This window comes from uncultured Roseibium sp. (assembly GCF_947494555.1).
In the GTDB taxonomy this organism is placed as follows: Bacteria; Pseudomonadota; Alphaproteobacteria; order Rhizobiales; family Stappiaceae; genus Roseibium.
Genome location: NZ_CANLVF010000002.1, coordinates 115344 through 173014 on the forward strand (window position 1 = coordinate 115344; position 57671 = coordinate 173014).

At 56.1% G+C, this 57671-nt stretch carries 51 protein-coding genes, 2 tRNA genes and 1 riboswitch (1 of these 54 only partly in view); of the genes, 20 read left to right on the forward strand and 33 right to left on the reverse strand.

Annotated features, from left to right (window positions below; translation table 11 throughout):
• Positions 1-181: 181 nt before the first annotated feature.
• The gene (locus Q0915_RS09100; RefSeq protein WP_299470579.1) at positions 182-1198 is read left to right on the forward strand and encodes an alpha/beta hydrolase-fold protein; all 1017 of its coding nucleotides are present in this window, start codon (positions 182-184) and stop codon (positions 1196-1198) included.
• Between the two features lie 18 nt (positions 1199-1216).
• Here the strand turns inward: Q0915_RS09100 and Q0915_RS09105 are convergent, their stop codons facing one another.
• Positions 1217-2155: a DMT family transporter gene (locus Q0915_RS09105; RefSeq protein WP_299470580.1), complete on the reverse strand. Its 939-nt coding sequence runs from the start codon at positions 2153-2155 to the stop codon at positions 1217-1219.
• Positions 2156-2271: 116 nt separating this feature from the next.
• On the opposite strand from Q0915_RS09105, the gene Q0915_RS09110 reads away from it, so the two are divergent.
• Positions 2272-3189: a LysR family transcriptional regulator gene (locus Q0915_RS09110; RefSeq protein WP_299470582.1), complete on the forward strand. Its 918-nt coding sequence runs from the start codon at positions 2272-2274 to the stop codon at positions 3187-3189.
• Between the two features lie 56 nt (positions 3190-3245).
• Here the strand turns inward: Q0915_RS09110 and Q0915_RS09115 are convergent, their stop codons facing one another.
• The 3 genes from Q0915_RS09115 to Q0915_RS09125 all read right to left on the reverse strand — a co-directional run bounded on the left by Q0915_RS09115 (position 3246) and on the right by Q0915_RS09125 (position 9060).
• Positions 3246-5744, reverse strand: a complete 2499-nt coding sequence (locus Q0915_RS09115; protein ID WP_299470584.1) for an SPOR domain-containing protein — start codon at positions 5742-5744, stop codon at positions 3246-3248.
• A gap of 209 nt (positions 5745-5953) precedes the next feature.
• On the reverse strand, positions 5954-7723 hold the full coding sequence (gene argS, locus Q0915_RS09120) for an arginine--tRNA ligase (protein WP_299470586.1): 1770 nt from the start codon (positions 7721-7723) through the stop codon (positions 5954-5956).
• Positions 7724-7821: 98 nt separating this feature from the next.
• Positions 7822-9060, reverse strand: a complete 1239-nt coding sequence (locus Q0915_RS09125) for a deoxyguanosinetriphosphate triphosphohydrolase (protein ID WP_299470588.1) — start codon at positions 9058-9060, stop codon at positions 7822-7824.
• Between the two features lie 124 nt (positions 9061-9184).
• On the opposite strand from Q0915_RS09125, the gene erpA reads away from it, so the two are divergent.
• Complete coding sequence (gene erpA, locus Q0915_RS09130) at positions 9185-9526, forward strand: iron-sulfur cluster insertion protein ErpA (protein WP_299470590.1); 342 nt, start codon at positions 9185-9187, stop codon at positions 9524-9526.
• 60 nt (positions 9527-9586) lie between these two features.
• Entirely contained in the window at positions 9587-10369 is a 783-nt protein-coding gene (gene xth, locus Q0915_RS09135; RefSeq protein WP_299470592.1) for an exodeoxyribonuclease III, read from the forward strand.
• Positions 10370-10970: 601 nt separating this feature from the next.
• On the opposite strand, the gene Q0915_RS09140 is transcribed toward xth, so the two are convergent.
• Positions 10971-11777, reverse strand: coding sequence for a tetratricopeptide repeat protein (locus tag Q0915_RS09140; protein ID WP_299470593.1), 807 nt, complete (start codon positions 11775-11777; stop codon positions 10971-10973).
• A gap of 640 nt (positions 11778-12417) precedes the next feature.
• On the opposite strand from Q0915_RS09140, the gene parE reads away from it, so the two are divergent.
• The 3 genes from parE (at position 12418) to Q0915_RS09155 (ending at position 17445) form a co-directional block, all read left to right on the forward strand.
• A complete protein-coding gene (parE, locus tag Q0915_RS09145; RefSeq protein WP_299470595.1) occupies positions 12418-14463 on the forward strand; it encodes a DNA topoisomerase IV subunit B in 2046 nt (681 codons plus the stop codon).
• Between the two features lie 355 nt (positions 14464-14818).
• On the forward strand, positions 14819-16261 hold the full coding sequence (locus tag Q0915_RS09150; protein WP_299470597.1) for a DEAD/DEAH box helicase: 1443 nt from the start codon (positions 14819-14821) through the stop codon (positions 16259-16261).
• Between the two features lie 122 nt (positions 16262-16383).
• Complete coding sequence (locus Q0915_RS09155; RefSeq protein ID WP_299470599.1) at positions 16384-17445, forward strand: GGDEF domain-containing protein; 1062 nt, start codon at positions 16384-16386, stop codon at positions 17443-17445.
• Between the two features lie 40 nt (positions 17446-17485).
• On the opposite strand, the gene tenA is transcribed toward Q0915_RS09155, so the two are convergent.
• From tenA to Q0915_RS09205, 10 genes are all read right to left on the reverse strand, one after another.
• Positions 17486-18160 carry a thiaminase II gene (gene tenA / locus Q0915_RS09160; protein ID WP_299470601.1) on the reverse strand — a complete coding sequence of 225 codons (675 nt, stop codon included), beginning with the start codon at positions 18158-18160 and terminating at the stop codon, positions 17486-17488.
• 31 nt (positions 18161-18191) lie between these two features.
• Positions 18192-18572 carry a Fe-S cluster assembly scaffold SufA gene (gene sufA, locus Q0915_RS09165; RefSeq protein ID WP_299470603.1) on the reverse strand — a complete coding sequence of 127 codons (381 nt, stop codon included), beginning with the start codon at positions 18570-18572 and terminating at the stop codon, positions 18192-18194.
• A gap of 73 nt (positions 18573-18645) precedes the next feature.
• Positions 18646-19041, reverse strand: coding sequence for an SUF system Fe-S cluster assembly protein (locus Q0915_RS09170; protein WP_299470605.1), 396 nt, complete (start codon positions 19039-19041; stop codon positions 18646-18648).
• A gap of 13 nt (positions 19042-19054) precedes the next feature.
• The gene (locus Q0915_RS09175) at positions 19055-20311 is read right to left on the reverse strand and encodes a cysteine desulfurase (RefSeq protein ID WP_299470607.1); all 1257 of its coding nucleotides are present in this window, start codon (positions 20309-20311) and stop codon (positions 19055-19057) included.
• A gap of 38 nt (positions 20312-20349) precedes the next feature.
• A complete protein-coding gene (sufD, locus tag Q0915_RS09180; protein ID WP_299470609.1) occupies positions 20350-21669 on the reverse strand; it encodes a Fe-S cluster assembly protein SufD in 1320 nt (439 codons plus the stop codon).
• A 14-nt stretch (positions 21670-21683) separates the two neighbouring features.
• Positions 21684-22439 carry a Fe-S cluster assembly ATPase SufC gene (sufC, locus tag Q0915_RS09185; RefSeq protein WP_299470611.1) on the reverse strand — a complete coding sequence of 252 codons (756 nt, stop codon included), beginning with the start codon at positions 22437-22439 and terminating at the stop codon, positions 21684-21686.
• A complete protein-coding gene (locus Q0915_RS09190; RefSeq protein WP_299544261.1) occupies positions 22432-22806 on the reverse strand; it encodes a hypothetical protein in 375 nt (124 codons plus the stop codon). Before Q0915_RS09190 ends, sufC begins: the two co-directional genes overlap by 8 nt.
• 244 nt (positions 22807-23050) lie before the next feature.
• Positions 23051-23797: a hypothetical protein gene (locus tag Q0915_RS09195; RefSeq protein ID WP_299470616.1), complete on the reverse strand. Its 747-nt coding sequence runs from the start codon at positions 23795-23797 to the stop codon at positions 23051-23053.
• 45 nt (positions 23798-23842) lie between these two features.
• On the reverse strand, positions 23843-25315 hold the full coding sequence (sufB, locus tag Q0915_RS09200) for a Fe-S cluster assembly protein SufB (RefSeq protein ID WP_299470618.1): 1473 nt from the start codon (positions 25313-25315) through the stop codon (positions 23843-23845).
• A gap of 109 nt (positions 25316-25424) precedes the next feature.
• A complete protein-coding gene (locus tag Q0915_RS09205) occupies positions 25425-26594 on the reverse strand; it encodes a cysteine desulfurase family protein (RefSeq protein ID WP_299470619.1) in 1170 nt (389 codons plus the stop codon).
• Between the two features lie 298 nt (positions 26595-26892).
• Here Q0915_RS09205 and Q0915_RS09210 point away from each other — a divergent pair, with 298 nt between their 5' ends.
• Both Q0915_RS09210 and Q0915_RS09215 read left to right on the forward strand, forming a co-directional pair.
• Positions 26893-27561 carry an alpha/beta hydrolase gene (locus Q0915_RS09210; protein WP_299470621.1) on the forward strand — a complete coding sequence of 223 codons (669 nt, stop codon included), beginning with the start codon at positions 26893-26895 and terminating at the stop codon, positions 27559-27561.
• Positions 27562-27639: 78 nt separating this feature from the next.
• Entirely contained in the window at positions 27640-28080 is a 441-nt protein-coding gene (locus Q0915_RS09215) for a GNAT family N-acetyltransferase (protein ID WP_299470623.1), read from the forward strand.
• A gap of 10 nt (positions 28081-28090) precedes the next feature.
• Here Q0915_RS09215 and Q0915_RS09220 read toward each other — a convergent pair whose 3' ends face one another.
• Positions 28091-28639 carry a DUF2155 domain-containing protein gene (locus Q0915_RS09220; protein WP_299470624.1) on the reverse strand — a complete coding sequence of 183 codons (549 nt, stop codon included), beginning with the start codon at positions 28637-28639 and terminating at the stop codon, positions 28091-28093.
• 105 nt (positions 28640-28744) lie between these two features.
• A complete protein-coding gene (locus tag Q0915_RS09225; RefSeq protein WP_299470626.1) occupies positions 28745-31675 on the reverse strand; it encodes a valine--tRNA ligase in 2931 nt (976 codons plus the stop codon).
• Between the two features lie 174 nt (positions 31676-31849).
• On the opposite strand from Q0915_RS09225, the gene Q0915_RS09230 reads away from it, so the two are divergent.
• A complete protein-coding gene (locus Q0915_RS09230) occupies positions 31850-32275 on the forward strand; it encodes a DUF1284 domain-containing protein (RefSeq protein ID WP_299470628.1) in 426 nt (141 codons plus the stop codon).
• A gap of 22 nt (positions 32276-32297) precedes the next feature.
• On the opposite strand, the gene Q0915_RS09235 is transcribed toward Q0915_RS09230, so the two are convergent.
• The 3 genes from Q0915_RS09235 to Q0915_RS09245 all read right to left on the reverse strand — a co-directional run bounded on the left by Q0915_RS09235 (position 32298) and on the right by Q0915_RS09245 (position 35561).
• Positions 32298-33026, reverse strand: a complete 729-nt coding sequence (locus Q0915_RS09235; protein WP_299470630.1) for a DUF2497 domain-containing protein — start codon at positions 33024-33026, stop codon at positions 32298-32300.
• 268 nt (positions 33027-33294) lie between these two features.
• The gene (locus tag Q0915_RS09240; protein ID WP_299472296.1) at positions 33295-34647 is read right to left on the reverse strand and encodes a TolC family outer membrane protein; all 1353 of its coding nucleotides are present in this window, start codon (positions 34645-34647) and stop codon (positions 33295-33297) included.
• A 251-nt stretch (positions 34648-34898) separates the two neighbouring features.
• Positions 34899-35561, reverse strand: a complete 663-nt coding sequence (locus tag Q0915_RS09245; RefSeq protein WP_299470632.1) for a protein-L-isoaspartate O-methyltransferase — start codon at positions 35559-35561, stop codon at positions 34899-34901.
• Positions 35562-35813: 252 nt separating this feature from the next.
• On the opposite strand from Q0915_RS09245, the gene Q0915_RS09250 reads away from it, so the two are divergent.
• The 3 genes from Q0915_RS09250 to Q0915_RS09260 all read left to right on the forward strand — a co-directional run bounded on the left by Q0915_RS09250 (position 35814) and on the right by Q0915_RS09260 (position 37655).
• Positions 35814-35887: transfer RNA gene (locus tag Q0915_RS09250), tRNA-Cys, on the forward strand.
• A gap of 118 nt (positions 35888-36005) precedes the next feature.
• Entirely contained in the window at positions 36006-36437 is a 432-nt protein-coding gene (locus Q0915_RS09255) for a hypothetical protein (protein WP_299470634.1), read from the forward strand.
• 87 nt (positions 36438-36524) lie between these two features.
• Complete coding sequence (locus Q0915_RS09260) at positions 36525-37655, forward strand: carboxylate-amine ligase (protein ID WP_299470636.1); 1131 nt, start codon at positions 36525-36527, stop codon at positions 37653-37655.
• Positions 37656-37661: 6 nt separating this feature from the next.
• Here Q0915_RS09260 and Q0915_RS09265 read toward each other — a convergent pair whose 3' ends face one another.
• Complete coding sequence (locus Q0915_RS09265) at positions 37662-37913, reverse strand: hypothetical protein (protein WP_299470638.1); 252 nt, start codon at positions 37911-37913, stop codon at positions 37662-37664.
• Between the two features lie 197 nt (positions 37914-38110).
• Between Q0915_RS09265 and cobD the strand changes: the two genes are divergently transcribed.
• A complete protein-coding gene (gene cobD / locus Q0915_RS09270; RefSeq protein WP_299470640.1) occupies positions 38111-39145 on the forward strand; it encodes a threonine-phosphate decarboxylase CobD in 1035 nt (344 codons plus the stop codon).
• A gap of 36 nt (positions 39146-39181) precedes the next feature.
• On the forward strand, positions 39182-40156 hold the full coding sequence (cbiB, locus tag Q0915_RS09275; RefSeq protein ID WP_299470642.1) for an adenosylcobinamide-phosphate synthase CbiB: 975 nt from the start codon (positions 39182-39184) through the stop codon (positions 40154-40156).
• A gap of 122 nt (positions 40157-40278) precedes the next feature.
• Here the strand turns inward: cbiB and Q0915_RS09280 are convergent, their stop codons facing one another.
• The 8 genes from Q0915_RS09280 to cobU form a co-directional block, all read right to left on the reverse strand.
• The gene (locus Q0915_RS09280) at positions 40279-40821 is read right to left on the reverse strand and encodes a hypothetical protein (protein WP_299470644.1); all 543 of its coding nucleotides are present in this window, start codon (positions 40819-40821) and stop codon (positions 40279-40281) included.
• A gap of 226 nt (positions 40822-41047) precedes the next feature.
• Positions 41048-42526, reverse strand: coding sequence for a cobyric acid synthase (locus Q0915_RS09285; RefSeq protein ID WP_299470646.1), 1479 nt, complete (start codon positions 42524-42526; stop codon positions 41048-41050).
• Positions 42523-42831 carry a YrhK family protein gene (locus tag Q0915_RS09290; RefSeq protein WP_299470648.1) on the reverse strand — a complete coding sequence of 103 codons (309 nt, stop codon included), beginning with the start codon at positions 42829-42831 and terminating at the stop codon, positions 42523-42525. Before Q0915_RS09290 ends, Q0915_RS09285 begins: the two co-directional genes overlap by 4 nt.
• A complete protein-coding gene (locus tag Q0915_RS09295; protein WP_299470650.1) occupies positions 42828-43322 on the reverse strand; it encodes a GNAT family N-acetyltransferase in 495 nt (164 codons plus the stop codon). Before Q0915_RS09295 ends, Q0915_RS09290 begins: the two co-directional genes overlap by 4 nt.
• 4 nt (positions 43323-43326) lie before the next feature.
• Positions 43327-43965: a cob(I)yrinic acid a,c-diamide adenosyltransferase gene (gene cobO, locus Q0915_RS09300; protein ID WP_299470652.1), complete on the reverse strand. Its 639-nt coding sequence runs from the start codon at positions 43963-43965 to the stop codon at positions 43327-43329.
• A 15-nt stretch (positions 43966-43980) separates the two neighbouring features.
• Complete coding sequence (gene cobN, locus Q0915_RS09305; protein WP_299470653.1) at positions 43981-47718, reverse strand: cobaltochelatase subunit CobN; 3738 nt, start codon at positions 47716-47718, stop codon at positions 43981-43983.
• An 81-nt stretch (positions 47719-47799) separates the two neighbouring features.
• Complete coding sequence (cobW, locus tag Q0915_RS09310; RefSeq protein WP_299470655.1) at positions 47800-48897, reverse strand: cobalamin biosynthesis protein CobW; 1098 nt, start codon at positions 48895-48897, stop codon at positions 47800-47802.
• Positions 48894-49445, reverse strand: a complete 552-nt coding sequence (gene cobU / locus Q0915_RS09315; RefSeq protein WP_299470657.1) for a bifunctional adenosylcobinamide kinase/adenosylcobinamide-phosphate guanylyltransferase — start codon at positions 49443-49445, stop codon at positions 48894-48896. The genes cobW and cobU overlap by 4 nt, the downstream gene beginning before the upstream one ends.
• A 32-nt stretch (positions 49446-49477) precedes the next feature.
• Positions 49478-49690: riboswitch (cobalamin riboswitch) on the reverse strand.
• A gap of 317 nt (positions 49691-50007) precedes the next feature.
• On the opposite strand from cobU, the gene Q0915_RS09320 reads away from it, so the two are divergent.
• Together Q0915_RS09320 and Q0915_RS09325 are read left to right on the forward strand one after the other, a co-directional pair.
• Positions 50008-50083: transfer RNA gene (locus Q0915_RS09320), tRNA-Asn, on the forward strand.
• A gap of 360 nt (positions 50084-50443) precedes the next feature.
• A complete protein-coding gene (locus Q0915_RS09325) occupies positions 50444-51070 on the forward strand; it encodes a VPLPA-CTERM sorting domain-containing protein (protein ID WP_299470659.1) in 627 nt (208 codons plus the stop codon).
• A gap of 451 nt (positions 51071-51521) precedes the next feature.
• Here the strand turns inward: Q0915_RS09325 and Q0915_RS09330 are convergent, their stop codons facing one another.
• The 4 genes from Q0915_RS09330 to Q0915_RS09345 all read right to left on the reverse strand — a co-directional run bounded on the left by Q0915_RS09330 (position 51522) and on the right by Q0915_RS09345 (position 54856).
• Positions 51522-51782, reverse strand: a complete 261-nt coding sequence (locus Q0915_RS09330; RefSeq protein ID WP_299470661.1) for a hypothetical protein — start codon at positions 51780-51782, stop codon at positions 51522-51524.
• Between the two features lie 122 nt (positions 51783-51904).
• Complete coding sequence (gene nagA, locus Q0915_RS09335; protein WP_299470663.1) at positions 51905-53053, reverse strand: N-acetylglucosamine-6-phosphate deacetylase; 1149 nt, start codon at positions 53051-53053, stop codon at positions 51905-51907.
• Entirely contained in the window at positions 53050-54090 is a 1041-nt protein-coding gene (locus Q0915_RS09340) for an SIS domain-containing protein (protein ID WP_299470665.1), read from the reverse strand. The genes nagA and Q0915_RS09340 overlap by 4 nt, the downstream gene beginning before the upstream one ends.
• Before the next feature lie 4 nt (positions 54091-54094).
• Entirely contained in the window at positions 54095-54856 is a 762-nt protein-coding gene (locus Q0915_RS09345; RefSeq protein WP_299470667.1) for a GntR family transcriptional regulator, read from the reverse strand.
• 194 nt (positions 54857-55050) lie between these two features.
• Here Q0915_RS09345 and Q0915_RS09350 point away from each other — a divergent pair, with 194 nt between their 5' ends.
• The 3 genes from Q0915_RS09350 to Q0915_RS09360 form a co-directional block, all read left to right on the forward strand.
• Positions 55051-55932: an N-acetylmuramic acid 6-phosphate etherase gene (locus Q0915_RS09350; RefSeq protein ID WP_299470669.1), complete on the forward strand. Its 882-nt coding sequence runs from the start codon at positions 55051-55053 to the stop codon at positions 55930-55932.
• A gap of 202 nt (positions 55933-56134) precedes the next feature.
• Positions 56135-57043, forward strand: coding sequence for an ROK family protein (locus Q0915_RS09355; protein WP_299470671.1), 909 nt, complete (start codon positions 56135-56137; stop codon positions 57041-57043).
• On the forward strand, positions 57043-57671 hold the 5' portion of the coding sequence (locus Q0915_RS09360; RefSeq protein WP_299470673.1) for a copper homeostasis protein CutC. Its footprint extends 100 nt past the window's final position; the window shows 629 of its 729 coding nt (coding positions 1-629); it begins with the start codon at positions 57043-57045; its stop codon lies off the right edge, out of view. The genes Q0915_RS09355 and Q0915_RS09360 overlap by 1 nt, the downstream gene beginning before the upstream one ends.

The window sequence follows — 57671 nt, forward strand, 5'->3', positions numbered from 1 at the left end:
AAGCAAACTTTCGTTGTGATCTGCGTCTTTCTTTTGGTTTTTGTGTGGTTGGGACCGGAATCAAAAGAGGTGTTCATTTTGCTCGGGATTCTGGAGAGCATGGCTCAAAGGCAACATTTGCCGCCGGGCTTCCTCTAAGGACTTCCTACTGTACCAATCCACGCGTACCTGGGAGAAAAACATGCGCGCACGTCTCGACATTCCGGCAGGTACGCTTCACCGGATCTCACACCGGTCCGAGATTCTCGGCCGGAACAGGTTGGGAGACACTGCCACGCGCGAAATTGTTGTCTATACCCCCAACGGACACGACGGCAGCGGCCTGCCTCTCCTGGTCGATATTGTCGGCTTTACCGCCGGCGGCCCAGCACATGCAAACTGGAAAAACTTTGGCGAGAATGTCCCCGAGCGCCTCGACCGGCTCATTCATGACGGCGACATGCCTCCGGTCGCGGTCGCCTTTCCCGACTGTTTCACCCGGCTCGGCGGCAACCAGTATATCGACAGCCAGGCCATCGGTCCCTGGGCAACCTGGCTGACGACCGAGATGCTTGAAGATGTCGAAGGACGGTTCAAGTGCGGCGGTCAGGGTATGCGCGCAATATTCGGCAAGTCATCGGGCGGTTACGGGTCTATCGTTCATGCGATGCTGCATTCCGACGTGTGGTCGGCAGCAGCCTGCCACTCTGGCGACATGGCCTTTGAGCTCTGTTATCTGCCTGAAATGCCAAGTGCGCTAAGGGCGATCGCCAAGGCGGGTTCAATAGAAGCCTTTGTAAAAGACTTTGAAAAGGGTCCCAAATTCCCCGGCAATTCACTGCACGACCTTATGACCTTTGCAATGGCGGCCACCTATGATCCCGATCCGGATCCGGACGTCTTCTGCGGGATCAGACTGCCCGTGGACCCGGAAACCTGCGAACTTATCGAAGAGCGTTGGAACGCATGGCTGTCCTGGGATCCGGTGGAGATGGTCGTGGACAGTGTTGACGCCTTGAAATCCTTAAAAGGTCTTTGGGTCGATTGCGGTTATGTCGACCAGTATAACCTGGTTTACGGAGCAAGGCGTCTGCATCGCAAACTTGAGGCTGCCGGTGTCGACCATGTCTATCAGGAGTTCAACGACAACCACTCCTCCATCGACTACCGGCTCGATGAAAGCCTCCCTTTTCTGGCCAAAAAGCTTCTCGGCAGCTAACCGGGCGGCGCGGGCCTTTTAGTTGACTTTGGTCGTTTCTCTTTTTTGCAGCGGTATTGATAGGATCACGCCGCCCAGAATGATGAGACATGCGCCAACAACTGCAAGCGGTGTCGGTATCTCGCCCCAAACGATATACGCGAACACGGCTGCCAAAATCACGCTGCCATAATATATCGGCGCAAGTGTCGCCGCTCCAGCACGTCTGTATGCTGAAATGTTCAAGGACTGACCCACGATAGCAAGAGGGCCTAGCCAGGCAAAAGCCAGGAGGCTCTGCAATGAGATGCCTTGCGTGCTTATCAGCCACATGACCGGACCTGCCAGCAGGAGGGTTGCGAACACGTTCACATAGGCAAGAATCGTGACCGTGTCTTCACGTTGCGCAATGTAGCGCATGATCAAAGCTTCGCATGCCATGAAGACCGCGGCTAACAACGCCGCGGCAACACCATCGAACGCCAGTGATCCCTGTGTTCCTGTTTCACTGGCAGCCCTCACGACACAATAAGCCCCAATGGCACAAAGAAGCCCGGCAACCCAGTGCCGACCGGTCACCATTTCCTTCAGAATCAGGCCGGCAAGTGCAATCGCGATAATACCCTTGGTCAGGCCGATTGCAGTTGCATCCGCAAGCGGCAAAATTGTTGCTGCGTAAATTGAACATGCCAGACCGCCAACACCACAGAAAGCGCGCAACAGGTGAAGTTTCCAAAGCGGGCTTAGCCTGGAAAAGACCGGTACCCGCTTAGCGACACCGACGCTGACGATTGTGACAGCTCCCCCCAGAAAGCGCAGCCAGACCAGGACTGCGACGGGAAGCAATCCGTCGGAAATCTTGCCGGCTGCAAAAACCGGCGTAAACGCCGCCATTCCGGCAAATGCAAGCACAAATGCAAAAGCCGTGTTCTCCCGGCGAACGTAGATCGAGTTTGGCGGCATGGAAACTCCTGACATCAATCTTCTTCTATCTAACAATCAAGGAGCGTTTCGTTCAGATACCAATTGCCAATGCCGGATATGCATATTTGCATCGCGTTGCCACTTTGCGCTTAATTTTGTATATCACCAAAATGAACTGGGATGATTTGAAACTGATCGATGCAGCCGCACGAATGCGTTCGCTTTCAGGCGCCGCCCGTGCGCTGAACCTCAGTCAACCGCAGCTGAGCCGACGGCTGAAGAGTTTCGAAGATCGTGTTGGAGCACGTCTGTTCGACCGAACGCCGACAGGACTGAAACCGACCGAAGCGGGTCTGCGCTTGATTCCGCTTGCTGCGGACATGCGCAAGAACGCGGATGCGGCCAGCCGCGTCCTGCCGGATCTTTCCGGATCGGCGCTGAAAGTCGTCCGTGTCGCAGTCGATGAAGTCCGTGCGAGGATCCTGACGGACAAATTTGCGGATCTGAATGCCCTGTTGGAAGGCGTGGAATTGGAGATCATTTCCAGTCATCTTCATGCCAATCACCAGACACGTGGAATAGAACTGCAGATCCGAAATTGCCTGCCAGAAACGGACACGCTCGTTTTCCGTAAAGTCGGCGATGTTGCCTATGGTGTTTACGCGTCAAAAAACTACGTTTCCGGACATCCCGCGGCATTGCGCGAGCAGCGATACAAAGAGTGCGCCTGGCTCGGTTTTGCACCAGACGATCTTTGGTACCCCGCCCAGGTCCGCTGGATGGAAGATAAGCACATTGTTCGCCCGAAAATGCGGACGAATACGATGACGACGCTCATGAATATGACTGCAGCAGGATCGGGCCTGGCCCTGCTTCCGGTCTTCATGGGGAATGCTCACCCGGATCTTGTCGCCCTCACCGGCGCACTGCCTGAACTTACAAATCCGGAACACATCATTGTTCACAGAGACGTACGCCGGGAACCGGCCGTCAGAAAAGCGATTGATGCGATCGCACGCGTTTACAAGGATATGGCAGCAAGACTAACCGGCACGGATGAACCGGTGAGCATCCAGGCCGCAGAATAAAGGGCCGTTACTAGCACGGCCCTTTCCTGTTCAATCGACACTTGCCTGTGAAGTCTTCAGGGCTGGCGGCGTACGAAGCAGTCGCCCCCGGCACCCTTGAGGCTTTCACAGAGCGAAATTGCTTCCTGGCGCGAAGCGGTCGGAATACGAGCGCGATAGAAGACGCCGCGGTCTCCAAGATCAGCAGATACGATCACTGCATTGCGATTACCCAATACGGAGGGATACCGGCGTTGCAGACCCGCATAAGCGTCGCTTGCAGCTGCTGCAGACCGCTGCGACGTTACCTGAACGATGTTCGTTCCGGACGGGATGGAGCCACCGGTCGCGTTTCCTGATGTGGTCGTTGTCGCAGGTGCCGGAGAATTCGAGGCATTATTCAGGTTCAACGGTCCGTCGGCCTGCTGTGGCGCTGCCGGCGCTGTCTGTGCAGCGGGCGCAGGTGCGCGTGCAACTTGCACCGGTGCCGCCGGTTTTTTCCGGGGAATGACCGATATCGCGGGCACTGAACCCGCTGCCGCTTCAACCGGTGCTGGCTCTGTCTGCTCTGGCACTGCCGCGACGGCTGGAACCTCAGGCGCAGCCGGTTCAGGCGTTGCGGTCGTTGCCTGGGTGTCTACCTGGGGCTGAGCAGGCGTTGCTGATGGTTCGGGCGCAGATACCAAGGGCTCGGCAAGTTGGGTTGCCGTGTTTACCGGCGTCGTTTCAACTACACGCGGCGTTTCATTTGTTTCGGTCGGTGTCGACACGACCGGAACGGGCTGTTCTGCCGTCACGACAGCGGGTGTTTCCGGCTGCACAGTGCTCGCAGGTGCGCTCTGGCCTTCCGTTTCGAAAGTCCCGTCAGGCTTGACCCTGATCGTCGTGACTTGCTTCGGCGTTCCGGGCGCAAGAACAGTTCCTCCATCAGTTCCCTCAGGTGCGGGCGGCAATTCGACCGGCTGCGGTGAGACCGGCAATTGCAAACTGTCCGGGGTAGCCTCCGTCGCCTGACCCAATCGATCCTGAAATGGCTTTGTCGAACTTTCGCCCGATTGAGCCTGACTTTCTTCCGGATAGATCTTCAGCGGCTCCTGCAGCCCGGCAACAACCGGCGGCGGACCGCTCGGCACCTGAACTGCATCCCCATCCATCAGGAAGAAACCGGCCCCTCCCAGGGCTGCAACACCAACGATCCCGAGAGTGACATAAAGACCACGGCGTGACCGCTCCTTTGCGAGCGGTGCTGCTTGAGCTTCGGCGTCTGAATGGGGCGGAAGTATTCCTGCACCATTCAGGCTCGGATCGCTTTCCTGCATCGCGCGCGCGACAGCATCAAGATCATATCCCTCAACGGGAGGGGGGGTCTCATCTTCCTCGATCTTCGGCACCGCGCTGGCTGCGGCCGGCCATGCCAAATCGTCAATATCGTCCGCTGAGGCTTCCGGTTCCTCCTGTGGGTCAGGCTCCAGCAGGTCTTCGTCAGCTGCGACAGGTGCCCTCGCCTCGCGTTCGGGAAAATCCAGGTCCGCAAAAAGTGCGTCGATTCCCGCAGGACTTTCTTTTTCGCCATTGCGTTGACGGGGCGCTGCGGTCGCGTCCGCCGGCTCCGGGTTAAGGGCAGCGAACAGGTCGTTTTCGTCGATGGCGGGGCGCTTTCCCACCTCTGTCAACGTACGATCGGAGTCCTGGACCTGGTTGCGCTCAGCAATGTATGCGTGAGATTGTCCTGCCGGATACACAGGTGATGGTTCGCGCGATTCTTCCACACGGTCTCTCGCGACGAGACCGGGTGTCCGGACGTGAGTAGGCGCCTCTTCCCGGCTGCGCAGGATATCCATCGGAGTGCGCACGAAAGAGTTGAGAGGTTCCTGTGGCGGGGCCGGAAGATCTTTCTCAGGCGCGTCTGCAGCCACCTTGGTTTCCGTAATGTCTTCGAAGGGATCCGGATGAACAGGTGCAATGACCTCTTTTTCCGGCAAGGCCGCGGCATCATCGTCGACTGACTGTCGCAGCGCCCCAATGAGTTCGTCTTCCAGTTCGGCCGTCAGGTTCTGCTCAAGATCAAGCGCAACCGTCGGTGCAAGCACCGGTCTCTCGTGCCCGAAATCCTGACGCGGCGGTGGCGCGACCGGACCTGGAACATCTATTGCCGGTGGTTCTTTGGCCGGATCTGGCTGCGCAACGTGAGCAGTGGGAATGAGGGGCTCCGGCTCGGACAGTGAGGGCGGTTTTGCCTCGGAAGCCGGCTCGCTCAGTCTCGGCCACAAGGGCGAAACATTTTCCGACGCCTGTTCAGCAATTGGCGTTGGGGCTGCATGAGGAGCAGCCGGACCCTCGAATGTCGATTCGTCCTGACGCCGTGCAAAGAACTGGTTTCGGATTTCTCCGATTATGGGCGCTGTCGAATCCTCAGGCCGGATCGGGGATGGTTCTCTGTTAATCGGATTAGGCGGCGCCGGCGCGAATGTCGGTTCGACACGTGCCTCATCGGCGTCCGGGGCATCGTCGCCATCTCCAGTAAAATCGTCCAGTCCAGCAAAATAGTCTGTTGTGCCAACCCGACCGCTGCTCACATTTGCACCCAATTGTTTGTTTTTATGGACAATTCTTGCCAACTCAAGCAATGGATCTTCCAAAGCAGGCCGTTCTGCGTCCGCCTCACCGGCCGACGCATGCAAATCCGTACTCTCATTTTCGTAGTCTTTTGCCATGAGCTTTACGAAAACCGGTTCCGTTTTGCCTGTGCGTCTCCCATCGCGACACACCAGACTGCGATATTGATCTAGCGCATTTCCTCAGGAGCGTTGACGCCGAGAATCGAAAGCCCTGAAGCAAGCACCAAAGATATTGCACGAACCAATGCAAGACGTGCCAGGGTTAATTTCGAGTTACCAGCGTCAATAAAACGTAAATGCGGCATTTCCTTGCCTCTATTCCAGTGGCCGTGAAAGGAACTTGCCAATTCGTGTAGATAAAACGCGATCCTATGTGGCTCATGTGTGTCCGCAGCCGCATTCACCACTTTAGGCCACTCCGCCATTTTCGCTATCAACTCAAGCTCGCCCACATCCCCGAGCAGCGCGAAGTCCGTTTGTGCAAGGACAACATCATTCACGACCGGATCGGGTAGCTCTTCGACCGCCTGCCTGAGGACCGAACAGCAACGTGCATGCGCATATTGCACATAAAAAACCGGATTGTCTTTCGATTGTTCCGTGACTTTCTTGAAGTCAAAATCAAGTGGCGCATCGTTCTTGCGGTAGAGCATCATGAAACGGACCGGATCGGGGCCGACCTCGTCGACAACCTCACGAAGCGTTATGAAATCGCCAGACCGCTTCGACATCTTTACCGGTTCGCCGTCACGCATCAGTTTCACGAGCTGGCAAAACCGGACGATGACATCTGTCTTTCCGCCCGAAACCGCCTTCCCAACAGCCTGCAACCGTTTTGCATAACCGCTGTGATCGGCGCCGAGAACGTATATCGTTTCCTGGAAGCCACGTTCGAACTTGTCCTGAAAATAGGCCACGTCAGCTGCGAAGTAGGTGTAGGATCCGTCGGACTTCTTCAGGGCCCTGTCGGTATCGTCTCCGAAATCGCTTGCCCGAAAGAGCGTCTGTTCGCGATCTTCCCAGTCTTCCGGCACCTGTCCTTTTGGCGGCGGCAAGGTTCCCTGATAGATGAGCCCCTTTTCCCTGAGCCCATCGAGCATATGGTCGATCTTCGAACCGTTCCCGCCGTTTCTTTCGTGAAGCGTTCTTTCGGAAAAGAAGATCTCGTGTTCAACACCAAGCGCAGACAAATCGGACCGTATCAGGTCCAGCATGGCGGCCATCGCAGCGTCCTTGACGATCGGCAACCATTCTACTTCCGGCATGTCTTTGAGCTTGTCGCCGTACTGGTCTTTGAGTATTGCGCCGACCGGCTTCAGATAATCCCCCGGGTAATATCCGGCAGGAATTTCGCCGATATCTTCGCCAAGTGCCTCGCGATAGCGCAGGAACGCGCTGCGCGCGAGCGTCTCGATCTGCGAGCCCGCATCGTTGATGTAGTATTCCTTCACGACGTCGCTGCCGGCAAACGTCAGAAGGTTGGCAAGTGCGTCACCGACGACGGCACCACGTATGTGTCCGACATGCATCGGTCCGGTAGGGTTCGCCGAAACGTATTCGACGTTGACCTTTGCAGGCGATTGCGGGACCACTGCACCAAATTGCTGACCCTGTTCCAGAATGCCTCCCAGAACGCGCTGCCAAACGGCCGGCTTAACCCGCAAATTGATGAAGCCAGGACCCGCGATGGTCGCTTCCGTAATGTCCGGGTCGCCCTTCAAACCTTCAACGAGACGTTCTGCCAGATCACGCGGTTTCATGCCCATGGGTTTTGCCAGCACCATGGCCGCATTCGTTGCAAAATCACCGTGATCGGGATCTCTGGGCGCTTCGACAACCACACGCGCAAGATCTGGTGAAACTCCACTTGCGTCTTTTAATTCAAGTTCTTCTACGACTTTTTTAACGCGTTGCGTGAAGTCCGCGAAAATGTTCATTGAGCACCGGTCGGGTTTCGTCGTTCTTGCATACCAGCCCTGCGCGCAGAAGCGGCAATCACCGCAATTGCGACAGGGTGAAAAAAGTGATCAAGCGCCTACCCTAATTCCGGGGTGTCGTCAAACAATCTGCGGTGCTCTTCAATGGCGAAGCGGTCTGTCATTCCCGCGATGTAGTCGCAAATGCGCCGCGCAATCTCATTGTTATTCAAAGTTGCCAGACCGACATTCCAAGGATGTGGCATCAGGTTAGGCTCCGATTGGAACCGGGCGAAGAGATCTCTGACGACTCTCGCGACAAGCTTTCGGACGGCCAGGACGTCATCGTGACGATAGACTCGCGCGAACAAAAAGCGTTTCACCTCTTTTTCCGCCGTCACCATGTCATTTGAGAACGCGACCATACACTTGCCTGCGTTGCGGATATCCTGGACGCTCTCAGGTGCAAGATCAGATAGATTCTCAATCGACTCCCGTATGACGTCTTCCACCATCCTGGTGATCGAGCGACGCACGATTTCATGGATTCGCCGCCCCTCTTCCAGTCCAGGGTACTTGCCGTCGACCTCGCTTAGAATGTCGGCCAGGAACGGTACTTCGCGCATATCCTCAATCGCAAAAAGACCCGCTCTCAAGCCGTCATCCAGATCATGGGCGTCATACGCGATGTCATCGGCAATTGCTGCGGCTTGTGCTTCCCCGCCCGGCCATGTGTCCAAAAGCAGGTCCTGTTTTTCGGCATAGGCGCGGATCGCGAACGGAAGCTGGCTGTTCCGGAATTTTCCAAGGGGGTTCCCGGCACCATCGAGCAGAGGCCCGTTATGCTTGACCAGTCCCTCCAGCGTTTCCCAGGAGAGGTTCAGTCCGTCGAATTCGGCATAACGTTGTTCAAGAAGTGTCACCACGCGCAAGGACTGTGCGTTGTGGTCGAAGCCTTCGAATGGCGCCATGCATTCGTGCATGACATCCTCTCCTTCATGACCGAACGGAGTGTGCCCAAGGTCATGAGCCAGGGCGAGACACTCGGCCAGATCCTCGTCGAACCGCAGGGCCCTGGCAAGCGACCGTGCTATCTGCGACACCTCGATCGTGTGGGTTAGACGCGTCCGGTAATGATCACCCTCGTGATAGACAAACACCTGGGTCTTGTGTTTCAGGCGCCTGAACGCTGACGAATGAATGATCCGATCGCGGTCCCGTTGAAACGGCGTTCGGGTCGGACTTTCCGTTTCCGGAAAGAGACGCCCCCTGCTTTGGAGCGGATTTTCGGCACATGCAGCGCGTGATTGCGCACCAAAGCCGAGATCTGATTTTACCTGGGACCAGTCACCGTTCACAGCATCTTCACCCCATCTCGCCGAACTCCGCAGATTGACGCGGGCGACTTCAAAACTTACTTATCTGAATAAATCAGGTTTCCTGCTCTTTGCCACGAACAAGAGCACAGCGAGTCGGTGGAAAATGACCGAAACACTTGAAAATCGAGTAACAGTCAGCGAACGCGCTGCCAAGCGTATCGCAAAAATATTGTCCAATGAACCCTCCGGCAGCATGCTCCGTGTGAGCGTCGAAGGCGGCGGCTGTTCGGGATTGCAATACAAATATGACGTCGTCGACAGCACTGAAGATGACGATCTGGTCATCGAAAAAACGGGCGCGACCGTTCTGATCGATTCGATCTCGCTTCAGTATATGGGTGGGTCGGAGATTGATTTCGTAGATGACCTCATCGGGCAGTCCTTTCAGATAAACAATCCGAATGCGGTGGCCGGTTGTGGTTGCGGCACAAGTTTTACAATCTGAACGAAGACGCTTTCCCGGCCGCTTGTTCCGGCTGACACCGCACACAGGACATTCGGTCTGATGAAAATCGCTACGTGGAACATAAATGGTGTCAAGGCACGTATTGACACGGTATTGGAGTGGCTTCGCGAAACGTCTCCCGACGTTGCCTGCCTGCAGGAAATCAAGTCCGTCGACGAAAACTTCCCGCGCCAGCCCTTTGAAGATCTCGGCTACAATGTCGAAACACACGGCCAGAAGGGTTTCAACGGCGTTGCTCTGTTGTCCAAACAACCACTGGAGGATGTTCAACGGCGCCTTCCAGGTGATGACGCCGACGAGCAGGCCCGCTTTATCGATGCCGCCGTTTCCACCGAAAGAGGAGCGATCCGATTCGGCTGCCTTTATCTTCCAAACGGAAATCCGCTCGGCACCGAAAAGTACCCTTACAAACTGGCGTGGATGGAACGCCTGATTGTGCATGCAGAAACCCGGCTGCGCGAAGAAGGCGCCTACATGCTGCTCGGCGACTACAACGTCATTCCGGAGCCCATTGACGCGAAGAACCCTCAGAACTGGGGTGATGATGCCCTGTTCCAGCCCGAGAGCCGGCAACGCTTCCGGGCGCTTGAGTATCTTGGTTTCACGGAAGCGGTCAGATCGTGCACGGAAGCCGAAGAAACCTATACGTTCTGGGATTATCAGGCAGGTGCCTGGCAGAAGAACAACGGCATACGTATCGATCACATTCTGCTCTCACCGCAAGCAACGGATCTTTTGTCAGGTTGCGGGATCGACAAACATGTCCGCGGTTGGGAAAAGCCCTCTGATCACGTTCCCGTCTGGGTGCAGCTGGCGGCTTGACGCCCGAATTCCAAGCAGCCAGTAAGGCAGAAATAGCCTTGGGAGCTCCCTGGACCTTCAGCTGCATTCCAGACGTCACACTTGCAGAATGATGTTTGCATGCTACTCTTTTCGGTAATGGGATAACGGTTAGACATATTTCGCCCGCTCAGGCTCGCGGCGGGCATTTGCCAAATCCGGTGCATCATCGCAGCTTCGGATCGTCATGCTTCATCAAGATTTCCCGACTTTCCTCGATTGCCGCAGCTATTTCATTTTTCGCACTGACGACTCTTGCGCATGCTCAGAACATAAGCTGCACCTGCAGATACAAGGGTGAAGATTACGGGATAGGCGAGTCAATTTGCCTGAAAAGCCCGGACGGCATGCAGATGGCGACTTGTTCGATGGTGTTGAACAACACATCGTGGACGTTCAGCAATGCACCTTGCCCATACTCATCTCTTGATCTTGAAGGCCTGGTGCCCAACCAGACACCAGCTCGCGCGCCGGAGCTTCAAAAAGACGATCCAACGTCAAGCCCAGTGGAACACGGCTAGAGCCGGCCTGTTGATTGATCCAGTGATTTTGAGCATGTGCCGCTGATGCAGCGTGCAAGAACCTATTGGGTCTTGAGCTGTTGTGCGGTGAGCAGGTCCGAGCGGTTTTGTTCGATCCATCCGTCGGCGAGCACGCGCGCTTTTTCCCGAACAGTTTCCGGCGATACCGCAAAATACTGTTCGTGCATCGAATTGATCCAGACTGCTTCCGACCCGGTTGCCTGTTCTCTGGCAACTGTCATCCACATGAGACCGCGCGCCTTTTTCTTTTCGGACGTTCCGATCGTGTAAAGCGTCTCACCCAACCGCGCTTGTGCGCCGACATGCCCCTTGATGGCGGCAAGGTTGTACCAGCGAACCGCCATCCGGCTGTTGTTGTCCTGGTACATGCGACCCAGCTCGTATTGGGCTTCAGCGTCCCCGAAATAAGATGCTGCATGCGTGAAAATCTGCCGAGCGCGGGGCTCGTTTTTCGGAACCGATCCGTCAATGCCGTTCAGATAATAAGAGCCAAGCGCAACAAAAGCGCTCGAAACGAAGGGCGCGTCCGGTGCACTCGGGCTATCGTCGCCGTGTTCGCGCACGATCTGGCTGTAATACTGGAATGCCTTCAGATCGTCTTCCTGAACGCCGTCTCCCTTGGCATACATTTCGCCAAGTTTCCACGCGGCCATCGGCTGCCCGTTTTCGGCCGCATATTGAAGAGAATTCAACGCGCCGGCCTTGTCACCTGCATAATACTGGCGCGCGCCAGCGCGCAGCGCCTCCGTCGGGGAGAGGTCGTTAGGTCCGATCTGGACATTCGGGGTCGGCTGGCCGTCAAATGCAGCGGCAGAGACTGTAAGACCGAGGAACAATGCAATGGACACAGTTGCATGTTTTCCAAAGCCAACAAGCTTTGAAAGCGTCTCGTGCCTGCCAGTCACACAATTACTCACCGGGCGAATTCCACCGGCGGGCCGTTTGTCATTGACGGCTTTTATATTTGTTCGCGCCTCGCGCATTTTCTGTCTCTTCATACCGTCGGGCCACAACCGGACGGTTCTTTTTTGCGCGGCCCAAGTTGGCCAATCAATTCGGCCTAAGTTTGGCCATTCTGGGCCCAATTAAGACCATTTGCGGGTTTCTTCCTCTGCTGGCCATTCGCCGAACAATGCATACATAGAACGCCAAACAACCAAAGCTTAGCGTACGGTTGCTGCTCAAAAATGGCTGAACATGGGCAGCCTCGCCATTCAAGCCCTCCAGGCATGACTCTGTTGACGAGTGTTGCCGAATTGGCACAATTCTTGTGTTGCCCGTGCATCACCCCTTTGAAAAACATCAAAACACAAGCAAGTTGATGATCGGTTTCCGGGCCTGAAATTCTGCCGGTCTGTTGAAAACATGGGCAACGCGGCAAAATCCTTTGCCGTTCTTCATTTGTCCTTCAAACTTAGGTGTGATTCGGTGTAGACAGTGGCGCTGAATTTCAGCGAAACGAGCTTTAGACCCTTCAGGCGAGACGGAATGAGCGCAAAAGACGACCTATTTGCTGGCAACGCGGCGATTTCGACGCCGCTGAACGACGATGCGCCCAAAGCGTCCCGATCCAGAACGCGTCCCCCTACTCCGGTTGCCGTCACGGAAGATTATTCTGCCGCCGATATTGAGGTCCTTGAGGGTCTTGAACCTGTCCGGCGGCGGCCAGGAATGTATATCGGTGGAACCGACGAGAAAGCGCTCCATCACCTGTTTGCAGAAGTCATCGACAATTCGATGGACGAAGCTGTTGCCGGCCACGCAACCTGGATTGACGTGTCGCTCTCCACAGACGGGTACCTCACCATAGTCGACAACGGCCGCGGCATTCCGGTTGACCCTCACCCCAAGTTCAAGGACAAATCCGCTCTTGAGGTGATCATGACGACACTTCACGCAGGCGGCAAATTCGACAGCAAGGTATATGAGACGTCAGGCGGGTTGCACGGTGTCGGTGTTTCGGTCGTCAACGCGTTGTCGGAAGAACTTGTCGTCGAGGTCGCAAGAAGCCGAAAACTCTATCGGCAAACCTTTTGCCGGGGCCACCCGCAAGGGGCGCTTGAAATGGTCGGTGACACCCAAAATCGTCGCGGCACGCTTGTGCGTTTCAGACCCGATGAGGAAATCTTCGGCAAAGGTGCCAGGTTCCTGCCTGCCCGCCTGCTCAAGATGGCGCGCTCCAAAGCTTACCTCTTCGGAGGCGTCGAGATCCGTTGGCACTGTTCCGCCGACCTGATCACCGGAAAAGACGAAACGCCTACCGAGGCCGTGTTTCACTTTCCTGGCGGGCTGAAGGACTTTCTTGCCGAACGCCTCACTTCTGAACGGCGTGTCGTGGACGAGATATTCGCGGGCCGCACGGACAACGCCGGCAAGCACGGGTCTGTCGAATGGGCGGTCAATTGGTTTGCAGGGGACGGTTTTGTCAACTCCTACTGCAATACCGTTCCTACGCCTGAGGGCGGCACGCATGAGGCCGGATTCCGATATGCATTGCTGCGCGGGTTGAAAGCCTATGGTGAACTGACGAACAACAAGAAAGCCGGCATCATTACAGGCGATGACGTTATGACATCGGCTGGCGGAATGCTGTCCGTGTTCATTCGGGAACCCGAATTCGTCGGCCAGACCAAAGACAAGCTGGCGACAAATGAGGCGACCCGCATCACGGAGACCGCAGTACGCGATGCCTTTGATCATTGGCTGACAGCGTCACCGAACCAGGCGAACAAGCTGCTGGAGTGGGTGATAGACAGAGCCGACGAACGGCTCCGCAGGCGCCAGGAAAAAGACGTCGCGCGCAAATCGGCCGTCCGGAAACTTCGTCTCCCCGGTAAACTAGCGGATTGCTCGGCAAACCAGTCGGATGGAACCGAACTCTTCATCGTGGAAGGAGATTCCGCGGGTGGCTCGGCAAAACAGGCTCGCAATCGTTCAAATCAGGCTGTCCTTCCGCTCCGGGGAAAAATTCTGAACGTCGCAAACGCCGGCAGAGACAAGCTGGTTGCCAATCAGCAACTTGCAGACCTCATACAGGCCCTGGGCTGCGGCACGCGTTCGCAATATCGTGAGACAGATCTGCGCTACGAAAAGATCGTGATCATGACCGATGCCGATGTGGACGGCGCCCACATCGCGTCTCTTCTCATCACGTTCTTCTACCGCGAGATGCCGGAACTTATCCGTGGCGGCCATCTTTATCTCGCCGTTCCTCCGCTTTACCGGCTCAGCCAGGGCGGCAAAACGCTCTATGCGCGCGACGATCCCCACAAGGATGAATTGCTCGAGACGGTCTTCAAAGGAAAATCGAAAGTCGAAATCGGACGATTCAAGGGCCTTGGCGAAATGCTGCCGGCCCAATTGAAGGAAACGACAATGGACCCGGCCAAACGGTCGATGCTCAAGGTCGATGTGGATGAAGCGGAAATCGGAACAACCAACGACACCGTGGAACGCCTCATGGGCAACAAACCTGAAGCCCGGTTCCGGTTTATCCAGGAAAATGCCGAATTTGCGGACGACCTCGATATCTAAGGTTCGCCCGCCTTACGCTGCTGTTTGACAACGTGATGACTTGAGCACCCAAGTTCTTGTCTGAACAAGATCATGGCTTTTCAACGCACGCATGAGATCTTTTGTTTCCGAAGCGAACGATAACTTTACATAATATTGCGGCACGCACTGTGCATCAAAAGCAGAGGTTCTAGTGCTTTTGGCCCGCATTATTAACTGCGATCACAATTCCTTCCCGGAAATACTCGATTTTCCTGGAATTTTACCTCTTCGGCGCATTGACACCAGAACCTGTAACTGTAGTGTGCGCACAACGGCGCTGGCAGTTGGCCAAGTGCCGTATTGTTATTACCACAACATCCGGGCAAAACGCTCCATGTCATTTGATACTCTCGGTCTTAGCGAGAAGGTCCTCTCTGCAGTTGAGACAGCAGGTTATAAGGAACCCACAGCAATCCAGGCAGGAGCAATCCCGCAAGTACTGGAGCGCCGGGACATACTCGGGATCGCGCAGACCGGAACCGGGAAGACCGCCAGTTTCACCTTGCCGATGTTGACGCTTCTCGAAAAAGGGCGCGCCCGCGCGCGCATGCCGAGAACTCTCATCCTGGAGCCGACACGCGAGCTGGCGGCGCAGGTTGAGGAAAATTTCGAAAAATACGGCACGAACCACAAGCTGAACGTTGCTCTATTGATCGGCGGCGTATCGTTCGCGGAGCAGGACAAGAAGCTGGATCGTGGTACAGACGTGCTGATTGCCACCCCAGGACGGCTGCTGGATCATTTCGAACGGGGCAAACTCCTGCTCCAGGGCGTCGAAATCCTTGTCATTGACGAAGCTGACCGCATGCTGGACATGGGTTTCATTCCCGACATCGAACGGATCTGCAAACTTATCCCGTTCACGCGTCAGACTCTGTTCTTTTCCGCGACGATGCCGCCGGAAATTCAGCGCCTAACCGACACCTTCCTGCAAAATCCGGCGCGCATAGAGGTCGCACCTACTTCCTCCACTGCGGAAAACGTTGCTCAACGCCTGAAAGCTTCAGCTTCCAAGGATTACGATAAGCGCGCAGCCCTGCGTGAGCTTCTCGAAGGCGCTGAAGACCTGCAAAACGCGATCGTATTCTGCAACCGCAAGAGGGACGTCTCAACGCTGTTCCGCTCGCTCGAACGCCACGAATACAATGTCGGAACGCTTCATGGGGACATGGACCAGCGGACCCGCATGATGATGCTGGACAATTTCCGAAAAGGGAACATCAAGCTTCTCGTCGCAAGTGATGTAGCAGCACGCGGGCTGGACATTCCCGAAGTCAGCCACGTTTTCAACTACGACGTCCCAATCAACGCAGAAGACTACGTGCACCGTATTGGCCGGACTGGCCGGGCCGGTCGCAGCGGCACGGCCTACACGCTTGTCACAAGCGAAGACAAAAAGTATCTCGACGCGATTGAAGAGCTGATCAAGCAGTCGATCGACTGGCTGGGTGATCCGATAGACTTCGAGGCAGCGGCGAAGGAGCGTAAGGCCAGACGTAAATCGGGCAAGAACGCAAAGAATGAATCAAGCAACGACAACGACGCATCGCAGGCAAAAGCGCCACGCCAACGGCGTTCGCACTCCAAGCAGCGCGAGGCAGAACCTGATGTCAAACAGGAGCAGCAGGACGTGATCACCCCGGCATCTGTGTCAGAGATCCCGCAAAAATCCGCAAACAAGAAACCCAAAAGCGACAAGTTTGAACCGGCCTTCAGTCCGGGTGTCCACATTCCGGCGTTTCTGCTGCGCGAGCCGCGTCCGAAAAAAGCGTCGTAGCGTTATTTTTAATGAGGGATATCCCTTAAGCTTAACCGCTCGTTAAAACTTCCGTCCGAATTTGGAACCTGATCTTGCGGCCGTGTGGGGCGGATTCGCAGGGCTGAGTTGAGAGAAGTTTTATGTCGGATGAAGACGACCATAACCGGACCATCAAATATGGTGAGTCCGCTATCGGTTACATAAGGAAGAACACGCTTCCTGCTTATCCACGCTCCTATGAGCTCTGGTACACGTATTCTGCCGGATACAACCAGGGCTTAAATCGCGCAATCAACGACACCATCAAAAACAATGGCCGTATCAGCACCGACGAAATGCTGAACCTTTATGGACGTTTTCTCTCGCCGACGCGGCTTGGCGATCGGCTTGATGAAGTCGGGACAAGGGTTTCGAGGGAAGTAGAGGAGCTGATCGATTCGCTGAAACTGAGCGCGGATGCAACATCCGACTACGGCAATGCACTCGAGCAGGCCGGTGAAAAAATCAAAGAAGTCCAGGATCCCCAGAAACTCCATATCTACGTCACGCATCTGGTGAAGTCGACACAGAATGCCGTCGCCTCGAACAGGAAGCTTGAGAGCCAGCTTCTGGAATCAAAGAAGCATATTGAAAACCTTCAATCTTCTCTCGAGGCAATCAGGTATGAGTCACTGACGGACGAGCTGACCACGCTGAACAATCGCAAACACTTCGAGGTTTCGATTGAAAAGATCATCGACCAGTCGAAGGAGAGCGGCCGCAGCTTCGCGCTGCTGATGACCGATATCGATCATTTCAAGAAGTTCAACGACACCTACGGACATCAGACCGGCGATCAGGTTCTGCGCCTTGTCGCGCTTGCCGTTAAGCAGAACATCAAGACACAGGACATCGCCTGCCGGTATGGCGGTGAAGAATTCTCAATCATTCTGCCTCAATGCAATCTTGAAGAAGCGATCGAGATCGGTGAAAAAATTCGCTCGGCAGTTATGTCGAAAGAACTCGTCAAAAGGTCCACCGGAGAGAATCTTGGGCGCGTGACGATTTCAGTCGGCATTGCGATTTTCGAAAATATGGATACCGCCCATTCCGTCGTTTCACGTGCCGATGAAGCTCTTTATGCCGCCAAAAATGCCGGGCGCAATCTTGTCAAAACAGAAAGTGATCTGTCGGCAGCCAACGACGAAGAAAACGTCGCTTAGGCCAATTGCACCCGGTTTTTAGAACCGCACGTCGGCGCTCCTAGATCTCAGGCTTCTGTAATACGTTCAGCCCCATCTGCCAGAAATCACTTTCCAGCCGGCAGGCTTTCTCAAACAGAGACAGAACACGCGGATACCGATGGTCGGTCAGTACATTGGCCGCAGTGCCTTCAAACCAGGCTTCGAAGCCCTCTGCCAATTCCTGATACCCTTCGCTGGCATATTCCTGTATCCAGCGCTGATAGGGATTGTCCGGCTTGTCGCAGCCCATCGTGTGCAGGCGTTTGCCGATCTCGGCATAGCCGATGATACAAGGGGCAAGCGCGGCCTGCAGGTCCAGCAGATCACCTGCCATGCCCGCGTCGAGAACGAATCTCGTATAGGCCATTGTGGGTGTATCTTCAGGAGCCTGTTCGATATCTTGACGCTGCATCCCCCAGCGTTCGCATATCTCAATATGCAGCTCGAGTTCCACGTCCAGGATCGCCTTCACGCCTTCGAGCGAGTGGCGCATGTCGGCAACCGTCGGGCTCTTGTAGATGCCGAGCGCATAAGCTCGCGCAAACTGGATCAGGAACAGGTAGTCCTGCACCAGGTAGTGCTTGAAGCATTCTAGAGGGAGTTCTCCCTTGCCGAGTTGTTCGACAAAGTCGTGCTGGGTGTAGTCGGCCCATTGCTCTGCCGCATGGGTCTTGAGCCTCTCGAATAATCTCATGGAATGCTCTCTGGGAGAAAGATGGATCGCGTCAGTTGGCGTTCAATGCGCCGGTATCAACCGCCTGAAGCGAGACGGATTCGCCACAACCGCACGCTGACACTTCGTTCGGGTTCTTGAAAACAAATCCCGAGCGGAATTTCGTGACTTCGAAATCCATTTCTGTGCCGAGAAGAAACAGAATAGCTGAGGGATCGACAAAGAGTTTTGCGCCCTTGTCCTCGATCACATCGTCACCAGGCTTGGCATCTTCAACCAGATCCATGGTGTATTCCATGCCCGCGCAGCCGCCCTTCTTGATGCCGACACGCAAGCCAATGGCGTCCTTGTCGGCATTCTCGACAAGTTCCCTCACCCGCTCTGCAGCGGTATCGGTCATGCTCATGACCTTGAATTTTCCGGCAGCGGCCATTCGGTCCTCGTTCTGCTCCAGATCACCAAAACCTGATATAGGTGCTCAGCTTATCGGATAAAAGGTTTCGAACTCAATACCAGTTGAGCGCGACTTTCGCTTCGTCCGACATGCGATCAGGCGTCCAGGGCGGATCGAACACCATATCGACATTGACGGGCCCGACCCCTGCAACCGCAGACACCGCGTTCTCGACCCATCCCGGCATTTCACCCGCAACCGGACAACCTGGCGCTGTCAGGGTCATATCAATATTGATCGAGCGGTCGTCCTCGATATCGACCTTGTAGATCAAGCCTAACTCGTAGATATCACAAGGGATTTCAGGGTCGTAGACCGACTTCAGAGCGCCGACAATATCCGTCGTCAGGCGATCGAGTTCATCGCCGGGAATACCGGTTTTGGCCGAAACTTCCGCCTGCAGCTCAGCGCCGTCAGCAGCCGTATCGATTGTTGTCACGTTTTCCATCCTGGGTCCGTCCTTACCCGAAAAAACTCTGGGCCTTCAAAAGGGCTTCGTAAAGAGCGTCCACTTCATCACGCGTGTTGTAAAGCCCGAAGCTTGCACGACATGTAGACGTTACCCCGTATCTTGCCAAGAGCGGCTGCGCACAATGTGTCCCTGCCCTGACCGCGACCCCTGCTCGGTCAATGATCGTCGCGACATCGTGGGCGTGTGCACCTTCAATTTCAAATGAGACAATCGCCCCCTTGCCCGGCGCATCGCCGAATATCCTGAGTGAGTTGATTTCCCTCAGTTTCTGGTGGGCGTAGTCCTTCAAGTCCGCTTCGTGCCTTGCGATGTTTTCGCGCCCGATGGTGTCCATATAGTCGAGCGCCGCACCAAGACCAATAGCCTGAACGATCGGCGGCGTTCCGGCTTCAAACCGATGCGGCGGGTCGTTGTAGGTGATCACGTCTTCCGTGACGTCCAGGATCATCTCACCGCCGCCATTGAAGGGACGCAAGGCGTTGAGCCTTTCCGGTTTGCCCCAGAGCACACCGATGCCTGATGGCCCGTAGACCTTGTGGCCGGTGAAGACGTAGTAGTCGCAGCCGAGATCCTGAACGTCCACGGGCATGTGGACCGCTGCCTGGCTGCCGTCGACCAGAACCTGGATGCCCCGTTCGTGTGCGATCTCGCAGATTTCCTTGATCGGCACTACTGTCCCGAGCACGTTGGACATATGCGTGATCGCGACAAGCTTCGTTCGGTCGGTCAGCGTGTGCACGAACGCGTCGAGGTCGAAAGAGCCGTCTTCACGGACGTAGACCCACTTCAGGACCGAGCCATGCCGTTCACGATGAAAATGCCACGGGACGATATTGGAGTGGTGCTCCATGATCGAGAGCACGATTTCATCGCCTTCACCGAAATAGTCCGGTCCCAGCCCGTAAGAGACAAGGTTGATCGCCTCCGTTGTCGACTTGGTGAACACCACCTCATCAACCGATTTGGCGTTCAGGAACCGGCGGACCTTTTCGCGCGCCGCCTCGTAATTGTCCGTCGCAGTATTCGACAGGAAATGCAGACCTCGGTGAACGTTGGCATATTCTTCCGAATAGGCCTTCGTTACGGCGTCGATCACTGCGTTCGGCTTTTGTGCCGACGCGCCATTGTCAAGATAGACCAGAGGCTTGCCATAGACTTCCCGCGACAGGATCGGGAAATCGCGCCGAATGGCCTCGACATCGTAGCCTGAGATCTGAGGTGCTCGTTCTGCAGTCGCGACGGTCATGCGGCACTGCTCCTTGTTTCCATTTGCCCCAACGCCGACTAGTGCCCTGCCAACCAGTCGCGAACGCGTTCTTCAAGGCCTTCCGTTACATCGTCTTCGCCGTATTCCTCGATCGCTTCCGACAGGAACGCAAGAACAAGAAGGGTCTTTGCTTCCGCCTCAGGGATACCGCGCGCACGTAAATAGAACAGGAGATCCTCGTCAATCTGTCCGCTGGTCGCACCGTGCGCACAGATGACGTCGTCAGCAAAGATCTCAAGTTCCGGCTTATTCGCCATCTCAGCGTCTTCCGACAGGAGAAGCGCCTGCGTCATCATCTCGCCATCGGTCTTCTGCGCATGCTGGGCGACGTTGATTCGGCCCTGATAAATGCCCTTGGCGCGGCCATCGAGCACAGTCTTGAAGAACTCGCGGCTGTTACAATGCGGCACGGCGTGGTCAACGATCAGGGTCTGATCCGCAAGGTCGTCGCCGCCGGCCATGGTTACACCGTAAATCTTCGCCTCGGAGTTTTCTCCGGTGAAATTGACGAATTGCTGGTTTCTGGCAAATCGCGGGCCCGCCATGAAACCGAGGGATTTGAATTCAGCTTCCGCGCCAATCGTCGTAACCGACGTGAACAGCCGCGCCGCCTCATCCTTGCCCACGATCAGACGTGTCGCGGCCAGGTATGCCTTGTCGGCAACGTGGTAATCGAAAACGGAATTGATTTCGCCGCCGCCTGTTTCGCCAGTGAACGTCTCCAGGAGCCGCAGCCTTGCACCTGCGCCAACCCTCACTTGGTTCCGCGTGACCTGCGCCCCGGACGAGGTGGCAATGTGCACGAGTTCGACAGGTTTGGATACATCCGCGCCATCTGCAACTTCGAGAACAACGCCGCCCTGAACGAAGGCCGTATTGAGTGCAAGCACTCCGTCGCTCAGCCCAGACTTCGGTGCCGTCAAATATTGTGAGCCGTTCTCACCTTCGAGAACGTCATTCAGATCCTGGATCTTCACCCCTTCGGCAGCCAGAGCATCACTGTCAGAAAGTTCAGCGACATAAACACCGTTGGCGACGACAATCCTGTGCCGTTCCAGATCACCGTAGCTGTTTTGCTCGGCAAGGAGGTTCTTTGCGGCGACAAGGTCTGCTGCGGCCGACAACGGTGAGGCAGCCTTCAGGAAGGCACGCAGGTCTGTGTATTTATATTCCTCTACGCGGCGGTGCGGCAGGCCATGGTCACGGATCTGGTCGACGGCAGCTTCCCGGAGCGCTGTAACCGCGACCGACCCGGCAAAGGACGATTTGGCCTTGTCGTAACGGTCGAAGAGGTCGCTCTCGGCCTGAGTGTGTCTGATCGGCATGCTGGCGTTCATTTCGCGTTGCTCCCTCAAGCGGCCGTGTCAACGTAGTCGGCGTACCCGTTCTTCTCCAGCTCAAGCGCCAGATCCTTGTTGCCTGATTTCACGATTTTTCCCTTGGAGAGAACGTGAACGACATCCGGTACGATGTGATCGAGCAGACGCTGATAGTGCGTGATCACAACCATGGCGCGGTCGGGTGCGCGCAGCTTGTTGACACCTTCCGACACGACACGCAGGGCATCAATGTCGAGACCGGAGTCCGTTTCGTCCAAAACACACAGCTTTGGCTCCAGAAGCGACATCTGCAGAATTTCCGCACGTTTCTTCTCACCGCCGGAAAACCCGACATTCAAGGGGCGCTTCAGCATGTCCATGGAGACATTCAGGTGTGCTGCCGCGGCTTTCACGCGTCTCATGAAGTCAGGGATAGAAAGCGCATCCTCGCCTCGCGCCTTGCGCTGCGCGTTCATGGCGGTCTTCAGGAATTCCATGGTGGCGACGCCAGGGATCTCGATCGGATACTGGAACGCCAGGAACATGCCCGCTGCGGCGCGCTCGTCCGGATCCATCTCCAGCATGTTTTCGCCATTGAAGAGCACTTCACCCTCGGTGATTTCATAGTCGTCCTTGCCGGCCAGAACATAGGACAGGGTCGACTTGCCCGATCCGTTCGGACCCATGATGGCATGGACTTCACCTGCATTGACCGTCAGATCGACGCCACGCAGGATTTCTGTTTCGTCTTCCGCAATGCGGGCGTGAAGGTTTTTGATCTCAAGCATTATTTGCTTCCGTCTCGTTTTCAGTTTTGTCTCTTTCAATCGCCATTTGGCGAAGATCTTCAGCTCTTTTCTTGCGTATTTCGACGATGCGCCGAACCTTAGTGCCAACGTATCCAAAAGCTGCAATTGCCAATGGTGCCAGTGCGTACGGTGCCAAGCTCTGGTCAAAAATCAGCAATAACAACGACGCAAACGATAAAATACCGAAGAGCGTCCCGAAGAACAGTTCGGCGAGATATGCGCGCATATACCTGTGTTGCGCCTCTAACCCCTGAGCACAGTTCATGCGGGCTTTTGCCGCCGTAATTTGTGACCGTGCTATGCCTAGTTCCTGAAATTCCGCACCGCGACCCATCGCTGTTTTCAACCTCGCAATTGTGGCTTCCTAACACATCGGCGAACAGTCAAAGCTGTCTGATTCTAGTACTAACCAGCGACAAACTTCTGAGTGCCTTCGATTAGCCCCACGATCTTGCTCTTAAACTCTTCCAATTCCTCTGCGGGCACCCAGAGCTCCTCGTTCTGACGCCTGCCGACACTCATTCGGTAAAACCTTGACGCATCTCGGCCTTGTCTCTTCGCCTGATTGCTCAACCATTTTGCCACCCTGTTCAACGCATTGCCTTCAGGGCATCAAGGTCGGCACTGAAACCTGTGTTCAATGTGGGCGGGAAGTGCGAGAGAATTTCTTCCCGGTTCCTGAACAGGTCTATGCCGCCATCATTGAACATGACGCCATCCGGATACTCGGCGCGCCATGTTTCGACGATCCTCTGTTTTGTCGCCAGATATTGTGCCTGCGCTTCGGCTGAGCGAAACTTGACTCCACGAACAAGTGTGATGTGGAACGGGTTGCCATAGTCGCCGCACGGACAAGCCAGAACGTCGCTCAAGACACCGAACAAGGTGCCGATCACGCTGTCGGGCTCATAGACGCATAACAGTTCCAGTTCGCTCGATGGCGTCAGGTTGATTTTCTTCGGTTTCAACTTTATCGGCGCGAACCGGATCGCACCGAGAATGGCCTCCACCGTTTCAAATGAGATACCGCCTTCATCCGCATTGTCAGGTCCGAAGCGCCAGATTTCAGCGTGCGCCGTGTCCGGTCGCTTAAGCTTTGTGGTATCGCCGCCACCAATCAACCAACCGTCGTCACTGGTTTCGCAGATGTAGGTGTATTCGCGGTCTGTCATCAGATCGAGATCAATCGGACTGCCGGCACTTTGACGACAGTCTATCCCGATGTTTGCCAGGCGGTTCCGCTTGCACGCCGGATGTCCGTGTCCGGACGGCGTGGCATGATCGTAGCTCGCCATGAACGCTTCTGTGACCTTGGGAAAATCAGATGCGTCTGTCATTCGCGACCTCCATCAGAATTTCCTGCAACCTGCGACGCGGCATTGTTACCCTACGGATCCTTCGAGGCTTATCGAGATCAGCTTCTGGGCTTCAACCGCAAATTCCATCGGCAGCTGCTGGATGACGTCCTTCACGAAGCCATTGACGATCAGCGCGACCGCTTCTTCTTCCGACAAACCGCGCTGCAGGCAGTAGAACATCTGGTCGTCCGAGATTTTCGAAGTGGTGGCCTCGTGCTCGAACTGTGCCGATGCATTCTTGCTCTCGATATAAGGCACTGTATGTGCGCCGCAGTCCTGACCGATCAGAAGCGAGTCGCACTGCGTGAAATTTCTCGCGTTTGACGCCTTGCGGTGGGCCGAGACAAGGCCGCGGTAGGTGTTCTGGGACTTTCCGGCTGAGATACCTTTTGAGATGATCCGGCTCGATGAATTCTTGCCAAGGTGAATCATCTTGGTGCCGCTGTCGACCTGCTGGTAGCCATTGGAGACAGCGATGGAATAGAACTCGCCACGCGAATTTTCGCCACGCAGGATACAGGACGGGTATTTCCAGGTGATCGCGGAACCGGTTTCTACCTGCGTCCAGGAAATCTTGGAATTCTTGCCACGGCAGTCACCACGTTTGGTGACGAAGTTGTAGATGCCGCCCTTGCCGTTCTTGTCACCCGGGAACCAGTTCTGGACCGTCGAATACTTGATTTCCGCGTCATCAAGAGCAACGAGCTCAACAACGGCCGCATGCAACTGGTTTTCATCGCGCTGCGGCGCTGTACAGCCTTCCAGGTAGGACACGTAGGAACCTTTTTCGGCGATGATCAGCGTTCGCTCGAACTGTCCCGTGTTCTGCTCGTTGATGCGGAAATAGGTCGACAGTTCCATGGGGCAGCGGACGCCTTCCGGGACATAGACGAACGAACCATCCGAAAAGACTGCGGAGTTCAGCGTCGCATAAAAGTTGTCCGTCACCGGCACCACGGAACCGAGGTATTTGCGGACCAGTTCGGGGTATTCGCGCAAGGCTTCTGAAATCGAGCAGAAAATGACGCCAGCCTTTTTCAGCTCTTCCTTGAAGGTGGTCACGACGGAAACGGAATCGAAGACGGCATCGACCGCGACCCGGTTTTTGGGTTCAACCCCTGCCAGAATCTCCTGCTCTGCAAGCGGGATACCCAGTTTCGCGTAGGTTGCCAGCAGTTCCGGATCGACTTCGTCGAGGCTTTTCGGTCCCTCAACGGATTTCGGCGCGGCCCAGTAGTAAAGGTCGTCGAAATCAATCTTCGGGTAGGAAACACGAGCCCAGTTCGGCTCTTCCATCTGCTTGAACCGGCGAAGCGCATCAAGACGCCACTCCGTCATCCACTCCGGTTCGTTCTTTTTGGCGGACAGGAAACGGACCGTCTCTTCCGAAAGACCCTTAGCGCCTTTTTCCGACTCGATGTCGGTTACGAAGCCGTATTTATACTGGTCTACATCGATTGCTTTCACCCGATCGATGGTTTCCTGTACAGCTGGCATCACTTGCCTCCATTACGCGGGTGGTCTGCCCGCTCATTGAACATCCGGGTGCAGGGCCACTTGGCTCCTGCGCCATTACTCTGGCGGCTATCCGCCGAATTTTATCCGGTCATGCAGCCTTGTGGCGCGCGTCCGGGTTAAGCCGATCGACGATTCCTGGCCATACATCGAGAAAGCCCTCGATATCTGCTCTCGTCGTGTTCCAACCCATGCTGATACGAAGTGCACAGCGGGCGAAATCGTCTTCAACGCCCATTGCGGTCAAGACATGGGAAACGGAGACCTTTCCCGACGAGCATGCAGATCCTGACGAAACTGATACGCGTTCCAGATCCAAGGCGATCAATGCGGTTTCGGCCGAAATTCCAGGCACTGCGAAACAGCATGTATTTGCCAATCGCTCCCGCTTTTCACCAAAAACGACAGTCGTAGGGCAAATTGCCCGCAGACCTTTCTCCAACCGGGTCTTCAGTTCAGGCACATGGCGCAGGTTAGCCGTTTCTTCAAGGGCTGCGTCGGCAGCAACTCCAAAACCGGCAATCGCCGCGACATTTTCGGTTCCGCCGCGTCGCCAGCTCTCCTGTCCGCCACCCACCATCAATGCGGACGGTGTCTTTGCCGCAGAGCGAACAACCACGGACCCGATACCCTGCGGCCCGCCAAACTTGTGTGCGGAAATCGTAAGCGCGTCTGCTTGCCAGGCGTCCATGTCGATTTCTAGCCGTCCTGCAGCCTGAACCGCGTCGACATGGAAAAAGTGACCATGCTCCTGGGCGATGGCCCCGATTTCGGCGAGCGGTTGAATGACGCCGGTCTCATTGTTGGCTGCCATGACCGATATCAGGCTCGGCTCTTCATCACAGACACTGTCCCTTAGAACATCAATCCGGACGACGCCATCGCTATCAACCGGCACGACGAGCTGTTTGGAAACCGCGAACCGGCCACCTGTCACAACGGAAGGGTGTTCGATAGCGCTTCTGAAGAGCTTTTCGAGATAAACCGGTGCGCCTTGTGCCTGCCAGACCGGCGTCAACGCCATCATGTTGCCTTCGGTGCCGCCGGAGACAAACGTGACGGAGCGGCTCTGTACGCCGCACAGGCGGGCAACCTTTTCCCTTGCAGCTTCAATCCGGCCGCGTGCACGTCTTCCGTCCGAGTGCACGGAAGAGGCGTTTCCTGTGTCGTTCAGAACCTCGATCATGCTCTCGCGCACTGCCGGGCGCAAAGGCGCACCGGCATTGTAATCGAGATAGATTGGTTCGGATCGACGTGGCATGAGGCCGCAAATGCCCTATTAGGTGGTTCAAGCGCATCGAGATTCCGCTTAAACGCCAAACACATGTTCGAAAAACTTGAAATTTTTCGCTGTGATGACGATAACACCCCCCAACTGGTCGAACTGAGCGTTGCCGCAATCAAGGGGGTGGCGCGAACTTTCGAATAATTCTAAACAAGGTTCTAGAAACTAGGAGGCTAAGAGTCAAGTTTAGACTTACGGGAAACCACGTAGATAGAACCCAATTTCCAACGCTCCGATTCCCCGGCGCGACAAAATGACAAGGACATAGCGCTTCATGCCTGAGGTGATCTTCAACGGTCCCGCCGGCCGGCTCGAGGGCCGGTTCCATCCCGCCAAAAAACGCAACGCTCCCATTGCACTGGTTCTACACCTTCATCCGCAGTTTGGCGGCACGATGAACAACCAGATCGTCTACCAGATGTACTACATGTTCGCGAAACGCGGTTTTGCGGTCTTGCGCTTCAATTTCCGTGGCGTTGGCCGGTCGCAGGGAACATTTGATCACGGTCAGGGCGAATTGTCCGACGCGGCCGCGGCGCTGGACTGGGTCCAAACAGTGCACCCGGACGCGCGCGCGTGCTGGATTGGCGGCTTTTCATTCGGCGCCTGGATCGGCATGCAACTTCTGATGCGCCGTCCCGAAGTGGAAGGCTTTATCTCAGTCGCACCGCCTGCAAACCTGCACGACTTCTCGTTCCTCGCCCCCTGCCCGTCTTCAGGACTGATCGTTCATGGCGACAACGACAAGGTGGTCCCGCAAAAAGATGTCCAGACACTTGTCGACAAGTTGAAAACCCAAAAAGGCATCGTGATCGATCACGAGACCATTCCGGGTGCCAACCACTTTTTCGAAAATGACATGGATGAACTTTTGGAGCGATGTGGCACCTATGTCGATGGCCGACTCGGCCTGACACCGGACGACTATGTCAACATCGACTGACCGGATCCAATGGAGAGCCCGCCGATCAGGCGGGCTTTTTTGTCCTTGCCCGATGAGCTTCTAGTCCGGCCAGCCACAATGGAAGACCTTTCCGGTCTCCTGTCGCTTAATCACGACCTCAATCCGGATGACCTGACGGCCGATCCTGATCTCAGTGAAGAAACCTTCCAGCAGATGCTTGAGCACCCTGGACTGACGGTCTTGCTTGCTCTCCTGGAAACCGAACCCGTCGGTTCGGTGACTGTTTCGGTAATACCGAACCTGACCCGCGGATGCGCGTCTTATGCGCTGATCGAAAATGTCGTGACATTGTCCACGCACCGCGGCCGGGGCATCGGTGAAAGGATGATGAACGCGGCGATCGACATCTGCTGGGCGGCAGGATGCTTTAAGATCATGCTTTTGTCAGGTGAACGCAATGCCCGGGCGCATGCATTTTATGAACGGCTTGGTTTCGAGCGCAGCAAGACCGGGTTTGACCTCAGGCAACCAGGCTACGCCCCGCGCAAGATAACCTGAAAGCTCCCAATTATCCCTGGAAGGGTTTCTTCCTTGGAATCCCCGGCCCCGTTTCGACGCCATCATCCGGTCCTGCGAGCGGATCCTCGCCCTCGGCCACAACACCTTTGATCGGTGGCCCGTCATAATCTTCCGGTGGTGGCACTGTGGAGGCAAGTTTACAGTTGGTCAGCCAGATGTCGTAGACCGGGTGTTCAACCGCATGAAGACCTGGGCTCGCGGCATACATCCATCCTGAGAAAATTCGGCGCACTTCGTTGTTCAAGGTGATTTCGTCCACCTGAACAAAACCGGTGGTCAAAGGCGACTCGGTTTGTGGTCTTGTGTGGCAAACCCTCGGAGTGACCTGAAGCGCTCCGAATTGCACTGTTTCGCCAATATAAACATCAAATGAAATGATACGGCCGGTGATCTTGTCGAGACCGGAGAAGACGGCAACCGGGTTCTCGATCTTTTCGGCCTGGACAGCGCCGCCGGGGATGACCGCGGAAATTGCCGCAAGTGCAACAGATGCACATAGTCGTATCGCTGTTTTTTTCGCTTCGAACACTTTTGCCATCAGGTAATGAGTCGCTGGTGCTAGGATAATTGCTTTCTTTGTCGTCGCGCTAGCACCGAATTACGGCCCGGACAAGACAACAACCCGCCCGAAGCCGCATTCGCGTCAGCCAATTTCCGCCAGTCTGTTCATGGCAACCTGAACCTTTTCAAGCTTTACCTTGGATTCAGCCACTTTTTCGCGCTCTCCTTCGACGACGTCTTCGGGAGCTTTTTCAACAAACTTCGGATTGGACAGCTTTTTCTCCGTTTTGGATATCTCAGCTTCCAGCTTGCCGATCTCTTTCTGAAGCCGCGCTCTTTCCGCACTTAGATCAATAACACCGGCAAGCGGCAGGCACACGGTCGCCTCGCCCACGATGATTTGCGCAGACCCGGAAGGCGCCGTGTCCGCGAGCGTAACGGTCTCTGCACGAGCAAGTCGGAGCACAGCCGATTCATGTGTCGAAAGCCGCGAACGCGTTTGCTCGTTCGTGCCAACCATCACAACCGAAACCTTTGCTCCCGCCGGTACGTTCATCTCTGCACGAACAGAGCGTATCTCGGAAATCAGGTTCACAAGCCAGTTGATTTCAGCAGCTGCATCTTCGTCAGACACGAGTGCTTGTGGCCAGGCAGCAAGCATGAGCAAGCCGTCTGCCTTGTTGCCCTCGTCGCCGAGACGCTCCCAAAGCTCTTCCGTGAGGAACGGCATGAACGGGTGCAGAACCTTCAGGATCTCGTCGATTGCCCACGCTGTTGTAGCGCGCGTCTCGGCCTTCGCCGCCTCGTCGTCACCATTGAAGATCGGTTTGGCGAGTTCCAGGAACCAGTCGCAGAAAGTGTTCCAGGTGAACTTATAGACCGCACCGGCCGCATCATTGAACCGATAGTCTTCCAACGCTGCAGTAACCTCGGTGATGCAACGGCCGGTTTCCGTCGCGATCCAACGGTTGAGCGTGTGCTTTGTGGTGGATGGATCAAATTCTTCGACGCGCGCACAACCATTCATTTCGGCGAACCGGGATGCGTTCCAGAGCTTTGTCGCAAAGCGCTGACCGCCTTCAGCGGCCTGGTCAGACATGCGCAGCATCCTGCGCGCCTGAACTTCCTGACTGGCCAGCGCGAAACGGGTTGCGTCAGCGCCAAAGCGGTCGATCAGGTCGAGCGGGTCAATGACGTTGCCTGTCGACTTGGACATTTTCTTGCCTTTGCCGTCGACGACGATGGAGTTGAAATAGACGGTGTGGAACGGCACTTCATTCATGAAGTGCAGGCCCTGCATCATCATTCGGGCGACCCAGAAGAAGATGATGTCTAGACCCGTGATCAGCACATCGGTCTTGTAATAGCGTTCCAACTCAGGCGTCTTGTTCGGCCAGCCCAGGGTTGAAAATGGCCAGAGCGCGGAGGAGAACCAGGTGTCGAGAACGTCCTCATCACGCGTTAATGCCCTGCCGCCCGCCATTTCAATGGCTTCTTCCTCAGTCTGGGCGCAAAATTCTTTGCCGTCCTCATCGTACCAAACCGGGATCTGATGTCCCCACCAGAGCTGGCGTGAGATACACCAGGGCTGGATATCATCAAGCCAGTTGTAATAGATCTTGTCGGCATTGCCAGGGATCAGCTTTGTCGTGCCGTTCCTGACCGCTTCAAGTGCCGGACCCGCGAGGGTCTTGGCATCGACGAACCACTGGTCGGTCAACATCGGCTCGATGACGACTTTTGAGCGATCGCCGAATGGCTGCATGATTTTTTTCGACTCGACCATCGGCAGCTCGGATGGTCCGGCTTCGTCTTCACCTAGAGCGCGAATAATCGCCCTCCCCAGCGGGTGCCATTCCGGCGCGTTGCCCTTCATCCAGGCAACGTCGGGACGGTCAGCGGGAACCATGACCGCGAGCCCCTCCGCCGTGATCTGCTCGATGACACGCTTGCGCGCCTCATAGCGGTCAAGGCCACGCAAGTCGTCCGGAACGATGTTGATCAGGTCGACCTCTTTGACGGTCATTTCCGTTCCGTCAATAATCGCCTGTGCTTTAGCCGCCTCCTCGACATATGGCGCGCCGTCAGAACGCATTGCGCCTTTGGTGTCCATGAGCCGGTACATCGGGATCTTGTTGCGCTGTGCGACGCCATAGTCATTGAAGTCGTGTGCGCCGGTGATCTTGACCGCTCCGGAACCGAAATCTGGATCCGGATAGCTATCCGTGATGATCGGAATCAGGCGGCGATGCGCCTTCGGACCGACCGGGATTTCGCAGAGCTTGCCGACAATCGGCGCGTAGCGGGTGTCACCCGGGTGAACCGCGACCGCGCCATCTCCCAGCATCGTCTCAGGGCGCGTGGTCGCGATCGAAATGTAGTCGCGGTTCTCGCGGAGGGTGATGTTACCCTCCTCGTCCTTCTCGACATATTCATATGTCTCGCCGCCGGCCAGCGGATATTTGAAATGCCACATGTGGCCGTCTGTCTCGACATTCTCAACTTCCAGATCCGAGATTGCGGTCTCGAATTTGGGGTCCCAGTTGACCAGCCGCTTTGAGCGATAGATCAGGCCTTCATTATAAAGATCGACAAAGACCTTCAGAACCGCCGCAGACAGGTTCGCAGACATGGTGAACTCGGTCCGGCTCCAGTCGCAGGAGGCACCCAGACGCTTCAACTGACCAAGGATGGTTCCCTCGGATTTGCGTTTTTGCTCCCAGACCCGCTCGACGAATGCTTCCCGTCCCATCTCGCGGCGTCCGGGCTGCTGCGTTTCCATCAGTTCCCGTTCAACCACCATCTGCGTTGCTATCCCGGCGTGGTCGGTGCCGGGCTGCCAGAGGACGTCATATCCCTGCATACGCTTCCAGCGGATCAGAATGTCCTGCAACGTGTTGTTGAGCGCGTGACCCATGTGGAGCGAACCGGTCACGTTTGGCGGCGGAATTACGATGGAAAAGGCAGGCGCACCCTCTTTGGCGCCAGCACCGGCCTTGAAGGCCTCCGACTGTTCCCAGGTCTCGTAAATCCGCGGCTCGACACTTGCCGCATCGTAGGTCTTATCCAGCATCAGGGTCACTCAATGGGAGGATGTATTTCGAATTTCGTGAGCTCCCGTGTAAATCGGAAGCGTCGGCACAAGTCAACAGCCTTAAGGCGCGCTCGAGGCAAGATGAGACCTCATTTGCCTGAGAACGAAACCCCGGTGCTTGGGCCCGGCGAAAATAAATGCCATAAGCCCGGCATGACTGTTTCGATCCGGCCCCATCATCTGCTTTGCATCCTGACCTATTTGGGCAAGGGATACACGGCAAGCTTCGTGCAAAACTACAACGGGGTCATCAAGCGGTTGAATGCCGGTGAAACTGTCACGATCGTAACCGGACCGGACGATATTTGCCGCGCCATGCTCAACGAAGACGGTTGCCATTGTCACAATGACAGTGTGCTCGAGCGGGACGCGATCGCATTGGCACAGGTCAGCAATTTTCTGGACCGTGACGTTGGACCAGGCCAGCCGGTCCACCTTACGCCAGATCGTATCGCTGGATTGAGAAAAGCCTTTGCAGCCGGGGAAATTCGGGGAGGCTGTGCCGGATGCGAGTGGTCCGAGCTTTGTACGTCAATCTCTGCCAGGAACTTTGCCGGATGCCATCTGTCGACCCGGTAGCTTCACTTTGGCCTGTTCGAGATCAGCGCCGCCTCGTAACGCGCTGGATTTCCTTTTGCACCATCTGCTCAACCATGCCTGGGAGGTTCTGATCAAGCCAGGCTTTCAGCATCGGGCGCAACATTTCCTGAACAAGTTCCTCAACCGTCTGTGCCTGGGAGCCAACAAACATGTTCGACAGATTGTCGAAAGCTGCGTGAACAGCTTCCCCGGTATTGTTCGACGTCAAAGGCGCGTTTTCGGCGACCAGCGGAAGGTCGTCCGGAACCGGTGCCGTTTCAATCGTTGACGGCGGGAACGGATCCGGTGCCGGGGTGAGAACAGCTTCAGGCTCTTCGGCGAACGATATGTCGCCGGCCGGACTGTCGAACTCATCCGCGAGCCCTTCGACCATTTCCATGCTGTCGTCTTCTTCGACAGCAAGCTCTTCCGTCAACTCCAGAACGTCGTCTTCACCTTCGTCTTCAGCGGCATCGGCTTCCATGGCCGCTGCCATGTCGTCCGCTTCGTCTTCAGACGAGTCTCCGCCGCCGCTTGGCTCCATATCAAACAGTTTGTCGAGATCGTCCTGCGACATTTCTCCAGCATCGCCCATATCATCTACCGCTTCTTCTACTGGAGTTTCTGCTTCTTCTGCTTCTTCTGCCGCTTCCGCCTCGTTGCCCTGGGTGTCTTCATCGGAAATAATGCGGCGGATCGATGCGAGGATCTCCTCCATCGACGGCTCTTCAGCCTTTTTCGCCTCTGCCATGACTTCCCCCGTGCAATTCAGCCAAGCTGCGGACTATCCGGTAAGTTCCAATTGATTCGTTATCGGAAATTATGCGTGTCGATACCAGAGCCGCAAAGCAACCGTGCAAAAAACGGTCGCCTTATCCCCTCATATGTCTGTTGAAAGCCTTGCCGCTGTACATGAAAACAGTTGCTTATGGGCATACGGGGTCAGGCTCTAAATAAACAAAAGGGCCGAAACCATCTGGCTTCAGCCCTTAGAAAATTGATCTTTGCAGAGCGCCCGTTCAACGACCGTCCGGTGTTCTGAGACCGAACCATTTGCCGCGAACCGCCTTGTAGTGCTGCGTAGGATCATAGATCTGCACACGAAGACCAAGTCTGCTTGCACTCAGATTGCCAACAGAGGACACCAGCTGGTAGCCGCTGATAATCCGGTTGCTCTGCGCGGTCACGAGGTTCGACTGCTGCGTCACAAGTTCACGCTGTGCGTCAAGCACATCGAGCGTGGTCCGCTGGCCGACACGCTGTTCTTCAATAACGCCTTCGAGCGCAAGCTGCTGCGCCTCGACAGCGGCACGCGCTGCAACAATCGATGCTTCAGCCGCCTGATAATTTCCCCATGCTGAAATGACGTTCGCCCTGATCTGATCCCGGGTCACGTCCAGTTGGAGACGGGTTTGTCCCAGAGATTCTTTCGCCTGCCGGACGCTGGAAGATACACTTCCTGCCTGGTAGATGGGAATGCTCACGCTGCCGCTGACAGACGCGGAATCCTGATTTTCGGCAAAAAAGGTCTCTGTATCGAGGCTTCTGGAGACACTGCCGCTGACCGAAACGGTCGGCAGAAGCTGGCCTTCGATTGCCTTGACGTTAAAAATGGCCGCATCCACCTGGTGCTGCGCCTGTTTGATCAGCGGCTGATTGGTCTCGCTGCTTTGAAGCGCAGTATCAAGCGACTTTGGTACAAAGCGATTGATGCCGGCGTCAGCGGAGAGATTTTTGGCCTCAATGCCGATAACCTGCCGATACACCGCCCGGCTGGAATTGAGATTCGCCATGGCGGAGTTAAGACTTGCCTGCGCTTCAGCGGCACGTGCTTCCGCCTGACTGACGTCGGTGCGCGTACCCTCGCCAACGTCAAACCGGTCACGGGCAGCCCGAACCTGTTCCTGCAGGAACGCAAGATCGCTCCGCTGCAGCGACACGAGCGCAGTATCCTGGATAACACTCACATAGGCTGTTGCCGCCGACAGAAGCGTATCCTGCTCTGTCGCAATCAGGCTTTCCCGCTGCGCCCGGACGAGCGCTTCCGCCTGACGCACCGAATTCACGGTCCGAAACCCGGCAAAAACAGTCTGGCTGATGCTCAACGAGATTGACGCGTTGTTTTGCACATTCGACAAATTGCCGGTCGCGGAATCACTCCAGCTTCGCGACAGGCTTGCTGCCGCCGAAACGGTCGGCCGCCAACCGGACAATGCCTGCGGCACTCCTTCGTCTGTGGAGCGCATCGCCGCCCGCGCGGCGTTCAACGAAGGATTGTTGGTATAAGCCAATGCGAGCGATTGCCAGATCGTTTCGGCTCTCGCTGGAGATACCGTAAGTCCAGTCAACGAAACGGCAGCGACCCCACCCATCAGCACAAGTCCGACGGTTGCTGCCCTAAATGTTGATCGACGAGACACCCATTGCTCCTTCAGGATCACGACACTTGAGCATGTTGAGTAAACTGAAGAGTTTTATTCTTCAAGCGTTTACGCGCCAGAAATGCGGTTTTTCCCGGAGTGCGTCTTTATAGCAACAAGTCAAAATCCGAGGTAAACCGCTCGCGCTGTTGTTAAAACCCGCAAGTCCGCGTCGGCTTTCATCCGCGACCTGAAACGGTCGCCTAAAATACGAATTCTGCCGTCCTGGCAAAGCCGGGCAACATACTGACCGAAGCATTGAACGCGAATCGGCTGCTGACCGCCTCACCTGACTTGCGGAAGAGGCGCGATGCACCGGCGCCACCCTGGCCTTCAACAACCACCAGACGCCCGGCCTCTTTAAGCTGTGCTGTCAGTGTTTCCGGCAAGACTTCGACGGATCCGTCAACGAAGATCACGTCATATGGGCCTTCCGACGCGTATCCTTTGACAAGCGGGCCGTCCACGACCACAGCATTCTCAATACCAAGGTCAACCAGCACCTCGGTTGCCGTCTTGACGAGGTCTTCGTTTTCCTCAAGTGCAACGACCGAGGCAGCAAGGTCTGCAATGACGGCGGCGCTGTATCCGGTTCCCGCGCCGACAACCAGAACAACATCGTCTTTCCGGATTTCGGCCAGTTGAACGAGTTTTCCGAAGATATGCGGCTTCATGAGAAACCGTTCGCAATCCGCCGGTCCAACCGGAAGGTCCTCGTCGATATAAGCGACAGCCTTTTTCGACGCCGGCACAAAGCGTTCTCTCGGGACCGCTTCCATCGCGTCAAGGATCCGGTGATCGGTGACATCGTTGGTGCGCAACTGGTTGTCCACCATCTTGCGGCGGGACTGGCTATAGTCCGTCATTTCGGCCCTCACTTTGACTTGCCGGAAAACCGGCGCCTCTGAAGACGTTCATTAGCGAGGCAAACGCGGCCTGACAAGTATCCCTTGCAACGGATTTCCTGAAAGTGGAGCGCCCGGAATTCAGAAAATGATACCAGGCTTGAGACAGATCCTTCGTGCACGCGGCCATGGCAGTGGAAATGTGAACCAGTCCAAATTCTGGACTTGACCAATGCGCACAACTGTTTGATAAGGCGCGGCACACCACACGGTGGCCCTGTGGCGGAGTGGTGACGCAGCGGATTGCAAATCCGTGTACACCGGTTCGATTCCGGTCGGGGCCTCCAACATTTTCAAAAAAAATAGCTAACTTGAACGGCTGGTCTGTCACGTACGACCGGCAGCTACCGCATTCCCCGACGGCATGATAGCGTTGCCCGGTATATTTCAGATCGGGGGAACATTATGAAAGTTACCGAAGGACATACGCCCGCACCCGCAAAGATGGCGCGCGCGGTGACGACGACCACAATGAAGCGCGTCGAACCGCCGCGGCCCAGCAAGTCTCCGGAAATTGTCTCGCAAAGCAGCAATATCGAAGCGCTCGTAGAAACGTTGCGCCAGCGGATCAACGACCTCGAAACACGCATCACCGAACTGGAAAATGTCATCACGATCCAAAATCAGGATGTCATCATCAATTCATCCAAAAGTGTCCTGATACAGGGCATGGACACGGTCGAGATATCAGCGGGAACAAAGGTAAAGGTCGCTGCCGCGATGTTCGAGGCCAACGTGCCGATCGCCAAGTTTTCCGGCGTTCTGGAATGCGACGTTCTTCAGGCAAACGCCGTCATCAGCGCCAGCTATACACCTGGGGCCGGCAATATCTGGTAACACCCGACACCACTGAGTATTCGGCTATCTGTTGCAGGTGATTTTCCTGTCTTGACACCGGCATTCAAATATTCGGATGCTGTCTTGATGAAAGAACCGAGTTTCAGTGTTGGCGTCGAAGAAGAATATCTGCTGGTCGACAAGACCAGCCGGAAACTGGCCAGCTCCCCGCCGAAAGAGTTGTTTTCCGCATGTGAACGGGCGCTTGAAGGGCGAGTCAGTCCGGAATTTCTGCAATGCCAGATCGAGGTCGGCACACCGGTATGCATGACGCTATCGGAGGTGCGCGCAGAACTCGCCTATTTTCGAAAGACGGTTGCCAGGGAGGCATCGGCGCATAACTTCGCCCCGATCGCCGCCTCGACCCATCCGTTCGCAGAATGGACGGACCAGCCCCATACCGACAAGGAACGCTACAACCAAATTGCCAGGACGATGCAGGTTGTCGCCCGAAGAATGCTCATCTGCGGCATGCATGTCCATGTCGGTATCGAAGACGATGAACTGCGCCTCGATCTTTTCAATCAACTTGCCTATTTCCTTCCGCATTTGCTGGCGCTCAGCACGTCTTCCCCTTTCTGGCGCGGCCGCAACACGGGGCTCAAGTCCTATCGCCTCGCCGTTTTCAACGAAATGCCCAGAACCGGTTTACCGCCGCGATTCGAAAGCCATCATGAGTACCGGCAGATCGTCGACATCTTGAGCCATGCCGGTGTTCTGGAGGATGCGACCAAGATCTGGTGGGACCTCAGGCCGTCGGATCGTTTTCCCACGCTGGAGCTTCGCGTCACAGATGTGTGCACGCACCTGGATGATGCTGTTGCGATCGCCGCCCTTTACCGATGCCTGTGCAGGATGCTTTACCGGCTGCGCCGCGCCAACCAGAGCTGGCGTCCCTATTCCAGGTTCCTGCTTGCCGAAAACAGATGGCAAGCACAACGATATGGAACAGCTGCCAGCCTGATCGATTTCGGGCGGAATGAAACAGCCCCATTCGTTGATCTGGCCGAAGAGCTGATCGAACTCGTCAGCCCCGATGCCGCCTTTTTCGGGTGCGAGGCCGAAGTGGAGCATATCCGGACGATCGCCGAACAGGGAACATCCGCTGACAAGCAAATAACACTTGCCGGCGACATTCCCGACGATGGCTTGATACAACCGGAAACGCTCAACAGGATTGTCGATCACCTCCTGGCAGAGACGCAGTCCGGCCTCTGATCCCTTTCAATCCGGTTTTCGCCTGTTGGCGGCCGGCGAACCATGCGCATTTGCATGGAAGTGAGCCCGGTCACCGGTGAGAACAAACGCGAATTCGTCGATTTCGTCGATGACCGCTCCGGCAGATCTCGCCAGACCCGATTTGGGACGCATGGCACGCAGGGCTTCAATCAAAGATTTTCTTGCTTCGGCAAGCGATGCCAACACATCCTCGCGGTTGAATTCCTTCGGACCTTTCGTCCGGCGCTCTGCAGCCATTAGTCACCCCACAAAATGTTCTTCTTTTGTTCTTATAGATTCCAGAATTTTCCTGTCAATTTGCGTTTCTGACAATGCAGATGTCGTTTAACGCGCTGACCGCCGGGCTGTAATCGGATAAACCTTGCCAAAACAATGACTAGGAGCTTGTACCGGTTTGCATCTGAAGGCCGGACGGAACGGTAAAGGGTGAAGTCGTGAAACACGGTGGTGATTTGTCCCTGGCGATCGAGCGTTTCGGCGGTGCTGCAGGTGACTGGCTCGATTTGTCGACCGGTATCAACCCGCATCCCTATCCGATTGGGCAGGACTTGTCGGCGGCAGCCTGGACCGCCCTGCCCGGCCGCGTTGCTGAAGAACAGCTCCTGTCGGCTGCCAGGCGTGCCTATGCGGTTCCGGACCATCTCGGACTTGTCGCGGCTCCGGGTACACAAGTTCTGCTCTCTCTGCTGCCCATGCTTCTTCCGGACGGCGCTTGCGCCATTGCAGCTCCGACGTACCAGAGCCACAAAGCGGTCTGGCTGCGGGAGGAAAGAGAGCTCATCGAACTCTCAAGCGTATATGCGCTGCCTGCTGACGCCAAGATCGTCGTTCTGGTCAATCCCAACAATCCTGACGGACAGCTTATTGACGTCAAAAGCCTACTGGAAATCGCACGGATCCTGACCGAGCGTGGTGGCTATCTGGTTCTCGATGAAGCGTTTGCCGATGTTATTCCGGGCGCGAGCATCCTGCCTCACCTGGGCGGTGAAAACGTCGTGGTGCTCAGATCCTTTGGCAAATTCTTCGGTCTTGCGGGCGTTCGGCTCGGCTTTCTTGCCGGCCCGCACGCAATCGTTGAGAAGTTGTCCGCACGTCTGGAGAGCTGGAGCGTAAGCGGCCCGGCCCTGGAGATCGGAGCCACTGCGTTGCGTGACAGAGACTGGCAAGACGCGACCGTACGGCGTCTGGCGGATGAAATGGCTGATCTGACCATCGCCCTTTCCGAACAGCAGCTGAGCGTTTTTGGCGGGACGCCGCTTTATGCGCTTGCAGGATTGCGCGATGCAAAAGGTCTGCATGAAGCGTTGGCCCGGCGCCACATCTGGACCCGGATATTCGACTACGCACCAACCTGGATCCGGTTAGGACTGCCCGGTAGCCAGGAAAATCTCCAGCGGCTGGTGGACGCCCTTTCAGAAGCCAGGGCCGAACTTCAGCAGACCGGCAGGCGGAGACGCAGGGAGCGTTAGGTTCCCCTTTGAGCGGTTTTGCTCTAGCAAGATTTCATGCTGATTTACGAACATGCGCTCTGGCTGCTTCTGGCCGCCATCTTACTTGATGCTGTTGCCGGTGATCCTGACTGGCTCTGGCGACGCCTGCCGCACCCGGTCGTCTGGATCGGCAAGACGATATCGTTGTTCGACACGCACATGAACAAAACCACCGCGACTGCTTTCCGGCGGAAGCAGGCAGGGGTTGCCGTTCTTCTGGTTCTGGTTTCCGGAGGTCTACTGGTGGGTGCAGGCTTGCAGGCGATTTCGGCACGGCTCCCTTTCGGAGACATTCTTATCGTGATTGTCGCAGCCGTTTTCATTGCTCAAAACAGCCTTTACCGGCATGTCGCAGCGGTGCGCGACGGACTTGAGCAAGATGGTCTCAACGGCGGCCGCAAGGCCGTTGCCATGATTGTCGGGCGGGACCCGGACCAACTCGATGAAGCTAGGGTTTCACGGGCTGCGATCGAGTCCTGCGCAGAGAACTACTCGGATGGCGTCGTCGCTCCCGTCTTCTGGTTCGCGCTTTTCGGCCTGCCGGGCCTGCTTGCCTATAAGGCCGTCAACACCGCGGACAGCATGATCGGGCACAAGAACGACACATACCGTGATTTCGGCTGGGCCTCAGCACGGTTTGACGATCTGATCAACCTGCCCGCTTCGAGGCTGTCGGGGCTTTTCATAGCGCTCGCGGCGCCGCTTGCTCATGGCACCATTCGCCGAAGTCTCTCCTCGATTGTCAAAGACGCCGGAAAACACAGGTCGCCCAATGCCGGATGGCCCGAGGCGGCCATGGCGGGTGCGCTTGATATCGCGCTTGCCGGCCCACGGACTTATCCGGGATACACAGTCGACGATCCTTACCTCAACGAGACCGGACGCAAGGAAGCGACAGCCAATGATATTGACCGAGCGGGAATAGTGATGATTGGTGCGTGCGCAATTCAAGCGCTCATGATCGGGGCGGTCGCCATGGTGATCGGTTAGCGGCGTTGTGAATGATAAAGGACCCTTGACCCACATTTCCGGATGGCTGGCGAGATCCGCTCAGAGCCTTGGATTGGAGAAGAATTGCTTCCACCTAATAACCCCGTACCTTTCGAGGGGCTCTAGTTTTCCGTCTTTTCTTCACGTCCGGAATAAACAGCCGGTTTCAGCTCACGAAGCCAGGTGAACAGGCCGGAAATTCGGCCAGAAATTGCAATCAGAATGAACCCGGCTGCGACCTCGAATACTGAAGACCAGAACGTAGCAATTTGCTCGGGCGTCACGATCCTCCCACCTGAACTGAATTTTGAATTCATCCATAGTTGAAACTGAAAATTTGTCAGTCCCTCCAACCCGTACATTGCGAACCCCAAACCTATCAGCGCGATGCCCGCAGACTGAAAAACGCCCACCTTGAACGCGTCGTCTCCACCCGCATCGCCCGTCGGCATACGAAGACCAATCAAAACGACACGAGGATATGTGAACAACAAAAAGCAAATAAGAAACTGCCACAAAACAGTCAGTGAGTGTAAATCCAGATGATCGTCTGAAACAATGTTCAGGATCATACTGGGAACAAAATAAACTATGCTCATGAAATAATAGATTGCGAACAAACGCACGAGAACGAGTGCCAATTTAACAATCACGACAATCTCCAATACTCAATTGCGCGTTAGTCGACAAATGTTCCGCGCGAAAAGCGGTTTACACAAAATCCAGAATAAACCTCCTTCCTTCCTTTGTATCGTGTTCAGCAAGACCACGTGCAATATGCAGTTTTGCAAGACGTCCCTGCGGCAAAGCCGCCGCTGCTGAAATTCAGAGCCTGACCAAACACAAAAGGCATTCAAGCACGAGGTAAACATCGATCGGGTTTTCTGGCAGCTATCGTGCTTGGGCGATCTCAAGGATCGCGTCAATATCCAGCACTTTTTCAAGGTGTCCCGCCAGGTTGTCCAGAATTAGGTCGATGTCCCGGTCATAGGAGAGATCCGAAGCCACGCCGAAGGACTTCAGAAAGGCGGACCGGAAAGTATCGCTTGTGAAGAGGCCATGCACATAAGTCCCCGAGGCCAGACCGTCCTCGGAGATCGCGCCATCGGCGTGCCCGTCCTTCAATCGCATCATCGGCCGGCTGCAGTCGGAACCGGTTGTTCGGCCGATATGAATTTCATATCCGGAAAACGGAGCGCCGCTGGCAACATGAACTCCTTCGGCAAAAACCGTCGACTTGTCGGGTGTCAAAACCGTTTCAACGTCGAGGTAGCCAAGACCGTCAACACTCCCGGGATTGCCTTCAATACCCTCAGGGTCCGCAATGGTTTTTCCAAGCATCTGATATCCGCCGCAAACGCCAAGTATGTGCCCGCCGCGGCGGTGATGCGCCCGAAGGTCAAGATCCCAGCCCTGTTTGCGGAAAAATTCAAGATCCCCGACCGTCGACTTTGAACCCGGCAACAGGACGAGGTCCGCATCCCCGGGCAATGCTTCGCCGGGTTGAACAAGTTCCAGGGCTACACCGGGCTCCAGCCGCAGCGGATCGAGATCATCGAAATTTGCAATCCGGGAAATCACCGGTACAGCGATTTTCAGGCCGCCGCTGCCAAATCCATCCTCAAGGCCAAGGGCATCTTCTGCCGGCAGCTTTCCGGCATCGGCGAACCAGGGCACTACGCCGAGATCCTGCCACCCCGTTCGCGTCGCGATTTCACGCATACCGTCGTCAAACAGGCTTGGATCGCCCCGGAACCGGTTGACGAAAAAGCCCTTGATGCGCTGCTGTTCGCCGGCTTCCAACACAGCATGTGTTCCGACAACAGAGGCGATCACACCGCCACGATCGATATCGGCGCACAAGATTACCGGCAGATCCGCGGCTTCCGCAAAGCCCATATTGGCGATGTCTCCGGCGCGCAGGTTGATTTCCGCGGGGCTGCCGGCCCCTTCGACGACGACCAGGTCCACCTTTGAAGACGTCGCCGCAAAACTCTCCAGTACCTTTGGCAGCAGCGTTTCTTTTTGCTGCCCATATTCACGCGCTTTCATCGTCCCAAAGCGCTTTCCCTGGACGATCACCTGAGCACCGGTGTCAGTCTCAGGCTTTAACAGGACCGGGTTCATATGAACGGACAAAGGAACCCGGCAACCCATCGCCTGAAGCGCCTGCGCGCGGCCAATTTCACCACCGTCTTCTGTCACCGCAGCATTGTTGGACATGTTCTGTGGCTTGAACGGACGGACGGAAAGACCGCGGTTCGTGAAAAGCCGGCACAGTCCGGCAACAATCAGGCTCTTGCCGACATTGGAGCCCGTGCCCTGGACCATTATGGCGGGTGTCTGCATGCCGGTACCGGAGCCGCTCATGCAGTGTGGTCTTTTTCAACCGGCGGCGCTCCATAGGGGCGAAACTCGGCCGGGACCGGGAGATTTGCCAGGCGAAGTTCAAGCAGCAAGCGGATCGTCGGCCTGACGGCAAACAGGATCGAACCGACGAGGAACAGCCATGTCCCGGCGAAAACAAGACCGGGATAGAAGAAAAAGATACTGCCGATTACGAAGGTTGCCGCTGCCAGGAATTCCACGACAGTCCTGTAGAGTTCGTATTTTCGAACCAGTTCGGCATGATCGGCCGTCGCGGAACGAAGCGCATGATCGAAAAGTCTGCTCATGGATGGAGGTCTTTCTCAAATATCGCTGCTGCGCGGTCTCCAGGATCAAGCGGGATGTCACTCTGGACATAGCCGATAGACCGGTAAAAACGCTCCGCGGTAAGTGTGCTGCGCAGGCTAACGTGCGTAACACCTATCGTCGTGAAATAGCTTTCAAGTGACCACATGAGCGCTTTGCTTACACCCTGATACCGTGCAGACGGGTCGACGTAGTTCAAAACAACCTCGCCTGCCGGAAGAGCCATTCCTACACCCAGGAGCTGCCGGTCGCTCCCCTGGCTTACAGCCACCAGAACCTGACCGGGACCTTCAATCCAGCCGAGTGCGGTTTCTTCGGTCTTGTTCCTCAGCCATGAACCAAGGCGCTCAGGATCGTTGTTGTGATCGGCAACGCAAAGTTCTGCAATCGAACGCCGCAGCACTGCTGCTATTTCAGCCGCGTCCATCCCTTCGGCAGAACGTATCTCAAAGCCGGAGCCGGCCAATTTCATCCCCTTAGAATTCAATTCCTTCCTGTGGCTTTACGCCGGACCGGAACGGATGTTTCACCTGGGTCATGTCGGTGACGAGGTCGGCAATCTCAACCAGCTCGTCTTTGGCGTTGCGACCGGTTATAACCACGTGCACGTCGTCAGGCTTTTCGTTCTTCAAAAACGCGACCACCTTCTCGATATCGATATAGTCGTAACGAAGGACGATGTTGAGTTCATCGCATAATACCAGGCGATAATCGCCTGAGGTGATCATCTCTTTCGCCGCATCCCACGCCTGTTCCGCCGCATCGATATCACGCTGGCGATCCTGCGTTTCCCAGGTAAAGCCTTCACCCATGCGCTTGATAGTCACAAGATCGGAAAACCTTTCAAGCGCCATGCGCTCACCCGTCTCGATGCGACCTTTCACGAATTGCACGACACCAACGTTGTGCCCGTGTCCAAGCGAGCGGAACACCATGCCGAAGCCGGCCGTGGACTTGCCTTTGCCTTTTCCGGTGTGAACAATTAACAGGCCCTTCTCGATCGTCTTCGTGGCCATGATCTTGTCGCGCGCGGCTTTTTTCTTACGCATTTTTTCAGCGTGACGCGCATTCAGCTCTTCTTCGCTCAATTCCGGTTTTTCAGAGTCAGCGGTCACGGTGTGGGTCTCCCGTCAATGTGTTTTCAGATCGTTGAGGACAGCATGGGTTGAATTGCGCCTCGGCGTCCAGAGGCCGCGATCAATCGCCTCCTGGAACCGGTCAAGCATCTCACCAAAACCCGCCGGATTTGCGTCTTTCAGAAAATCCCGAACAACAGGGTTGTCGATATAGGCGTCAAATAGCTGGTCAAAGTGATGGTCGCCAACAGCGCGCGTTGTTGCGGAAAACGCAAACAGGTAGTCGAGTGTCGCCACCATTTCGAATGCACCTTTGTAGCCGTGCCGCATCACGCCGTTGATCCATTTGGGATTGGCAGCCCGTCCGCGCACGACCCGGCCGATTTCTTCGGACAACGACCTGACAATTGGACGTTCGGGCCGAGAATGATCATTGTGATAGACCTTGGGTGCATTTCCCTTCAGCGTCTCGACTGTCGAGGCCAAACCGCCTTCGAATTGATAGTAATCGTCGCTGTCCAGTAGGTCATGTTCGCGGTTGTCCTGATTATGCAACACGGCGTCGACCGAGGTAAGGCGTGCTTTCAGCTCCTCTCGGGCACCTTCCCCGGCAGCACCTGCGCCATATGCGTAGCTGCCCCAGCTCAGGAAGGCGTCGGCGAAATCCGCGCGTTCGTTCCAGATCCCTTCGTCGACCAGCGCCTGAAGGCCCGCCCCATAAGCCCCGGGCTTCGATCCAAAGACGCGGAAGCCAGCGCGTCGAGCGGCCTCGTCACGCTCCAGACCTGCCGCCTCAAGTTCACGCCTCTCTTCCGCCATGCGCGCAGCGACCGGATTGGCATCGGCTGGCTCTTCCAAGGCTCCGACAGCACGTGCTGCGCTGTCGAACAGGTCCATCTGATGGGGAAAGGCATCACGGAAGAAGCCGGAGACCCGCAAAGTGACGTCGATACGCGGACGACCTAGTTCCGAAAGCTTCAAGATCTCGAAGCCGGTCACTCTTCCGGATCCCTGCTCCCAGACCGGCCTGGCACCGATAAGTGCAAGAGCCTGGGCGATATCATCCCCGCCCGTGCGCATGTTTGCGGTTCCCCAGCATGTCAGCACAAGCGATTTTGGCCACTCGCCCTCTTCCTGGAAATAGCGGTCTGCAATGAGGGTCGCGGACTGCCAGCCGAGCCGCCAGGCTGTTTCGGTTGGCACTGCGCGAACATCGACAGAATAGAAGTTTTTTCCGGTCGGCAGGACGTCGGGGCGTCCCCGGCTGGGAGCACCGGAAGGTCCGGGCTCGACGAAACCGCCGGCAAGCGCTTTCAGCACCGCATTCGTTTCAGACTGTCCCGATGCCATAACTGATGTTCTCAGATTGTCAGCTATCTCCCCAAGCACGTCACGTGTTCCGGACCAACCTTTGTTCGCGATCATGTCGCCCGCGATCAAATCGCGGCACATCAACTCGATCCGTTCCACCGTGTCGCCGTTCGTACGCCATGGTGCATCAGAAGCTGACTTCAGTTCTTCCGGTTTCCAGCCGGCCCATGGACGCGCAAAGTCGCAGTCGAGCGGATCAAAGTCGTGCAGCGAAAGATCGTGCGCGAGTGCGCGCTGCAAGCTTTGCTGGTGTGGTTCGTTGCCCCTGGGTACCCGCGCCAGCGCCGCAAGCAGATCGGTCAGTTGATCGCCTTCAGGGCTTTCGCCGAGGATATGCAGACCGTCGCGGATCTGCAGTTCTTTCAGGTCGCACAAATGGGCATCGAGCCGGGCTAGACGTGTTTCTTCGTCCATGCCCTCTTCCAGACCGATGTCCTTGTCGAGACCGTGACGGGTCGCAGCATCCAGAATGTCGCGCGTCAGGGCCTTGAGGCGCCGCGGATCGACACCGCTTGCAAGGTAATATTCGTCCAGAAGCGTTTCCAGTTCTTCGGCAACGCCATGACTTTCCGCCCGGGTCAGAGGCGGCGTCAGATGATCAACGATGACAGCAGAGGTCCTGCGCTTGGCCTGCGCGCCTTCGCCCGGATCGTTGACAATGAACGGATAGATATTCGGAACTGGGCCAAGGACGGCTTCCGGAAAACAAGCCTGCGACAAGGCCAGCGCCTTGCCTGGAAGCCACTCCAGGTTACCGTGCTTGCCGAGATGGACTATCGCGTCAACGCCAAAACTCCGCCGCAACCAAAAATAAAACGCAAAATAGTTGTGCGGCGGAACAAGATCGGGATCGTGGTAGGTTTCCTTCGGATCGATGTTATAGCCGCGCGCGGGCTGAATGCCGACGACCTGCATGCCGAAACGGTGCAGCGCCAGCCGGAATTTGCCGTCAACGACATGCGGGTCGCAGTCAGCGGAACCCCAGCGTCCGACAACCGACGTTTTCACGGCTTCCGGCAGGCTCGCGAACTCACGCTGATAGTCGACGAGCGAGAGAGTTTCGTAGCCAATTCTGTCTTCCCTGCCATCAAGTGCGTTTGTGACGCCAGATGTCAGTATGTTCATCAGCCCCGCAGAATTTGCGGGCAGCTCGCCGGTGTCGTATCCGGCGTCTCTCATGGCACACAAGAGGTTCACACAGGAAGCCGGTGTATCGAGCCCGACACCGTTTGCCAGACGGCCATCCTTGTTGGGATAATTTGCCAGGATGAGCGCTGCTCTCTTCCTGTCAGCCGGGATTTGGCCGAGCCGCGCCCAGCTGACGGCAAGCTCTGCAACAAATTCGATCCGATCCGGAACCGGCGTGAAGCGAACGGGTGTTGACTGAGTTGCGGTGTCGAAGACACCCTCTTCCTTGAAAGACACTGCGCGCGAAAGAATGCGTCCATCGATTTCGGGTAACACCACATGCATGGCCAGATCGCGCACGGAAAGGCCTTGGTCACTTTCTTCCCAGCCCTCCCGTGAAGACGACGAAAAGACGACCTGCAAAACAGGTCTGATCCCGTTGTCGAGAGGTGTTGGCTGATGGGCCACGCCGGCCTTGGAGATGGCGAAAGCGGTGCCATTTACCACCGCCCCGGGCTGAACCTCGTCAAAGAGGCTTTGAAGAACAGCAACCGACTCGCTCTCCTTCAGGCTGGAGACGAAGACCGGAAGCGCGTTGATGCCGGACCGGTCGAGCGCCTCGATGAGTGCGTCGACGGGTGCAGTTTGAGCTCCCTGCACAAGCGCGCGATAGAAGGTGATGGCAGCAACCGGACGATTTGCATCGGGCCAGCTCGCTTTCAATGAAGCGACGTCAGGTGCGGAATGACCCGGCAAATAGATACCAGCGCGCGGAAGCGGGACCGGTTGAGCCGGCTCGTCCTCCTTGCCGATCAGATGAGACGCGAAGCGCAAAGCGTTCGCGTAGTTGCCGGATCCGCCTTCAACGCAATAGCGCCAAAAGCGGTAGACGTCTTCCTTCAGACGCGTGGACCGACTTGTCAGCGCCTCGTCCCATTTGTCATCTCCAGGGATAACAATGAGATCGATACCGTTCGCGCGGACCTCTTCCTCCACGCGCTCCAGGCCGTAACGCCAGTACTCGATGCCTCCCAAAATGCGCAGAATGACAAGCTTCGAACCGCGTACGGTTTGCTCCGCATAAAGATCGACAGAGTATGGATGCGACAGGGCCATCAGATTTGCCAGACGGAGGCTCGCGCGCTCCGCGCCCAGACTGGCATGAGCGCTCGAAAAGCTACCCAGTTCCGTGTCGGCGGCCGACAGGAACAGGATATCGGCCGGTGCCTGCCCAAGATCGACGGCATCACCACCGTCATCGATCCGTCTGGTCTGGCTGGCGAGAATGTGCATCAAATATGGTCTTCTATTCGTTTCAGGGCAGCCGGGACCCTTCTCGGCCACGTGCTATTTCATTGAGCGGGATGAGACGCGTCAGGCCGCTTGCCTGACGCTGCCGAACAGCTCACACACAGTGTCCATGTCAAACCCTTTCAGCCCGATCACGACCAGACGGCCGGATGCCTCAGCACCAGCTGCGAACCAGGTCTCGACGCGCGGCCCGACAGCCTGAACCATGGCAGGTGCCGGCTTCCCGCTGATGCCGACAGCGCCCTTGATCCTGAGAACACCCTTCTGTTCCATCGCCTCGAGAACCCTTTTTTCAAGATCCTTTAGCGAGCCAAAGGTCTGCACGTCGATCACGTGGCTTTCAAAATCGTCATGATGGTGGTGGTCGTGATGATCATGATCGTGGTCGTCGTTATCATCATCATGGTCATGGTCATGATGGTGGTGTTCGTGACGTACCGCCATATCGTCTTCAGCAGCAGATTCACGGCCAAGCAGAACCTCGATGGGCAGCGTCCCTTTTTCAGAAGACACTATGTGCACCGCCGGGCGGACTTCTCCCTGAATTCGTTCCTCAACCGACACCATGGCTTCAGAAGTGACAAGATCCGCCTTGTTGAGCACGACAAGATCCGCACAGCGAAGCTGATCGTGAAACAGTTCCTCCACGGGACTTTCGTGATCAAGCGCTTCATCGGCTGCCCTTTGTGCCTCAAGCGCGGCCTCGTCGAGTGCAATGCGCCCCTCTGCCAGGGCAGCAGCATCAAGAACCGTTACAACGCCGTCCACGGTGACACGCGTTTTGACACTCGGCCATGAAAATGCGCGGACCAGCGGTTGCGGCAAAGCAAGGCCTGACGTTTCAATCACGATGTGCTCCGGCGGTGTCTCGCGCGACAGCAGCATTTCCATCGTCGGCAGGAAATCATCTGCTACGGTGCAGCAGATGCAGCCATTGGTAAGTTCCACCACTTCGTCAGCGGCGCAGTCCGGATCCGCACAGCCGTTTACCAGGGATCCGTCAAAGCCCATGTCGCCAAACTCGTTCACGATCAACGCGATCTTCCTGCCGTTTGCGTTCTGCAGGAGATTGCGGATCAGTGTGGTTTTGCCCGCACCAAGAAACCCGGTCACGATCGTTGCGGGAATCTTCCGTCCCGGTTGAAGAGCGCTTGTCGTCATAGTGTGATTTCCATCTGGGGGTTGGGTTTCAAAAGCAAGGGCAGGCCCGCGCCGACAAATACGACCTGGCTGCAAGCCTGAGCAATATCTTGGTTGAGACGGCCCTGCGCATCGCGGAACGACCTTGAAAGTCTGTTCTCCGGCACGATGCCCATGCCGACCTCATTCGAAACGAAAATACATGGACCCTGGAGCGAACCGATCACAGAACAAAGATTGCCGCATTCAGCAGCAACATCTTTCTCGGCGAATGTGAGGTTTGACAGCCAGAGCGTCAGGCAATCAACGAGGACGACCCTGTCTTTGCGGCATTCGGTCGAGAGCAGGTTCGCAATGTCCAGTTGCTCTTCGATCGTGATCCAGCTGTTGCCTCTTTGAACCTTGTGAGCTTTGATCCGGTCAGCCATTTCGGTGTCAAAGGCCGCACCAGTCGCGAGATAGACCTTCTCAAGACCCGAATCCATTGCGAGTTTTTCGGCAAAGCGGCTCTTGCCCGAACGGGCACCGCCAAAGACAAAAGTGGACCTTCGTCCCGGTTGCTTGCTCACGTCACTCTCCCGGCCGTCCACCCGACGGCGTAAAGGGTTGTCCTTGCGACGGCCGGTCTCCTGGCTTGCGGTTCCACGCGCCCTGCACCCCTTCCCGGCCCCTCTCGACCAGTGGATCATGTGCAGACGCTCGCCGCTCACAGTTGCGGGGGCAGCTCCGGAATGGCGCCAGGCGCTTTAACCGGATTCCCGTTTCATCCGGATCGGGCAAACCCCTCACCGGAACCGTCAGATTCCTTCCTAAACGGATATCGGCCCTGAAACAAGCTCGAGATTTGATGGTGCGCACAAATTCAATTTGATTTTGTCGGGTGTCGGGCTGACGTGTCTGTTCTGATTGATTGCACTTGAAACCATTGCAGAGAGAGGTCTGCGTCATGATTTGGTTTCAACAACCTTACACCTTCTAGAGTTCTGTTTTGTTTACAGTTTTCCACATTCCAAGCAAAAAAATGACGGCTTGATGAAAAAAACATCGTCAGGGGCTTGGCAAACAGTTCAAGCCTTTGATATACGCATCTCCATCGACGGGGGCGGTTACGCACCGGCCCCAACGTGGTGATCCCCAGTAGCTCAGTTGGTAGAGCAAGCGACTGTTAATCGCTGGGTCGCTGGTTCGAGTCCGGCCTGGGGAGCCATTTTTTCCATCAAGTTTCAAGCGTCACGCCCAAATTAGAACCCCAATATTTGACAGGGTTTCTAGTCTAGACCGCCTTTTGGATTCCAACGTAAACGCTGGGGCGGAAGTTGAAATTGCTGACCTTCACACCAGAAACGGCAGCGAGTTTTGCAACGACAATGAAGAACATGACGCCGGTTTTGCGTTATGAGTTCTCCCTCCAGCTTCCACACCATCAAGAGCTAAACAGGGCACCGCAACGCGCATCTCACCTTGCTCGTTAAGCTTGCATACGATAACTTGCACCAACCTCAACGAACAATCTGCGCTTGCCGGATGACAAATTTCCTTGCTTGCGCGCTCAAAGGATTTGGTGGTGATGAAGTATTTGAGAGCTCTCGCTTTACTCACACTATTGATCACGCCGAATATCGCACATACAGCGCCGATTAATCTTTCTGACTTTTCCGGCTCCGAAAAAGTCATCGATTTTGAGTCTTCTATAACGGGCTTAACAAGCGGAGTTTTTTCAATCGATGGAGTTAACTTCATTTCCCATGAAGGAGCATACACCATACCATACGCGGGCGGACTTATCGCAGGCGGTTCCGGGGCTGCTTACAATACGAATACTTTTGCGGGAAATCAGACAACGGGCGATCTCACTATTTCATTTGATAACGCGATAACCCGGTTCGGAATGAACATTGGAATAGGTGGCGGTTCAGCCATTTTGGAATTTTCAATTTCGGCTTTTGACGCAAAAGGCAGCTTGGTTGAGAGTGCCTTTTTTGGCGGCGCCAGCAACTATTTTGTTGGTTTTGACTTTGGTGATTCCATTGAGAAGATTGTCATTGGCCGGACCGATTTCCGGCCAGGCTACTTCACATTTGTGGACGACGTTCGATTAAATGAAACTACTGTAGTTCCACTTCCTGCATCACTACCTTTTCTTGCTGCTGCAATCGGCGGATTGGCATTGCTCAGAAGGAGAGGAACGACCTAAGCGCACCGTAATTGTGCGGCTGATTGGCGTTACGCTGCGCGGAGAATGGCTGCTTCACGTATGAGCATTTGACCGCGCCAGCCTTGCGGAGCATTCGTATTTTTAACGATATTCTCCAACTCTACACGCGGACTCCGAAATTTGAATCTATCGGTCAGTGTTTCTTTTTGGGTTCCAAATGTGATCGGCCAAATGAAAGCCCTAATGGAACCAACTTCCTTTGTCTCCAGTGATTTTTCGATGTTCTAAACTCAAAAGGAACATCCGGGCACGGCGCAGATCTACTGGACAATGACGGTTAGTCGCGAGGTCATTGATCCGATCCCGGACTCGATAGCTCCAATTTTCCGAGACCAATCAGAATAGCCTCGTTCCGCGTTGTTTCGTGGATCGATATGGACCGGCACTTCGCACGGCTTCTTTCAGCCCTTCACCACCATACGGAACCGCACTATTCCCGGTCGTCTTTGACGGGCCAGTTGGATGTCGCGAGTAAGATGAGACAGGCGGCAATGGCCCAGTTTCCGACTGGGCCGGACAAGAGACCGCGCTCATCAAACACCACGGCAAGAAACGAAAATACGGCAACGGCAGCCGGAAGCCATGTCAACCACATGAGTTTTCCGCTGAAACCGGCTCGGCGAAAGACAAACGGTATGCAAATTGCGCTCAGGATCACCGGGGCAAATACCGAAACCGTCTCGTAGATCATGCAAGCGCCCTCACCCTTCTCGCGTCCAGCCTGTCCTGGTCGCGCTCAGCTTATGCCGATTCCCTGGCTCTTTCTGAACGAGTGCATCGTGGATTGGCGCAATTTGGATACGGAATAGCCTGCTACTGGCTCCTGCCGCCAAGCCAGACCCGCTTCACCCCGAAGTCTGGTGTGCTGAGGAGAACGAAATCGGCCACGCATCCGGAATTCAGGCGGCCGATGGGCTTGCGAATAACATCGGCGGGAATGCTGGTTGCCATGGCGAGTGCCGTTTCCAGGTCGACACCGATGTGGTCCACCAGGAACCGGATCGACGCGGGCAGATCGATATCAGCACCAGCAAGTGTTCCATCGGCAAGTGTCAACATGCCGTTCTGTCTGAAGATTTTGCGTCCACCGAGCGTAAAACTGGCCACGTCCGTCCCGGTCTGTGACATGGCGTCAGTCACGAGGAAAATGCGGCCTGGGCCGGTTTTCGAATTCAATGCGATCCTGATTGCGACCGGGTCCACGTGAATTCCGTCGGCGATGAGGCCGGCATTGAGTGTCCCAAGATCAAGCGCAGCGCCAACCAGACCAGGTTCGCGGTGCTGCAGCGGGCTCATCGCATTGAACAGATGCGTTACGCAAGTTGCTCCCGCGTTCGCGGCCTGACGGCAACGCTCATATCCGGCACCGGTGTGGCCAAGGCTGACATGAATTCCGGCCTTTGAGAGAACCGCCGTCTGCTCCGGTGTAACTGTTTCAGGGGCAACGGTCATCATAAGGCTCGGAAGACGATCCACGGCCTCGAGGTAAAATGCGACGTCTTCGTTTTCCATCGGCCTGATCAACGCGGCATCGTGAGCGCCCTTGCGGCTTACGGACAGATGCGGTCCTTCCAGGTGCAGGCCATGAAAACCTGGGACGGCATTTTCAGTGGCAAGCATCCCGAGTTCGACAATCCTTCGCGTTGTTTCGCGTGTGTCAGTTATCAGTGTCGGGGTCATTGCCGTTGTTCCAAGCGGCACGTGCGCCTGGCAAATACGTGCAACGTCGTCGAGTGTTTCGGCATCGCCAAGCATCAGACCGCCACCGCCATTGACCTGCAGATCGACAAGGCCCGGCACCAGAATGCCGTCGCCAAGGTCTTCAATTGCAAAGTCATCGGGCACATCAGACACAGCGCAACCGCCTGCAACCGAGCCGTCTTTTACCAGGAGCGCTGCATCCTCATGCATCATGTCCCCGTCGAAGAGACGCCTACACGCGTATGCGGTCGGTCCCGTCATACCGTTTGCGTGACTTTTTTCAGATGCCTGGGAACATCGGGATTGAAGCCGCGGTGTCGAGCGAACCACTCGATAAAGGAATAGAAAGAAACAATCTGCGTAAGCGCATCCGTCAGGGGATGGCTTGCGGACTGGTAATCGAGTCGGTGGGCGCGTTCCACCTTATCTGTGGTTGCAAACACAACGCCGCCCTGGTCGGCCATCTTGTCGGCCGTCAGCGCCAGTCCGTCCTGCGCTGCGTCCCGGACGCCAAGCACGAGCACCGGATAGCCGTCTTCAACGATTGAAACGGGTCCGTGCATCACTTCTGCAGAGGAATAGGCTTCGGCATGTATCTGGCAGGTTTCCTTGAATTTCAACGCTGCTTCGTTGGCGATCGCGAGACCGGGACCGCGCCCAACGACATAAAGCGAACCGCGCCGTTCAATCGGCTCCGCCAGTGCGCTCCAATCCGTGGCAATTGCGCTTTCCATCTCACCAGGCAACTTGGCAAGGGCGTTCAGAAGCGCGGCGTCTCCACCAATTTCGGCCATAAGCAAAAGGCCGGCAACAACCGAATTCACGTAGGTCTTCGTTGCAGCGACGCTCTTTTCCGGTCCGGCGCAAATGTCCAGCGTCGAAGCTGACAACCGGGCGAGCGGGCTGTCTGCGGTGTTGGTCAGGCCGACCGTTACCGCGCCCTGTTCTTTCGCACTTTCGACCACGGAAAGAATATCCGGGCTGGCTCCCGACTGGGAAATCGCAATCACAAGCGCCTTTTCCAGTTGAATCTTAGATTTATAGACCGACGAGACAGACGGACCGAGGGACGCCATGGCAAGTCCGAGATAGATCTCGGAGGCATATTTCAAGAACATGGCGGCATGATCCGATGAACCGCGCGCCACGCTCGCGAGAAAGACCGGAGCACCTGCCCTTTCTGCAATCTCGCGCGCTCCGGGATGTGCACCGGACAAAACCCGGCGTACCGCGCTCGGGATCTCCTCAATTTCCCGGCGCATATGCGTGCAGTCCGTCTGCAGCGGTGTGTCTGCCATTGATCTAGTTTTCCGCGATTTGAAGTTCTGCGATGAAGTCGTAGGCGTCGCCCCGATAAACAGATCGTGTGAACTCCACGACATGACCCGAGGCGTGATAGGAAACGCGTTCGATCTTGAGACCGGCAGAGCCTGCCGGAACACCAAGTATCTCCGCATCCACCAGTTCCAGATTACGCGCGGAGATTCGCTGTATTGCGCGAACAGGCTGCATTCCCTTGGACCTGAGAACCTCATAAAGGGATGTCGTGACCTGTTCCGGGTCCGGGAGCACATTTTCCGAAAGGGATGCCCGCTCGATCGCCATTGGAGTGCCGTCGGCCTTGCGTAAGCGGTCAACGCGCGCAACGCGTTGTCCTGAACTCAGGCCGAGCGTGAACATTTCTTCAGGAGAAGCCGGATAGAGACCTCGCCGGAGCCATTCGCTGCTCGCCTCCAACCCGCGGCGCGCCATGTCTTCGCTGAATGACGTCAGGCTGGAGAGGCGCTGTTCGACCTTTTGCACCTTGGGCGCAACAAAGGATCCGCTGCCTCGTTTTTGAACGACGATTTCATCTTCGACAAGACCGGCAACCGCTTTTCGCACGGTTACGCGGGAGAGTTCGGTGAGTGAGGCAATTTCGCGTTCGGACGGCAGCGGTTCGTTTTCCTTCAGGACACCTTCGTCGATCGCCTGCAATATCCGGCGGCGCAACTGCAGGTAACGCGGACCGCTCGAGCCAGCCAGCCAGTCGCCGTTTTCCAACATGGATATGAAGTTTGACATGGAGCGCGGCGCCTTGGCTAAAATAATACCTTTCGAATACCAATTTAAACTCTATCGGAACCGAAAATCAAGTGATAAAAGGAATCCACCCGCCCTTGCCGCGTTCCGGACCGATCTCATTGCTTCGAAACGGCGCCTGCTTCTGCGGCGACCGGTTTGTGGTGCAAAGAAAAGAGTTTCAGAGTTTCCGGACCATGACACTGCCGACGACAGAAGACCGTCATCCCCTATCAATCGGCCTCTCTCAAAAGGCGGATGAAGAGATACTGTCCATCATGCTCGATCGCCAGGTCGCCGCGCTGACAGCGGCAAGCGAGGCCATTCCGCAGATCGCGCAAGCGGCCAGCGCGCTGCAGCGTGCGGCGTCAAGCGAAAGCAGGATAGGTTATGCGGGGGCCGGCAGCGCTGGATTGACGGCAATCGCGGACTGCCTTGAGTTGCCGGGAACGTTTGGTTTCCGGGCGGACCGCATGTGCATTCTTTACGCCGGCGGCGCTGAAAATCTTCTGAATCTGGAAGGCGTCCATGAGGATGACAATCTTGCCGGGATCGATGATTTTCACAAGTCGGGCCTTGGCGAAGGCGACATTCTGATAGGCGTCTCGGCGAGTGGATCGACACCTTACACGCTTGGCACGTTCCAGGCGGCCAGACAGGCAGGCACAGTGACGATCGGCATCGCCAATAATCCCGAAACGCCTCTTTTAACGGAGGCGAACCACCCGATTTTTCTGCAAACCCCACCTGAAATCATTGCCGGATCGACGCGGCTCGGGGCGGCCAGCGCACAAAAAGCTGTGCTGAACATGATCTCAACGCTGGTTGCGCTCAGACTGGGACATGCCGTGCGCGGGCACATGGTCAATCTGGTCGCCGACAACGAAAAACTCAGGCAACGCGCCCAACGTATTTTGCAGGATTTGACCGATTGCGCACCGGAAACGGCTGCAGATGCTCTGCAAAAAGCCAATGGCCGTGTAAAGGTTGCTGTCTTGATGTTGCGGGATGGTCTTGGTGTAAGTGCAGCTGAAAACGCGCTTGCCCTGAATGACGGAAACCTGCGCCCGTTTCTCTAGGTGCGGCAGCTCGATTTCATTGACCCAAGGACCATTTCATTCCGAATTTGCCGGGACCATAGTGATTGTCATGAGGGCAAGCTGGTGTCAGTGATGCAAACGCACCGTTTGACAGTTTCTCATTTACTAGCAGTTCAATTGGTTGCATATTGGTATCTAATTTGACTGAAAATGTCCTCTTTCAGGAGTGGGTGAACGGGCGATGACAACCTGTTTCGATATCGGTGGAACCTTCATTCGCCATGGTTCGCTCGCAAAAGACGGCCTCGTCGCAGAAGAAGGCCGTTTGAAAACCCCTACCGACGACTGGGCGGCATTCGTGGAAGCCGTGCGTAGTCGGTCCGGTGCTCTTGGCGAACCGGTTTCGATCTCTCTTGCAGGAGCCTTTGACGCACGCAGCGGCATAGCGGACGTTGCAAATATCCCTTGCCTTCATCAACGGCACGTTCAGGACGAACTTGAACAGGCTCTGGAAAGACCCGTCGCGATAATCAACGACGCAAATGCATTCGCCCTGGCCGAGGCGGTCAGTGGAACAGGACGCGGCAAAGATGTTGTTTTCGGAATTATCCTCGGCTCAGGTGTCGGTGGTGGCCTGGTGGTCGCCGGCAACCTCGTTACGGGATTCGGCGGCATGGCCGGCGAATGGGGCCACGGTCCTATTGTCGACCCGACAGCAGGCGGAACGATCGAAGGGATTGAGCACTATGCTTGTGGCTGCGGTCAAACCGGCTGTGTCGATGCGACCGGTTCGGCAAGGGGAATGGAACGCATTCATACCTCTCTGCATGGTGAGACCCGTTCCAGCCGTGAAATCACGCAAGCTTGGAACGGGAACGACACCAAAGCGTCCAGGACGATCGACGCTTATTCGACCCTGGTTTCAAGGGCGCTCTCCGTTCTCGTCAACACTTTTGGGCCGGACGTGATCCCGGTCAGCGGTGGCCTTTCAAATGACGAGGCTCTGCTGGATCTGATTGACCGCAAAACGCGCGCTCTTGTCCTAGCCAACTATTCCGATCGCCTCATTGTCAAAGGCGCATTCGCCGAGAACGGCGGGCTGCAGGGAGCGGGAATTCATGCCCGCAGGATGTTTGGAGAAACGGCGTGATGGCACCGGTTCAGCTGGAGGTTTGTGTCGACACGATCGAAGGTGCCTGGATCGCTGCCGAAAACGGTGCCGACCGGATTGAGCTTTGTGCCGCGCTTTCCGAAGGCGGACTAACGCCTTCAAGTGGCATGATGTCGGCCGCGTCCAGGCTACCGGTTCCGGTATACGCAATGATCAGACCCCGGTCCGGCGACTTCAGATATTCTGACGCTGAAAAAACGCTCATGTTACGGGACATTCAAGTTGCTGAGCAAAACGGGATGAAAGGACTGGTCATCGGCTCGGTGACCGACCAGGACCGGCTGGACATTGATTTTCTGAAACCGGCGCTCCAGGGAACGCCGCTCAACGCCACGCTTCACCGCGCGTTTGATACACTCTCCGACGTCAGAACCGCGATTGATGATGCCGTTTCAATTGGTTTCGAGCGCATTTTGACATCCGGACACGAAGACAAGGCCGATGAAGGATGCAATGTGATCCGGGAAGCCGTTCGCTATTCCGGGGGACGGATAGCACTCATGGCAGGCTCTGGGGTAACCCACGCAAATGCAGTCCATATTTGGAAAGAAACGGGGGTCGACGCGTTACATGCTTCTTGTTCCGCGCGGCAACGTCCTCTTCCCGC

Excerpts from the sequence above, each read along its gene's own strand:
- Q0915_RS09100 (WP_299470579.1), top strand. The coding sequence starts at position 182 with ATGCGCGCACGTCTCGACATTCCGGCAGGTACGCTTCACCGGATCTCA.
- Q0915_RS09105 (WP_299470580.1), bottom strand. The coding sequence starts at position 2,155 with ATGTCAGGAGTTTCCATGCCGCCAAACTCGATCTACGTTCGCCGGGAG.
- Q0915_RS09110 (WP_299470582.1), top strand. The coding sequence starts at position 2,272 with ATGAACTGGGATGATTTGAAACTGATCGATGCAGCCGCACGAATGCGT.
- argS (WP_299470586.1), bottom strand. The coding sequence starts at position 7,723 with ATGAACATTTTCGCGGACTTCACGCAACGCGTTAAAAAAGTCGTAGAA.
- erpA (WP_299470590.1), top strand. The coding sequence starts at position 9,185 with ATGACCGAAACACTTGAAAATCGAGTAACAGTCAGCGAACGCGCTGCC.
- xth (WP_299470592.1), top strand. The coding sequence starts at position 9,587 with ATGAAAATCGCTACGTGGAACATAAATGGTGTCAAGGCACGTATTGAC.
- parE (WP_299470595.1), top strand. The coding sequence starts at position 12,418 with ATGAGCGCAAAAGACGACCTATTTGCTGGCAACGCGGCGATTTCGACG.
- Q0915_RS09150 (WP_299470597.1), top strand. The coding sequence starts at position 14,819 with ATGTCATTTGATACTCTCGGTCTTAGCGAGAAGGTCCTCTCTGCAGTT.
- Q0915_RS09155 (WP_299470599.1), top strand. The coding sequence starts at position 16,384 with ATGTCGGATGAAGACGACCATAACCGGACCATCAAATATGGTGAGTCC.
- tenA (WP_299470601.1), bottom strand. The coding sequence starts at position 18,160 with ATGAGATTATTCGAGAGGCTCAAGACCCATGCGGCAGAGCAATGGGCC.
- sufA (WP_299470603.1), bottom strand. The coding sequence starts at position 18,572 with ATGGCCGCTGCCGGAAAATTCAAGGTCATGAGCATGACCGATACCGCT.
- Q0915_RS09170 (WP_299470605.1), bottom strand. The coding sequence starts at position 19,041 with ATGGAAAACGTGACAACAATCGATACGGCTGCTGACGGCGCTGAGCTG.
- Q0915_RS09175 (WP_299470607.1), bottom strand. The coding sequence starts at position 20,311 with ATGACCGTCGCGACTGCAGAACGAGCACCTCAGATCTCAGGCTACGAT.
- sufD (WP_299470609.1), bottom strand. The coding sequence starts at position 21,669 with ATGAACGCCAGCATGCCGATCAGACACACTCAGGCCGAGAGCGACCTC.
- sufC (WP_299470611.1), bottom strand. The coding sequence starts at position 22,439 with ATGCTTGAGATCAAAAACCTTCACGCCCGCATTGCGGAAGACGAAACA.
- Q0915_RS09195 (WP_299470616.1), bottom strand. The coding sequence starts at position 23,797 with ATGACAGACGCATCTGATTTTCCCAAGGTCACAGAAGCGTTCATGGCG.
- sufB (WP_299470618.1), bottom strand. The coding sequence starts at position 25,315 with ATGCCAGCTGTACAGGAAACCATCGATCGGGTGAAAGCAATCGATGTA.
- Q0915_RS09205 (WP_299470619.1), bottom strand. The coding sequence starts at position 26,594 with ATGCCACGTCGATCCGAACCAATCTATCTCGATTACAATGCCGGTGCG.
- Q0915_RS09210 (WP_299470621.1), top strand. The coding sequence starts at position 26,893 with ATGCCTGAGGTGATCTTCAACGGTCCCGCCGGCCGGCTCGAGGGCCGG.
- Q0915_RS09215 (WP_299470623.1), top strand. The coding sequence starts at position 27,640 with ATGGAAGACCTTTCCGGTCTCCTGTCGCTTAATCACGACCTCAATCCG.
- Q0915_RS09220 (WP_299470624.1), bottom strand. The coding sequence starts at position 28,639 with ATGGCAAAAGTGTTCGAAGCGAAAAAAACAGCGATACGACTATGTGCA.
- Q0915_RS09225 (WP_299470626.1), bottom strand. The coding sequence starts at position 31,675 with ATGCTGGATAAGACCTACGATGCGGCAAGTGTCGAGCCGCGGATTTAC.
- Q0915_RS09230 (WP_299470628.1), top strand. The coding sequence starts at position 31,850 with ATGACTGTTTCGATCCGGCCCCATCATCTGCTTTGCATCCTGACCTAT.
- Q0915_RS09235 (WP_299470630.1), bottom strand. The coding sequence starts at position 33,026 with ATGGCAGAGGCGAAAAAGGCTGAAGAGCCGTCGATGGAGGAGATCCTC.
- Q0915_RS09240 (WP_299472296.1), bottom strand. The coding sequence starts at position 34,647 with ATGGGTGGGGTCGCTGCCGTTTCGTTGACTGGACTTACGGTATCTCCA.
- Q0915_RS09245 (WP_299470632.1), bottom strand. The coding sequence starts at position 35,561 with ATGACGGACTATAGCCAGTCCCGCCGCAAGATGGTGGACAACCAGTTG.
- Q0915_RS09255 (WP_299470634.1), top strand. The coding sequence starts at position 36,006 with ATGAAAGTTACCGAAGGACATACGCCCGCACCCGCAAAGATGGCGCGC.
- Q0915_RS09260 (WP_299470636.1), top strand. The coding sequence starts at position 36,525 with ATGAAAGAACCGAGTTTCAGTGTTGGCGTCGAAGAAGAATATCTGCTG.
- Q0915_RS09265 (WP_299470638.1), bottom strand. The coding sequence starts at position 37,913 with ATGGCTGCAGAGCGCCGGACGAAAGGTCCGAAGGAATTCAACCGCGAG.
- cbiB (WP_299470642.1), top strand. The coding sequence starts at position 39,182 with ATGCTGATTTACGAACATGCGCTCTGGCTGCTTCTGGCCGCCATCTTA.
- Q0915_RS09285 (WP_299470646.1), bottom strand. The coding sequence starts at position 42,526 with ATGAGCGGCTCCGGTACCGGCATGCAGACACCCGCCATAATGGTCCAG.
- Q0915_RS09290 (WP_299470648.1), bottom strand. The coding sequence starts at position 42,831 with ATGAGCAGACTTTTCGATCATGCGCTTCGTTCCGCGACGGCCGATCAT.
- Q0915_RS09295 (WP_299470650.1), bottom strand. The coding sequence starts at position 43,322 with ATGAAATTGGCCGGCTCCGGCTTTGAGATACGTTCTGCCGAAGGGATG.
- cobN (WP_299470653.1), bottom strand. The coding sequence starts at position 47,718 with ATGCACATTCTCGCCAGCCAGACCAGACGGATCGATGACGGTGGTGAT.
- cobW (WP_299470655.1), bottom strand. The coding sequence starts at position 48,897 with ATGACGACAAGCGCTCTTCAACCGGGACGGAAGATTCCCGCAACGATC.
- Q0915_RS09325 (WP_299470659.1), top strand. The coding sequence starts at position 50,444 with ATGAAGTATTTGAGAGCTCTCGCTTTACTCACACTATTGATCACGCCG.
- Q0915_RS09330 (WP_299470661.1), bottom strand. The coding sequence starts at position 51,782 with ATGATCTACGAGACGGTTTCGGTATTTGCCCCGGTGATCCTGAGCGCA.
- nagA (WP_299470663.1), bottom strand. The coding sequence starts at position 53,053 with ATGACGGGACCGACCGCATACGCGTGTAGGCGTCTCTTCGACGGGGAC.
- Q0915_RS09340 (WP_299470665.1), bottom strand. The coding sequence starts at position 54,090 with ATGGCAGACACACCGCTGCAGACGGACTGCACGCATATGCGCCGGGAA.
- Q0915_RS09345 (WP_299470667.1), bottom strand. The coding sequence starts at position 54,856 with ATGTCAAACTTCATATCCATGTTGGAAAACGGCGACTGGCTGGCTGGC.
- Q0915_RS09350 (WP_299470669.1), top strand. The coding sequence starts at position 55,051 with ATGACACTGCCGACGACAGAAGACCGTCATCCCCTATCAATCGGCCTC.
- Q0915_RS09355 (WP_299470671.1), top strand. The coding sequence starts at position 56,135 with ATGACAACCTGTTTCGATATCGGTGGAACCTTCATTCGCCATGGTTCG.